A 52694-nucleotide genomic window follows, 5' to 3' on the forward strand; every position below is an offset into this window, starting at 1 on the left:
CCTTCGAGCCAGTCCGCCAATGATGATGTGTCAGCTATGTCCCCGAACACCCGTCAGGCATGTCCCCGGACTGAACAACAAGGCCCGGGATGACGGTGCAAAAAGGGGCGAGGCCTATTCTCCCGCCGCCCGCATCGCCTCCAGCCGCCCGTACACCGCCTCCAGCCGCCGCGCGCAGATCGCCCGCAGCGCCGCGGTGGCCGCCTGCTGCTTGTCGTGGACATCCGGCGTGAAGGCCTGCTCGGGGGCCTTGGCGTCGCGCGCGGCGGCGGCGCGCATGGCCTGGAGCTCGGCCTCCGACGCCGCCGCCCCGAAGTGCGGCAGGATCTCGGTGAACAGGGCTTCGGGAAGCTGGCGGTAGTTGATCAGCCGTCCGCCGCCGAGGCGAGCGTGATGCGCCGCGCCGTCGCAGACCGCCGCCAGCACCCGCGCGCAGTAGTCGTCGTCGGGCACGCCGTTGGCCAGGTCCAGGCCGAAGGTCGACGGCGGAACCAGGCTAGGGACCATCTGCGCGCCGCGCCGCCGGGTCTGGGAGACCATCACCTCGATCGGCTCGCGGTAGAGAAAGATCCAGGGCGTGTCGGGAAAGGCGCGACGGAACAGCGGCAGGTCGCGGCTGTGCCAGCAGTCCAGCTTGAGGAACAGGCGGCTTTCGCCGTTCCGCGCCTGGCCGAGGGCGGCGACCATGGCCCGCAGCAGGGCGGCCTTGGCGTCGTCGTCGAGGTCGTCCCGCCGGGTGAGCGCATTGATCGGCGCCGCCTCCGACACCACCACATGGGCCGGCGCGGCGGCCAGCATCTGGGCCGTCAGGGTCGAGCCGCAGCGCGACATGTGGAAGACTAGGCCGGAAGGCTGCAGGGCGGGCAGGGCGGCCGCCCAGGTCTCCAGGTCGTCCAGGGCGGTGCGGACCGCGAACAGGCGATTGAAGGGCAAGATGCGCCGGCGGACCAGGGAGTCGTCGTAGAACGGCTCGCTCAGGCGCCGCCGGCCGAACCGCAGCCAGGCGATCGTGGCGCGGTCCTCGACCTGGGCGACCTCGGCGGGCAGCCAGCCGGGCGTCGGTTCGAAGCCGTCGATCGAAGGCGTCTCGGGCAGGGCGTGGAGCAGCTCCCGCACCGTCTCGGCGTCGATATCGAGGCCCCGGGCTTTCGCCGCCTCGGCCGTCCGCGCGGCGAAGACCGCGAAGTCCTCGATCTCGCCCAGGGCGTCCTGCAGGGCAAGGTCCGGCAGGACCAGGGCGCGCAGGGCCGCCAGCGTGTCCGCGCCCCGAGTCCTGGTCTCCAGTTTGGCCGGCATCGCGTCTCCCGTCGGGACTTGTGAGGCCGCTCGCGGCTCGATAGCGTCACTGGATGGCGTTCCCGGACAGATTGCAACTGCCGCTGAGCTTCGACCCGGCCCGGCTGGCGCGCGACCTGGAGGCCCTGTCGGCCACGCCCTGGACCGCCCACTACGTCCAGCAGAACTACGAGGGCGACTGGAGCGTGATCCCGCTGCGCTGCGCGGCGGGCGAGACCCATCCGATCCGGATGATCTATTCGGACCCCACGGCCACGGCCTTCGTCGACACGCCGTTCCTGGAGCCCTGCCCGTACTTCCGTGACGTGATCGCCGCCTTCGCCTGCGAGGTTCGAGCCGTGCGGCTGATGCGGCTGGGCGCGGGCTCGGTGATCAAGACGCACACGGACCTCGACCTGGACGTCGAGTCCGGCGCCGCGCGGGTCCACGTGCCGGTGGTCACCCATCCCGAGGTCGACTTTCAGCTCAACGGTTCGCGGGTCGAGATGAGGGCGGGAGAAGCCTGGTATCTGCGCCTGAGCGACCCCCACGCGGTGGCCAATCGCGGGCCGAGCGACCGCGTGCACCTGGTGCTGGATCTGGTGGCCGACGCTTGGTTGCTGGGGTTGTTCGCGACGGAGCGGGTTGGATGCGAAGCTCCAAGATCAAGCTTTCCATTCCAATCGGTTGTCATCCCGGAAGCCTCGTAGAGGCTGTCCGGTTCGATAGCCTAGTGGGATCGCGTTGAAATTGTTTGGACTCTGATGCAGTGACGGCCGGCGCCCCGGAGGCGTCCTCGTCCTTCGACAAGCTCAGGATGAGGACGAATTCAATGACGGTTCAGTAGAAATCCTCATCCTGAGCCTGTCGAAGGACGAGGATTTCTTCCGCTGCCGACGCAGGCCGACAAGCTTGAGTCTTCTCAACCTGACAGCCGTGGGACTGGCCGAGGAACCCGTTCTTAAAGCCCCTCGTCCTCCAGCGCCTTGGTCGCGGTGTCGATCCGGGTCTGCAGCTCGCGCATGAATTCGCCGCGCTTCAGGCCGGCGGGGATCGGCGGCAGGTATTCGAAGACGATCGTGCCGGGCGGACGCAGCCAGCCGCGCGGCCAGTGGACGCCGCAGTTCAGGGCCAGGGGCGTGACCGGCAGGTTCATCTCGCGATAGAGAGCGGCGATGCCCGGCTTGTAGTCGCCGGGAACCCCGACATCGCCGCGCGTGCCTTCCGGGAAGATCACGACCTGGCGGGTTTCCTTCATGCGGTCGACGGCGTCGCGCACCAGCTTCTTCAGCGCCGCCGAGTGGCCCGCGCGGTCGACGACGATCATGCCGGCCTTCAGCCCGTGCCAGCCGAACAGCGGCACCATCAGCAGCTCCTTCTTCATCACGAAGCAGGCGTCGGGCAGCAGGGCGAACTGGCTGAAGACGTCGAACATCGACTGGTGCTTGGCCGCGACCAGCGCCGGGCCGGTGGGCCGGAACGGCTCGCCCCGCACCTCGACCCGGACGCCGGCCAGCCAGCGCAGGGCCCAGATCAGGCCCTTGGACCAGGTCGACAGCGACCAGGTATTGGCGCGGCGGGGCAGGGGATAGGTGACGATCATGCCGATGGCCCAGACCACCGACCACAGCCAGAAGAACAGCTGGAACAGGAACGAGCGCAGATAGATCAAGAGGCTTCCTTCGCCGGTTTCGGATCGGCCTTGTCCTGGGGACCCAGCTTGAGGAACGCCTCGCGGCCCAGGATCGCCAGGTACTTGCAGTATTCCACGATCATCCGCCGGGCGCTCGTGCCGCCTTTCCACCAGCGGTGGGCGTTCAGGCTCTCGGTGACCACCGGATAGGGGTGCAGGGCCACGTCGGGCATGGCCGCGTGCAGCTCCAGCATCGAGCGCGGCATGTGGTAGTCGGCGGTGACCACGATCAGGCTGTGATAGTCCTTGGCCTTGGCCCACTCGGCGCTCTCGCTGGCGTTGCCGACGGTGTCGGCGGCGGCGTAGCCCAGGTCGACGCAGCAGTCGTAGATCGGCCGCACCGCCTTGGTCACGCCCAGCACGTCGTCGCGCGAGGCCTCGCGGTTGACGCCCGAGATCAGCAGACGCTTGCCCTTGCCGGCCTCCAGCAGCTTGGTCGCCGCCTCCAGCCGCACGTTCGAGGCTCCGGTCAGCACCACCACCCCGTCGGCCACGGGCGGCTCCTGGGCCGGGGTGGACTGGTCGACCCGGCTGGTGAAGGCCAGCAGGCCCACGAACCAGATCATCACCAGGATCAGCAGCGCGGCGAAGCTCTTCACGGCATGCCCCTCAACAGGCGCAGGGAGGCGGCGCGCGCGGCGATCCCGGCCACCAGCGCCGCCACCAGCGGGCAGGGCAGGGGCGCCAGGAGGTCGATCCAGGCCAGCGGCAGGACCGGCGTCAGCCCCTGGCCGCCCCCCGCGAGCCGCGCCCCCGCCCCGATCATGGCCGCGCCCGCCCCGCCCAGCAAGCCGGCGAAGAAGGCCATGCCGGCGAAGCGGTTCTGGAACAGGTTGGCGATGAAGCCGTCCTCGGCTCCCGACAGGTGCAGCACCTCGACGATGTCGTGACGGGCGGTCAGGGCGGCGCGGGTCGCGAAGACGATCACCGCGGCCGCCGCCGTGGCGATCAGGCCGAAGACGCCGATGGCCGCCCAGGCGGCCAGTCGGGCGGCGCGTTCGATGTCGGCGATCCAGCGGCTGTGGTCGTCGACCACGGCGTCGACATTGGCCTCCTTCAGCGCCTTGGCCAGGGTGGCGGCGGTGGCGGGGGCTCTGGGATCGAGGTCCAGGGTCACCAGGCGCGGCACCGGCAGGTCGGCGACCAGGGCCTCGCGGCCGATCCAGGGTTCCAGCAGGGCCTCGGCCTTGTCCTTGGGCAGGGCGCGGGCCTCGGTCACGCCCTTGACGCCCGACAGGGTCTCGGCGGCGCGGGCCGCGGCGCTGTCGGGGCTTTCGCTGGCCCGCGGGCGGACCACCACCGTGGCCGAGCCGGTCAGCTGGGCGGTCCAGCCGGTGGCGGCGCGGGTCGAGGCCAAGGCCGCCAAGGCCGTCAGGCAGGCCAGGAAGCACAGCACCGCGACCACGAACACCAGCGAGCCGTCCCGCGCGTCGCGCGGCGGCAGCAGCTGGCCCGGTTTCCAGCGGGCGACGGAGAAGCGGTCGCTCACGCCCCGCCCCCCGTGTAGCCGTCGTCATAGCCGTCGTCGTCGTCCGGCGCCTCGCCGGCGACCTCGACCAGACGGCCGTTCTCCAGGTGCAGGGTCGGACGGTTCGCGCGGGCGACCAGGTCCTCGTCGTGGGTGGCGATCAGCACCGTGGTGCCCAGGCGGTTCAGCTCGACGAACAGCCGCAGCAGGCGCAGCGACATGGCCGGGTCGACATTGCCGGTCGGCTCGTCGGCCAGCAGCACGTCGGGGCGGTCGACCACGGCGCGGGCGATGGCCAGGCGCTGCTTCTCGCCGCCCGACAGGGTGGCGGGCAGGGCGTGCATCCGATCGCCCAGCCCCACCCACTGCAGCAGCTCGGCCACGTCGTCGCGATAGGTGGCCGGCTTGCGGCCGGCGATGCGCAGCGGCAGGGCGGCGTTGTCGAACACCGGCAGGTGGTCCAGCAGGCGGAAGTCCTGGAACACCACCCCGATCCGGCGGCGCACGAACGGCAGGTCCTCGGGCCGGGTCAGGCTGATGTCGCGGCCGAACAGCTCGACGCGACCCCGTGACGCACGGTGGGCCAGGTAGATCAGTTTCAGCAGCGAACTCTTGCCCGCGCCCGACGGGCCGGTGAGGAAATGGAAAGACCCTGGGTGTAGGGTGAACCTGAGATCGCTGAGCGTTTCCGGCCCTCGTCCGTACCGCATCGAGACCCCCTCGAAGCGCACGACGGGGACGGAGCCGCCATCCTGGACGTCTGCGGTGCGCAAGGGTGTGTCGCTGGGTCGTGTGGACATGGCTGGCAAAATCGGCGACCTCGTGTGTAGGAGCGGGGAGCGTCCGATTCGCGGCCATGATACTGACCTGTCCCGAGTGCGCCAGCCGCTATTTCGTCGATGACTCCAAGGTCGGCGCGGCTGGTCGTGTCGTGCGTTGCGCGGCCTGCGGGACGCGCTGGACGGCCCGCAACGAAGACGCCCTGGATCTGTTCGACGAGCCCTCGGCCGCCGACCTGGCGGGCGAGCCGAACCTGACCGCCCTGGACGGGGCGGCCAACCCCGCCGACGATTCCCAGACCCCCGTCGACCAGCTGCCGGGCGAGGAACTGCCCAAGGTGTTCCGGGCCCGAGCCGACGCCGAGCGCCGCCTGAAGGAAGCCAAGACCACGGGGATCATCTGGGGCGGCATGGTCGCCGTGATGCTGGTGATCCTGGGCTGCGCCTACGTCTTCAGGCTGAACGTAGCCCAGCTATGGCCGACGACGGCCGGCGCCTACGCGCTCGTCAATCGACCGGTCAACACCGTCGGCCTGGTGGTCGAGGACCTGAAGGCCGAGCCCTCGATGCAGGACGGCCATGCCGCCATCACCATCACGGGCGTCATTCGCAACATCACCGACCACGCTGTGACCACCCCGCCGCTGCGCGTGGCCCTGCTGAACAAGCACGAGAAGCGGGTGGCCGGGAAGCTGGCCGCCGCCGCCGATCCGCTGATTCCGCCCAGCCAGACCCGGCACTTCTCGGTGACCCTGCTGGATCCGCCGCGCACGGCCAACACCCTGGAGATCGGCTTCGCCCTCGAGCGGGGCGCGGCCAGCCACGCCGGCCCCGCGGGCCACGTCGAGAAGGTCTCCAACCCCGAGGCGCCGTCGCTGCGGGGCGTCCAGGACCAGCCGGCCGAGCTGGCGGCGGGCGCGGCGGCGGCGGTCGACGAGACGCAAGGGGCTGGACACGAGCCCCCGGGTCATGAGACCGGAGCGGTCGAACCGGCCCCGGCCGACCATCATTGACCCAGAAAACCTGACATGACCGATCGCCCCGCCCCCGAAGTCCTGATTTCCCAGGAAGAAATCGCCGAGCGGGTGGAAGCCCTGGCCAAGGTCATCGCCCCGCGCATCGACAACGACACCGTCGCCGTCTGCCTGCTGACCGGCGGCCTGTGGTTCGCCGCCGACCTGACCCGGGCCCTGTGGCGGGCCGGCCGCGACGTGCGCTTCGACGCCCTGTGGCTGGCCTCCTATCATGACGAGCGCAAGAGCTCGGGCCGCTGCGAGGTCCGCGCCGACCTGCAGCGCCCGCTGATCGGCCGCCGCGCCCTGGTGGTGGACGACGTGCTCGACACCGGCCTGTCGCTGGGCGAGGCCGCCCGCCTGGTCAAGGACGCCGGCGCCAGCGAGGTCCTGACCGCCGTCTTCGCCCGCAAGCCCTGGGACAAGCCGCGCATCGAGCCGGACTTCGTGGCCTGGGAAGCCCCGGCCCGCTACCTGGTCGGCTACGGCCTGGACGACGAGGGCAAGGCCCGCGGCCTGCCGTATATCGGGGCGCTGGACTGACACGCGGCCAGCTTGGATCGGGCCAGCCATGCCCAGCCCGCCCAGAACCATCGAGGTCGCGCCCCGAGCGGGCGTTCAAGTCGCGGACCTTGTCAGAGCGTAGCAATCGCTGGGTCCAGCGGCTTCGTCGAGTTGAGGGCGCGCTTCCCAATTCGCCAACGTCGCTTCGTAGCGGAGCCCCGCCCTGTGGAGGACCGCAGCCGACGCGGCGTTGGCGGGATGGCATGTCGCCCACACGCGCAGGATCGATGGCTGCGCGATAGCCCAGGCGACCACGGTCGACACGGCTTCGGTTGCGAAGCCCTTCCCCCAGAAGGGTTCCGCGAAGATGTAGCCGAAATCGGCCTTGGGCGGCGACAGCCGCAATTCCAGCACCCCGAGGAAAAGCCCGGACATCTTCTCGGTGACGGCCCAGGGAAAGGCGGAGCCTGACATCCAGCAGTCTTCACACCGCTGCGCGAACGCTAGGCTGGCGGCAATGTCCTGGTGACGCTGGAACGGCATGAAGTGGGTGGGAGCGACCTCGCCCGCATACTGAAAAATGCCCGCGGCATCCGATCGCCGCACCGGACGCAGACGCAATCGCTCAGTTTCAAAAGCCTCGGGAGCCCGCATTCGCCAACGATATGCGCAGCTACTGAAGGTCCGCAACGGGTCGAAATTCGCCATTGGCGCCCCGCCGACAAGGGGACCTTTGGATCGCCATCGCCATCGCCATCGCCATCGCCATCGCCATCGCCAGCCATGTCTGGCCCGGGCGTACGCCTCCGCTATGAAGCGGGAGAGGCGGCTTGGCGCGCGGCGGCGAGACGGAGGGGGCGTCCGGCGGCGGCCACGCCCCCTCCGTCACGATGCGTATTCGCATCGCGCCACCTCCCCCGCGTCGCGGGGGAGGAGCGTCCATGCTCGGCCTGTTCGGAATGAACTCCAGCGAAATCAATAGCTTGAACTTTCTCGACCCGTTTCTGTCCTCACCCTTCCAGACCGCCGTATCCTTGACTCACCTCGTCGCATGGAAAGGGCGCATGGCCAGCGACCGATGCGGCGGCGGGGGGCGATCGAGCGGGAAGCTCCGTCGGCGGTTCTTCGGGACCAACCTTGCGTCTCTGGTGCCGGTCGGGCCTGTTATACAGATACGACGTGACGTGAGGGCCGGTTGAGCAGCAGGCGAGCGGTGACGCGCTCGCGGTCCGGGACCGGGTGTCGTTGACCCGGCCCGCCCGTCGGAGGCCTCAAGGCGGCGAGGCCCGAACAGGGCTCAGCGCCGCAGGCTTCCGGATAACGCGTCGCGCGGAGCGATCTGGGCTTCGTCGAAACGGTTACTCTTCAAACACTCCGGACGATGTCCGGCGCTCCGCGACCCTTTCCATAACCTCAGCGGAAGTCCGCGTGAGAGCGAGAGATCGTGTCTGCGAAAGGCCCCCTCAGTCGGCTTCGCCGACAGCTCCCCCAGAGGGGGAGCATCTGGCGCGGCGTAGCTCCTCCCCCTCTGGGCAGGGCTATCGCATATGGATTTGCTCTGAAAGAATCTGTCATCCCGGACAAGCTCGGCGGAGCCGAGCGCCGATCCGGGACCGCTGCAAGCTCTGAGTCCACGCCACGGTCCCGGATCTTCGCGCTGCGCGCTCGTCCGGGATGACAACCGTTTTGAGGCATATGCGATACCCCTGCCCCTCTGGGGGAGGTGGCCCGAAGGGCCGGAGGGGGACCGCGGCGGAACTCCAGATAAGCCCGCGGCAGGGAGGAAGGGTCAATCCAGGTCGAAGACGAACCTGTCATGTTCCGGATGCAGGCAGCTCTGGTCGATCGGCGCGGTCGGGTCGGCCAGGAAGCCGCGGATCATTTTGCGGGCGCAGGCGCTGCCGCGCGAGACGCCGTGGGTGGTGTTGGGGATGATGGTCAGCTGGCCCTTGGGGAACCGGCCGACCGCTGCCTTGGCCACGGCCGGCGGGCAGCCGGGATCGATCTCGGCGGCCAGGAACAGGGTGGGGATCGGGCTGGAGACCGGCTGGGCCTCGACCGGATCGGGCTTGCCGACGTCATAGGCCTGGCAGACCTGGAACAGGCGATCGAAAGACCTCTCGGCCAGGCGGCTGACCGGGTCGCGCTGGGCGCCCTTGCGGGTCGCCTCCCGGCTCTCGAACGGCAGTTCCTCCTTGCACAGGTGCGTGAAGAACTGGGCCTCGCGATAGCCGGCCCCGGCGCGGGTGTCGTCCAGGGCCGACAGGTCGCCGGCCGCGAACCTGGCCACCGTGGCGGGCAGGGCGCGGGCGGCCGGGCCGCTGTAGGCGGCGTCCATCAGGAAACCGCCCAGGAGGTCGGCGGTGTAGGTCTGGCCGTTCTGGACCACCGGCGCGGCCAGCAGCCTGGCCGCCACGCCGTCCAGGTCGGCGCCGGGATGCGGATACTTGGCGTTGCAGGCGGCGTCCTCGGCGCAACGCCGGAAGATCACCTTCACCGCGTCAGAAATCATCTCCGGTCCGCCCTGCGCCCACTTCGCCTCCGGCGTCCAGGGCGAGTCCAGCACCACGGCCCGCACGCCGGACGGGTCGTGCTTGACCACGGCCAGGGCGATGCGGGTGCCGTACGACACGCCGAACAGGTCGACCTGCTTGAGGCCCAGGGTCTTGCGCAGGTCCTGGATGTCCTTGACCACTTCCTCGGCGTTGTAGCGCGAGAGGTCGACGCCGGAGGTCTTCAGGCGCTGGCCGCAGGCGATCAGCTGCTGGGCGGCCGCGTCGCTCAGCGGGCCGGCGTCGTTGAGGGCCACGCCGCCGCAGTCGAGGGTCGGCGAGGCCACCCCGCCGCCGCGCTGGTCGAAATAGATCCAGTCCTGGTCGACGGCGATCAGCTCGCGGCCCGACACGCCGCGCAGGGACCGGCCGATATTTTCGACCACCCCGCCGCCGGGGCCGCCGTGCAGGAAGATCACCGGGACCGCGCCCGGCTTGGGGGCGCTGGCCTTGACGATCGTCACGGGCAGGGCGATGCGCCGCGCGCTGGGCCCGCCCCGGGCCTCGTCGACCGTGAGGGTTCCGCACTGGATTGTGTTGGCCATGCCCGAATAGTCACCGGCGCACGGCCCGGGCGCGAACTTCGGCTCGGCGGCGTGGGCGGCGCCGGCGGCCAGGGCGAGGGCGGCGAACGCGCCGGAAAGGGCGGCGCCCCAGATCATCTTGCGCATGTGAGTCCCACGGTGCTGAAGCCCCGCAGTGAGCATGGCGGCGGGGAGGGGGCAAGGGCGGGCGCGGGTCATGGCGCCGGCGCCTCAGTGGAAGGGATCACCGGTCACCCGGTCGTAGGCCCAGCGCCGTACGAGGGTCCAGAGGGCGCAGGCGATTCCCGCCAGCAGACAGGCCACGCCGATGATCGCGCCGCAGATCAGGAGCCGGATCCAGAATCCGTCGCTTCCCTCACGGGGGATGAACAGGATGTGGACCAGGAGGGGCAGGCCCACCGCGGCGGCGGCGGCGCCCGCGCTCTTGAAGAAGGCGATCCAGGGGGCGTCCGGTTCCTTGAGTATCTCCCCCAACGCTTTTTCCCGCAGCGACTTGCCAAGCCTGACCTTAGGAGGCGGAGGGCGGCCGGGCAACGCCATGCCGCTTCCGTGCGGGGTCCAAAAGAAGCGTTACGATCAACAAGTTTACAAAACAAACAAGTTGATAGATGCTTGGGTCATCGCAACGGAGCCCGGCCATGCACGCGCCTCTGAAACCCCTCGAAAACGCCGCCCAGACCGGCGCCTTGGCGGACGCCTCGGTCCGCGACGCGCCCATCGGCGCCCTGCGCGCCTTCCTGACCCTGCTGGTCATCGCCCATCACGCGGTGCTGACCTACCACCCGTACGCGCCGCCCCCGAAGGGCTTCACCGAGCCGCCGATCCTGTGGACGGCGTTCCCGGTCGTGGATCCGCAGAGGTTCGCGGGCTTCGGCCTGCTGACCCTGGTCAACGATCTGTTCTTCATGTCGCTGATGTTCCTGGTCTCGGGCCTGTTCGTCGCCGAAAGCCTGAAGGCCAAGGGGGCGGCCGGGTTCCTGAAGGGGCGGGCGCTGCGGCTGGGCGTTCCGTTCGTGATCGGGGCGGGGCTGCTGGCCCCGCTGGCCTACTATCCGGCCTGGTTGCAGTCGGGCGGGGCGCCGTCCCCGGCCGCCTACGCGAAAGCCTGGACCGGCCTGCCATTCTGGCCCAGTGGTCCGGCCTGGTTCCTGTGGGTGCTGCTGGCGTTCGGCGCGGTCGCGACGGCGCTGAACGGCCTGTTTCCGCGCCTGATCCCGGCGCTGGGGCGACGGGCGCGGGGCGCCGCCCGACGGCCCGGCCGCGCCTTCCTGCTGCTGGTCGCGGCCAGCGCCCTGGCCTATGTGCCCCTGAACATGATCCTGCCGTTCGGCCACTGGACGACGGAGGGGCCGTTCCTGGTTCAAACCGGCCGCGTCGGCCACTACCTGGTCTATTTCCTGGCCGGCCTGGCGTTCGGGGCGGCGGGCGTGGGCCAGGGCCTGACCGATCCGCAAGGCGCGCTGGCCCGGCGCTGGTGGGTCTGGCAGATCCCGCCGGTCCCGGCGGTGATCGCGGCGGTGGCGACCTTCATCATCGCCTTCTCGCCCAATCCGCCGCCCAAGCCGGTGCTGGACGTGGTTGGCGGACTGGCCTTCGTCCTGGCCTGCGCGGCCCTGTCGTTCGCGGTCCTGGCGGTGTTCCTGCGTTTCGTGCGCAAGACCGGTCCGGTGGGGCGCAGCCTGCAGGCCAACGCCTACGGCATGTACCTGACCCACTACGTCTTCACTGCCTGGCTGGGCTGGCTGCTGCTGCCCCAGGCCTGGGGCGGGCTGGCCAAGGGCCTGGTGGTGATTGGCGGGGCGGTGGCGCTCAGCTGGCTGACGACGATGGCGCTGCGCCGCATGCCGCTGTTGGGACGAATCCTGTGAACGGCCATGATGCGGCGCTGAAGGGGGCCTTGCCCATGAACGACAAGATCAAGTCTGTGCAGGACGACCTGGCCTTCTTGCGGACCGTCGCCGAGGGCGGCGGGGGCGGAATGGGCGTGGCCGGCAGCGCGCTCTACGGCTCGGCCGGGGTGCTCTACGGGATCCAGTGCCTGAGCTACTACCTCCAGGAGCTCGGGGTCATCCGTCTGTCGCCGGTCGCCAACATCATCATGGCCTGGGCGCCGACCCTGATCTTCCTGGTGCTGATGACGATCGTGATCATCGTCGACCGCAAGCGGCCGGCGGTTGGGGTCACCAGCCGGGCGGTCAACTCCGCCTTCGCCGGGGCGGGCATAGCCAACCTGGCCCTGGTCCTGGTCTTCGCCAGCGCCGCCCAACGCCACCAGGACTTCCATTACTGGCTGTTCCACCCGGCCGTGGTCTTCGTGCTGCAGGGCGCGGTCTGGTACGTGATCTTCATGCTGCGCCGGCGGTGGTGGATGGCGCTGGTGGCCGCCGGCTGGCTGGTCTCGGGCGTGGCGCTGGGCATGCTGATCGAGCGCGCGGACCTGTATCTGCTGATCGCGACCGCCAGCCTCTTCCTGCTGATGGGGGTCCCGGGCTTCGGGATGATGCGCCAGGCCCAGCGGTCGGCGGCCTGAGGCGAGCGTGACCGGCAAGTTCGACATCAGCGGATTGGACGACGTCATCCACGGCCGCGTGCGGCTGGGGATCGTCGCCTATCTGGCCAGCGCCGAGGTGGCGGACTTCACCGAGCTGAAGGACCTGCTGGAGGTGACCCAGGGCAACCTGTCGGTCCACCTGCGCAAGCTCGAGGACGCCGGCTATGTGGCGATCGACAAGAGCTTCGTCGGCCGCAAGCCCCTGACCCGCGTGCGCCTGACCGATGCCGGCCGGGAAGCGTTCGGAGCCTATCTGCGGGCGATGGGGCAGTTGGTGGAGCAGGCGGGGAGGAGCTAGGTTCTGTGGACCGTCAGGCGTTAGGCGTCGAGGCCGCGCCCTCGTCCTTCGACAGGCTCAGGATGAGGGCTACTGGTAAGGCGGTTGAGTAGAATTCCTCATCCTGAGCTTGTCGAAGGACGAGGAATTCGGCCCAAGACCGTCAACTGTCCACCGACCCTGGGGCCTCCAAGGCCGCCCGCAATTGTTCCGGCGTGACGCCCGCCGCGCGCAGCTCCCGCAGCGTCTGGGCCTTGTCGCGCTTGGCGTAGCGCTTGCCGTCGGGGCCGACCAGCAGGCGGTGGTGGCGATAGGTCGGGGTCGGCAGGTCCAGCAGGGCCTGCAACAGGCGCTGGATGTGGGCGGCCTCGAACAGGTCCTGGCCGCGGACCACGTGGGTGATCCCCTGCAGGGCGTCGTCCAGCACGACCGCCAGATGATAGGCCACCCCGACGTCCTTGCGGGCCAGGACGATGTCGCCGGCGGTTTCGGGCCGGGCGCGGATCAGGCCCGTCTCGCCCTCCGGTCCGGCGCCCTCCTCGACGAAGCCGAGACCGTCGAAGCCGCCCAGCGCGTCGCGGGCAGCGTCCAGCGACAGCCGCCAGGCGAAGGCTTCGCCGCGCTCCAGCCTCCCGGCCTCCTCGTCGGCGCGCAGCGGGCCGCCGACGAACGGCTGGGCGGGCTCGTGCGGCGCGCGGCCGATGTCCAGCTCCTTGCGGGTGCGAAAGCAGCGATAGACCAGGCCCTTGCCGCGCAAGGTCTCGATGGCCCGGTGATAGTCGGCCAGGTGTTCGGACTGTCGGCGGACGGGCTGTTCCCAGGACAGGCCCAGCCAGGCCAGGTCCTCCAGGATCGCGGCCTCGTATTCGGGGCGGCTGCGGGTGGCGTCGATGTCCTCGATCCGCAGCACGAACCGGCCGCCGGCGGCCTGGGCGGCGTCGAAGGCCGTCAGGGCCGAGAAGGCGTGGCCGCGATGCAGGTGGCCGGTCGGGGAGGGGGCGAAGCGGGTGGCGAAGCGCAAGCGGACCTAGGCCTGGTCGAACTTGGCGAACATGCCCAGGTGTTCGAACACCGCGCGCAGGAACGCCTCCTCGCCGCCCAGGGCCTCTTTCAGGGCGTCGAACTGCTTGAAGCTGGCCATCTCGGCCAGGCCATGGGCGGCGCACCAGGCGGCGATGGTCGCCAGTTCCAGGTCGATCGGCGAGACCGTCCCGCCGCTGCGCTCGCCGATGGTGTTGCGCACCTGGCAATAGGCGCCTTCTTCCTTCATCTGCTCGGGCAGGGCGTCCTTGTCGCGCGAGCAGTCGTACATCACCCGATAAAGGGCGGGGTTCTCGCGGGCGAAGCCGACATAGGCCACGCCCAGGCCGGTCATCCGCTCCTTGCCGTCGGCCGCCCTCAGGCGCGCCTCGGTCAGGGCCGTGTCCAGCGCCGCCCAGCCCTCGTGGGCGACGGCGTCCAGCAGTTCGCCCTTGTCCTTGAAGTGGTGGTAGGGCGCGGCCGGGCTGACGCCCGCTTCCCGGGCCACGGCCCGCAGCGACAGCGCTGCGGGGCCCTCGGTCTCAAGGATGCGGCGCGCGGCCTCGACCAGGGCGCGGCTGAGGTCGCCGTGGTGGTAGGGACGGGCTTCGGAGGCGGCGGTCTGTGTCATCTGAGACACTGTAACCGTTCCTGTTCAAAAATCCATCCTAACGGCGTCAAGATTATCTTGACGTCGTTAGGATCGGTGTTATCTAAGCATCGTCCAGATCGAAACCGATCGGGACCGGGGCGACGGCCTTCACAATCACCGCGCCCCGCAAGCCAAACTCAAGGATGTGTGTGATGACCAATACGCTCTTCGCCTTCGAAACCGTTCTCGACCGCATGGCCGTGGGCTTCTTCCTGGCCGCCGCCGTCGGCGTCGCCGCCGCCCTGGTGGGCGTGGCGATCTAGGCCTCGATCGCGCTCGTGGCCGACGGGGCCGGTGGATCCCCACGCAGTCCCGTCGACACGAACGCCGTCGAATATCTTCGCCGAAGTGTCCGAAGCCGCCCGCGCTTTTTCGCCGGCGGCTTTTGCGTGTCTTGATCCTGGAGGCCCGCGCGCCTAGGTCGGATGCTCCCCGGGCGGAACATCCCGCGTCGGGCCGGATTTTCCAGAGATGACCTTTTCGTCCTCCATCGCCGAAATGCGCCGATGAGCGTGGCCTTCACCAAGGAAGGCGACAGCGAGGCGTTCGCCGCCGACCTGCTGGACCGCCCGATCTCGCCGCATCCGAACCTGGTGACGCCCGAAGGGCTGGCCCAGATTGAGGACGCCCTGGCCCAGGCTCGCGCCGCCTACAGCGCCGCCCAGGCCGGCGGCGACGTCGCCCAGGACCGCACCGCCATGGCCCGCGCCACCCGCGACCTGCGCTACTGGTCCGCCCGCCGGGCCAGCGCCCAGCTGCGCGAGCGCGATCCGACCGTCGAGGGCCTGCAGTTCGGGGGGATCGTCACCTTCGACCGCGAGGATGGTCGGCGGCAGACCTTCCGCATCGTCGGCGAGGACGAGGCCGATCCGGCCAAGGGTTCGGTGTCGTACGTCTCGCCCGTGGCTCGGGCCCTGCTGGGCAAGGGCGTGGGCGACACGGCCATGGTGGCCGGCGGCGAGGTCGAGATCGTCGCGATCGGTTAAGGCGTGGGCGCCGGGACCTCGAAGTCGTCCAGCGGGCCGTTGACGCCGGGGCCTCGCCCGCCAGGTCGCTCTCGAACAGGGCCGGCAGGGCGAGAGGCCGCGAACGTCCGTCGCCGGCCATAGTCGCCGTCGGTCATGCGCCAAGTACAAGGATGTCTTGGTTCTGTCGTCGAGTTGGCTCATCCTTTCCCTGCGTTCGGGAATGAATGGCGATTCCTGAGAATGCGTAGGAAGGAGGCCCGTCTTCAGTCCGACCGCGTATCCGCTTCATTGGGGCCCTGTCGGCCCCCAAATTCGTTGGAGCCTTCCAGGCTCCGAGGGGAGGCCCTGATGCAGGTGCTGTCCCGTCCACCGTCCGGCATGCCGGCGCTCGTCCTCAACGCCGACTACCGGCCCCTGAGCTACTATCCGCTGTCCCTCTGGCCCTGGCAGGAGGTGATCAAGGCGGTGTTCCTGGAACGGGTCGACGTGGTCTCGACCTACGACCACGTGGTGCATTCGCCCTCGTTCGAGATGAAGCTGCCCAGCGTGGTGTCGCTGAAGCAGTACGTGCCGCAGGATCGACCGCCGGCCTTCACGCGCTTCAACCTGTTCCTGCGCGACGGGTTCAGTTGCCAGTATTGCGGTTCGCCCGACGAGCTGACCTTCGACCATGTGATCCCCCGCTCGCGCGGCGGCCGGACCACCTGGGAGAACATCGTCACCGCCTGCGCGCCCTGCAACCTGCACAAGGGCGGCCGCACGCCGCGCGAAGCCGGCATGAATCCCTTCCACGCCGCGCGTCGCCCCAGCATGCATGAACTGCAGGATCGCGGCCGCCGGTTCCCGCCGGGACACCTGCACGCCAGCTGGCTGGACTACCTGTACTGGGACATCGAGCTGGAGGCCTAAGGCATCGTGCGGAAAAGTGGATACCGGTTTTCCGCGAAAACGATGCGAAGATGAAAACCTAGAGCCAGTCGCGTGATCCTCATATCGCTCGACTGGCTCTAGAACCGGCGACGCCGAGTCGCGGAAAATGTCCAGAAAACAAAGCCTTCCAGCTCCGCTTGCATCGACTCGCCGCCGGGCGGACCCACAGGGACAGGGGGCTCTCGACGGGAGGGTTCGATGCTTGCCAGTCCTTCAGCGCCGCCCAGTCCGACGCTGCACGAGCGCGGGCGGGCGCTGTGCGTCAAGCGCCGGCTGCGGTGGGTGATGGCCGCCATGGCGGTGGCCAATCTGGTGCTCTGGTCGGTGGTGTTCGGGCTCTCGGGCGCAACCTAGGCGCCGCTTCACGGGTTCTCTCTATCGACGCCTCCAGGCGAATGATCGGGAGAGAACCCCATGATGTTTGGCCATAAGAAGGAAGAAACCGGCCGTCACTTCACGCACGGCACCAGCGCCTCGACGGCCGACATGGCCAGCGACGGCAAGGTCCGGCACGAGGACAAGCATTTCGACGCGCCGCATTCCCGCGAGGCCGAGATCCCGCTGGCCGAGGGCGAAAAGCACGACCAGCTGGCCGAGAAGGTCGAATGTTCGGAAAGCCGCCAGGAGGCCCTGCTGGACGAAGGCCTGGAAGAGAGCTTCCCGGGCAGCGACCCGGTCAGTGTCAAGCGCATCACCTGACGGAGAGGTTTTCAGGCCCGTCGCGGAAAGCGCCGGGCCGCCCGGTTGGCGAAGCTGGTCGGGCGATCGGCCTCCGCGCCGCCGGCCGAGGGCGGGAAGGCGGCCTGGATCACCGGCGCCAGACGGCGCCCGACCCGCCGGCGGTCCTGGGCGGCGATCTCGGCGAAGGTCGCCGAACCACGCTTCCGGGCCAGGGACCTGAGAGTTTCGATATGGCTGGCCAGGTAGACGACGCCCACGCCGACGGTGTCGGCCAGCAGGTCGCTGATCGAGCCGCTGCGGTCGGCGGTGAACATCTGGGCCAGCTCGACGCTGGCGCCCAGCAGGACGGCCGCGATGGCCAGGTCGTTGCGGCGCATGCGCGGGAAGGCCAGGAACGAGACGGCGACCAGGCCGCCGAAGGCGATCGCGTGGGCCGCCTTGTCGTTCAACCCGAACACCTGCTCCAGGCCCGGCCAAGGGCCCAGCATCAGCGCCGCGGCGGTCAGGGCGCCAGCCACCAGGACGGCGCGGGCGGTGGTCACGACATGGTTGGGCGTCAGCATCGGCTTCCTGCTCGCAATGAGCCCAAAGCCTTAGCGCGCCTTGGCCTACAAGCCGTGAAGGAACAGGGTCAACGGAAGATGACCAAGGGGGCTCGCGCGCCCGGAACGGCCGTCGCCCTTGAAACAGATCGAGGAACGACGACCGCGAGCGGCGTCTATTTCTTCTTCGCCGACTTGGCGTCCTCGGCCTTCTTGGTGGCGTCGTCCGCGGCCTTCTTCCAGGCCGCGTAGTCCTCCAGATAGGGCTGGCGGCGCAGAATCTTCGAGGCCGGGTCGACGATCACCGGGACAGTGTCGCCCACCTTGATGCGGCCGGTGTTGTCGGTCATCGGCGCGGTGACGATCTTGTCGCCGACCTTGACCTCGACCGGCATGGGGAAGGCCTTGCCGGACGGCGTCTTCCAGCTCAGCACCAGTTCCTCGCCGTCGCGGGCGGTCCGCAGTTCCGGCAGCTTGGCCTGGTAGAAGTAGGCGTCGAAGAACCACTGGTAGTCCTTGCCGGTCACGTCGTTGACGATCGCGATGAAGTCCTTGGTGGTGGCGTAGCGGGGCGCGAAGTTGCCGGGCTTGGGGTCCGGACGGCCATAGACCAGGATGCGCACCGCCTTGAAGAACGCCGCGTCGCCGATCGTGGCGCGCAGGGTGTGCATGACGTTGGAGCCCTTGGCGTAGATGTCGTTGGCCGGGCCGCTTTCGGCCTTGTAGACTTGATCCTCGGTCATCACCTTGCCGGAGACGATCGGGAACTGGTTCTTGCTGCCCACCCGCTGGGCGTTCAGGCGGGTCATGTATTCCATGTCGCCGTGCAGCCACTGCGAGAACAGCGGCTGCATGTAGCTGCCCAGGCCCTCGTGGATCCACATGTCGTCCCAGTCGACATTGGTCACCTGGTTGCCGAACCACTCGTGCGACAGCTCGTGCTGGAACAACCAGTCGTAGCCGTAGACGTCCTTCTTATATTCGTTGCCGTAGGCGTTCATGGTCTGGTGTTCCATGCCCAGGTGCGGCGTCTCGACGACGCCCAGCTTTTCCGAGCGGAACGGGTAGGGGCCGATCATCTGCTCGAAGAAGTCCAGGGTGGTCGGGAACTCGGCGAACAGGGCCTTGGCCTTGGCCGGATCGTCGCTCTTCAGGTACCAGTACTCGATCGGGAAACTGTCGCCGAAGCGGCTCTTGTAGGTGTCCTCCAGCTTCACATAGGGACCGACATTGACCGCGATGGCGTAGGTGTCCGGCTGCTTCTGGCGCCAGTGGAAGGTGCGCCAGCCGTCCTTTTCCGTGACGCCCACCAGCACGCCGCCGGCCGGGGCCGACAGCGGGGCGGGAACGGTGACGTGGAAGTCGACCAGCAGCGGCTCGCCGGTCGGGAAATCGATGCACGGCCAGAACAGGTCGCAGCCGTCGCCCTGCACGGCGCTGGCGATCCAGGGCTCGCCGGTCGGGGCGGTCTTCCAGACGAAGCCGCCGTCCCACGGGGCCTTCTCGGCCTCGTGCGGCTGGCCGGCGTAGCGGATCTGGACCACGGTCCTGGCCCCGGCGGCGATCGGCGCGGGCGGGGTGATGGTCAGGCGGCCTTGCGGATTGGTCCAGGCCGAGGCGGGCAGGGCCTTGCCGTCGACGATCAGGGCGCTGATCGCGAAGTTGCGGTCAAGGTCCAGGACGATGCGGGGCAGGGCGCTCTTGGCCGCCAGGGTCAGGGTGGCGTCGCCTTCGATCGCCTTGCGCTGCGGGATGATCTTCAGCTTCAGGTCGACATGCTCGATCGTCACCGCGGCTTCCTCGGCGGGCATCTGGCCGCCGGTGCTCAGGGTCAGGGCCGTGGTCGGCGCCGGCTTGGCGGGCTTGGCGGGCGTCGCGGCCTGGGCCGCGCCGGCCAGGGCCAGCAGCGAAACGGCGCACAGGGCCGCGGCCCGGCGGTGAAACTGGGTAGGCAAAGCGAAACTCCCCTCGCGACGCGATCTTTCGGCGACATGGGTAAGCGCGGCCGCGCGGGTCGCCAAGCCGGAAGTTTCAGGGATGGATTTTTCAGCTTTACAGAGAACGCCGGTCAGATCTTTTCGCTGATCTTGATCGCCGCGCGGCAGCCGGCGCGGATCACCGCCGACAGCAGCGGATAGGCCGGGGCCTCCAGGGCGCCCTCGCCGATGGCGATCTCCTTGTGGTGCAGTTCGTCGTCTCGAAACTGGCTGAGTTCGGCGGCCAGCGAGGGATCGCGCGCCTCCAGCTCGGCGATCTGGCCGGCATAGTGCTGCTCGATCACCGTCTCCACCGCCTCGGTGCAGGCGTGGGCGGCCTTTTCGCCCAGCAGGGCCGTGCCCGCGCCCAGGGCGAAGGCGGCGGCGCGCCAGACCGGCGACATCAGGGTGGGGCGGACCTGGCGCTCGCCCAGCAGGTCGTTGAAGCGGTTCAGGTGAACCTGCTCGTGGCCCTCCATTTCCCGCAGCTGGTCGGCGATCCGCTGGCGGCCGGGCGCCTGGCGCATCACCGCCTGCTGGCCGCGATAGATATGGACGGCCGCCAGCTCGCCGGCCTGGTCGACCCGCAGGATCTCGGCCAGGCGCGCCTTCTGGGCGCCGGCGCCCGGACGGGGAGGGACAGGCAGGCTCATCTCAGGCGGCCTTGGGCGAGGCCGGGGCGCGCAGGCCGGCGAAGAACGAGGCGATCGCCAGGCCCAGCGAGATCACCGCGTTCCAGCCGGCCATCGACAGGCCCAGGAAGATCCACACGGCCTTGTCGCAGGACGGGGCGGCGATCTTGACGCCCTTCAGCATGGCCACCAGGTCGTCGGCCGAGGCCGCGCCGCCGGCCGCGCAGGCGGCGGGACCGGGCCACCATTTCCATTCGGCCCCGGCGTGATAGGCCGCCAGCCCCGCGCCGTACAGGAACCCCAGGCCGATCAGCAGGACCAGCGGCCGGCGCACCTTGGCCGCCCAGGCGGTGCGCGTCAGAACGATCGTGACCAGGGCCACCGCGCCGGTGACCCAGTAGACTTCCCGCTGCTTGAGGCACAGCAGGCAGGGGGCCAGCTTGCCGAAGGTCTCGAAGGCGTGGGCCGCGCTCAGCATGGCCGCGCAGGCGATGAAGGCCAGCAGCGGCCAGTGATCGGCGGCCAAGGCGATCACCGAGCGATCGGGGGTCAAGGCGCCGGTGGCGCCGACCTCGCTGGTGTCTTCGATCGTCATCCCGCGCACGCTCCGCCGCCGCTTCCCCCCAAGAAGTGGCTCGCCACGAGGCCGATGACAAGCAGGGCGATCAGGATGCCCGCGAACAGGGCCAGGCGCTTCTCGATCACCGGCATCATGGCCGGGCCGAACTTCTTGACCACCAGGGCCACCAGGAAGAAGCGCGCGGCGCGGGTGATCGTCGAGGCGATGATGAACATCGGGAAGCTGAAAGCCGCCAGGCCCGAGGCGATGGTCACCAGCTTGTAGGGGATCGGGGTCAGGCCCTTGGCCAGGATCACCCAGACCCCGTACTGGTCGTACCAGCACTTGAACTCGGCCATGCCGCCGGCGTGGCCGGTGACGCTCATCAGCCAGACGCCCAGCGGCTTGAGGAAGAAGCCGATCGCATAGCCCAGGATCCCGCCCAGCACCGAGGCCAGGGTGCAGATCGCCGCGTAGCGCCAGGCGCGGTCCGGCCGGGCCAGCACCATGGGGGCCAGCATCACGTCGGGCGGCACGGGGAAGAACGAGCTCTCGGCGAACGAGACGGCGAACAGGCTGGCCGGGGCGTGGCGGGAGGCGGCCAGGCCCATGACCCAGTCGTAGAGGCGACGCAGCATGCGAACTCCGAAATGAGGACGGCCGTAGCTAGCAGGCGGCCATGACCTTGTCGCGGCGCTTGATGCGATCGCGTGCAATCCTATTGGAATTGCCGGCCCGGGTGGCTATCACGCCCGTTCGACGGCTTCAGTCGTCCCAAATTCTTCGAAAGACGATCCCATGAGCGACACGCCTCCCGACCGCCTGGCCTCCAATCCTTCGAGCCCGCACTATGACGCCGAAATTCTCGAGCGCGGCGTGGGCATCGTGTTCAACGGCGTCGAGAAGACCAATGTCGACGAATACTGCGTCAGCGAGGGCTGGATCCGCGTCACCGCCGGCAAGGCCGTCGACCGCAAGGGCAATCCGATGACCATCAAGCTGCAGGGCGAGGTCAAGCCCTACTTCCGCAACGACAACGCCGAAGGCTGAGCCCGATGGCCCCGCGCCGCCTGATCGACCTGCCCGGCTTCGCCGACCTGGAGACCCGGGCGCTGATGAAGCCGTCGTTCGCCGATCCGGAGGCGCGGGCCCAGTTTCCGGAGATCGACCAGCTGGCGCGCGACACCTTCGGCCTGACCGCCGACGAGGCCGCCCTGGTCCCCGATCCGCCCGGCTGGGACGGGATCGACGTCAAGTCGATGCGCGAGCAGGCCGAGGCGTTCGAGCGGGAGGGCTGGGACGTCACCGACGACAAGCGTCGGCCGCTGCGGATCCTGGGCCATTTCAGTCATCCGCTCTGGCTGGCCCTGCGCGGCGTGGCCGGCCACCTGCCGTTCGAGCCCGAGCCCGAAGACTTCGATCCTTCGACCTCGTCCCTGGCGGCCGAGGCGGCGAAGTTTCGGCGGGACAAGCGGTAGGGTCTGTGGACAGTTGACGGTCTTGGGCCGAATTCCTCGTCCTTCGACAGGCTCAGGATGAGGAATTCTACTCAACCGTCCTACCAGTAGCCCTCATCCTGAGCCTGTCGAAGGACGAGGGCGCGGCCTCGACGCCAAACGCCTAACGGTCCACAGACCCTAGCGCTTCTTCCCCAGCTCGGCGCCGATGTCCTTGATCGAATTGCCGACCTTGCGGTGGGCGGCGACCAGCTGGTCCTTGGTCACGCCCCAGCGCTTCATCCAGTATTCGACCTGATGGCGTTCGCGCGGATCCAGGCGATCCTCGTCGCGAAAGTCGCGCTTGCCCTTGGGAGCACCCATCGTCGCCTCCTTCGTCCTCTTTGCGGGCCTATCGCGCGCGGCGGACGTTGTCGAGGCGACGACCGATCTTGGAAAGACCCTGATGAGCGATCCCGATCTCGAAACCATGGTCCAGGACGAGCTGTCGCGCGCCATGACCCTCACCTGGCGCGACCTGAACAAGGTGATTCCCTGGGGCGACACCTTCGACGGCATTTCCCCGGCCGGGCGCAATGTCGAGGTCGAACGCAACTATCTGTGGGTTGACCAGCCTGGCGGCGACATCCTTTGCGAGGTGGCCGTCTATGGCGGCCCCAGCCGCTACGACCAGGGCGCCCGGGCGCGCGGCGTGATTTCCCGCGGACCTGCATGACCTTGATCGCGGGAACGACCGAAGGTTCTTGACCAAGGCGACAATTCTCGCCAAGTCCGCATGGGTGTTGTGGAATTTTCCAATGTCCGGGGGCGGGGCGATTGTCTCAACGAACTTCGACGCCGCCACGCGGCGCTGATCCAGACCGAACCGTCCTGGCGGCGCCCCTTCGCTGGGCGTCCGGAGGCATGGATGCACAACCGCCAGGCGAAATGTCCGCTTTCCTGCCCTCAGGCTTGGCCGTGATTGAGCGGGGCCGACGCGCCGCGCCAGATCGGGCCTTGTCGACGCGAGCGACCGCCAGAGTCGCGGGCGTAAGGAGGACGAAAGGAAGGCCATGGCCGCGACGGTCTCACTCATGACGCAGATTCCCCCCGAAGGCGCCCCCGAGCACGTCTCGCTGGCCGACTATCTGCCCTATCAGCTGGTCATCGCCGCCAACGCGGTGACGCGACTGATTTCGCGCGCCTACGAGGACCGGTTCGGCCTCAGCATCCCGCAGTGGCGGCTGATGTCGGTGCTGGCCGAGGGGCCGCTGACCCAGCAGGCCGCCGTGGTGCGCACGGCCATGGACAAGGTGCGGGTCAGCCGCGCCGCCCAGGACCTGGTCGAGCGCCGCCTGGCCGTGCGCCTGAGCAACCGGGTCGACCGGCGATCGCACAGCCTGGAACTGACCGCCGCCGGCCGCCGCCTGTTCGCCGAGATCGTGCCCCTGGCCCGCGCCTACGAGGCCGCCCTGCTGGCCGGCCTGGCGCCCACGGAAGTGGCGACGCTCAAGCGCCTGCTGGGCCAGCTCGAGACCGCCGCCGGCACGCTCTACGGGGCCGACACGGCGCCGGGGTCCTAGGCGCGTTTTGCCGAAAGCGACGCTGGAACTTCCCGCGGGCCTTTGCTAGACAACCCCTCCTTCGCCGACCTCGTGTCGCCGCGAAGCGCGGGCGTGGTGAAACTGGTAGACGCGCCGGACTCAAAATCCGGTTCCGAAAGGAGTGTCGGTTCGACCCCGACCGCCCGCACCAATTTAAAATCAATAACTTAGTATCGCTTAGCCGCCCCAAAGGGGCGGATTTATGCGTTCGCCCGCCTTGCGTTGATTTTGTTCGGTTTTCTCAGCTTTTGCCAGAATGACCAAGAGCGCCGAGCGCACGGAGAGCGCACAAAAGTTCCGACTCTGTTCTGGGTCGAGCGCAACATCGCCTGAGGCGTCGCCGCCGCGAGGTTGATGCCTCGGGAGATCAGCAACTCGCGGGCCGGCGCGCCGGGATCGGCGTTGCCGATCGAGTAGACCGTCTCGATCGCCCGAAGGTCGGCCCATGCGAACTAGGTTCGCATCTCTGGCGCCGGCAACGATCGTCCAAATGGATCAAAGAAACTTATCGCCTGACGCGGGCCTTTGCCTGAGGATTGATCTTCGGCGACCGAAGCTGGAGGCGGCGATGGCCGTCGAGCTTCGACCTCGACATGATCTGGTCGTCATGAACGTGCGAGATGATGTGTCGAGTTGCGTCCCAGGAACGGGCGCGGTTAAAATTCTCAATCTCATGTGCGAGCACCCAGCCCGAGGGAGCAGACGCCCCAGTGATGAACAGCATCCTTGTGGGCGACAGCGGGTAGCTAATCTGGACGAATGGGTCGGAAAAATTCAACGGGCGAGCGTCACCGGGCGGTCGAGGTGGCGTCGCAGCATGGACGGGCGAGTCCGAGGTAATAAAGTGGCCGCCAATTGCCTGCCTTACCTCCCAGTGCTTCTGCGCGATTAGTGGTGCGATTTGTTCGCTGAATTTGAGGATTTCCAATCCAACTTTCGCACTGATTGAAAGATCATAGTTCCTTGATTGTACAGAATATCGTTTTAGTTTTGCTATATCGATGTTCGGCAACGGATTTTTCTCAAGATCCGCGATGATTTCGGCGTATTTTTCATCGCCAGTCAGGATTCCGTCGACAGCGGATTTAATTTGTCTCCCAATCAGCTCTGCCGCTGCGTTTATGCGTCGCGGCGTCCTAAAGAATTGAGTAGCTAGAAAAAGCGAAAATGTTACGCGTTCTTGCCCCAATGGCATTCTTCCTTGGAGAAGACGTTCGTAGATGGGAGCAGCCGCCGATTCAATGTCAGTTAGCCAGTGATCGATACCATCATAATATGTTCCGTCCGCCTTCTTGAGAGAGTAGTAGTTTGTTTGCGATCCAACGGCTTCCACCGTAGAAGTGCGGAACTCTTCTTTTTCAATATCGTAAACCCATACCTTGCCACCGATTTCGTCGGACGTGAATTTTCTCAGGTGGAGGCGGGGGACGTAGTGTTGATTTTTTGTTCTTTGGTTGGACATGTTCTTCCTAGTGCGTATGCTATTTAGTGCGACCCAAGACGACGCTGCATCGCCATTGAAAGTGTTTCGTCGTTTTCAACGGTAAGGTGGCATGTGTCCCGGCTAGTTTCCAGGCGTCGCCACCCGCCTCGGCCCCAGCGAGGCCACTCAGCTTCGTGCCAACTGAAGCCAAGCCATGACGATGTCGCCCGACACGTCGTTGATGACTTCCAGCGGCGGCCGAACGGCGCGACGCAGGAAGATGCCGCCGAGGCCCGTGAAGGGCTCGCAGTAGACGTCGTGAGGCGTCGACGCCAGGACGTGACAGATTCGCTTAGCCAAATGGCGTTTGCCGCCGATCCAAGGGGCCGGCGGTTCGGCTGGTGAAACCGGAATGAGAACATAACAAGAACTTTTCACTTGAGAAGGGCTCCAATAGGCGCTTATGAGTCCAACGCCCCGGGCTGGGGCGGACGGGCCGTCGGCGATCGACGGCGGTGCGTGGCGGGGGAGCGACCCGCCGATCGACGCGGTGAGACGCGCCGGTCCCGCCCTATTCGGGCGAACTAGATAGGCCGGCGACGCCGGCGCATTGCAGAGGACTGGAAAGCCATGACAGCCCGTAGCGTTCGCAACGGCTTGCACGACCCGGTGGCGTTCTTCGAGGGGCTAAGGCCCGCGCGAGAGGCCTGCATCGGCCAGTTGCGCAATCTTCGGCCAGGTAGCCCGCACTATCACATGATGTTCGTGATCATCGCGGCGATCGACGTCGCAGCGGAGTTCTTCTCTTCCCGCCGCGCGGTCGCCAAGTCGCGACCATCAGGGCCAGCGTGGCGGCGCCGAGGGCGGCCAGGGTGGCCCAGTCGACGACCAGGGCGGCCGTCGAGGCGGAGGCGCGCACCGGGCGCCTGGCCGCCGTCGCTATCGCTCGTGCTCGCTTACCCACGGTCGTCTCGTCCGTTCGCGCTTTTCGGAGGAGCGCGCGTCGGCCGCCGGCGGTTCCGCTGAAGCTCAGTGCGCCGGGTCGAAGTCGGCCTTTTCCGCGCGGACATAGGCTTCCCAGCCGGCCCGGTCGTGGAAGTCCAGCCCTTTGTCCCAGGCCGCGCCCATGTAGTAGACGAACGGCTTGCCGGGCTCGACCCGGATCAGGACCAGGTAGTTGTCGGCGTCCTGGCGCACCTCGACCAGGGCCTTGGGGTCGACCATCAGGGCGATGGCCATCGTGCCCTTCACCGGATCGGTCGGCTCCCAGTAGGACACCCGGCCCGCGCCGAGGTCGGGGGTGAACACCCCGCTGGCGCCATGGGCGGCCTTGCGCTTGCTGATGCCGATGCCGACGATCAGCGGGCCGGGCTTGTCGGAGCTGATCGTCGAGACCATCCGCGTGAAGTTGGTGCCCAGCGGCAGGGTGAAGGTGCGGGTCTCCCAGACCTTGCGGTCCACGTCGACCGGCCAGGGCGCGTAGTCGACCTTGAACTGGGCGACGTCGCCGCCGGTCTGGAGGATCTGGTAGGACTTCCAGTTGCGCGAGGTCCACAGCTTGTTGTCCTGCCACACGCCCAGGCCGCCCGCGCCGCGGAAGGTGTTGACGTCGTAGAAGTCCAGGCCCTCGCCGTGGAACGAATGCTGGTCGCCGGTGCGCAGCTGGCGGTCCATGAACGGCCAGCGGACGTTCTTGCCCCAGGCGTCGATGCCCGAGGTCGAGGGCGGTTCGGCCGCCTGCAGCGCCGGGCCGTAGATGCGGTGGGCGGTGCGGTCGTTCTCCCACAGGATGTCGCCGTAGCGGTAATCGGCATAGACCACCACGGCGCGCGGCTTGCGGCCCTCGGCGTCGGGCTTGGGCAGGGGATTGACCACCGGCAGCATGGCCGGCGGGGCCTGGGCCGACGCCAGGGCGGGCGCGGCGAGCGCGGCGGCCAGGGCGAGGCGAAGCAGGGGCTTGGTCATCGGGCGGCCTCGTGACGGCGGGACGGCGGAAGAGGATCAGATCTCGGTGCGACGGGCCAGTTCGCGGCGCTGCTCGGCCATCCTCTGGCGGGTCTGCTGGAGGGCGTCGAGTTCGGTCACGGCCAGAAGGTCCTCGATCACCTGGGCCAGGTGGGCGTGGATCGCCTGGCGGGCGGCCCTGGGATCGCGTTGGCGCAGGGCGGCGATGATCCGGCGATGCGCCTCGACAACGTCGCCGCCGCCGTGGGCGCGCGCCCGCCGCAGCATGGCCGCGCAGGCCGGCGACTGCTGGCGCAGGACCCACAGGTCCTCGACCCCGGCCTCGATGGCGGCGTTGCCCGTGGCGCGGGCGATGGCCAGGTGGAAGTCCTGCTCCAGGCGCTCGACCTCGTCGGGAGCGAAGCTACGGGCCATCTGGCCGACGATCCGCTCCAGCAGGGCCAGGTGCTCGTCGGTGACGATGGCGGCCGACAGCGCGCAGGCCTCGCCCTCGAACAGCCGCCGCGCCTCGATCAGCTCCAGGGCGCCGACCTCGACCTCGGCCGGATCGTCTCCCCCGGGGGGCGCCGAGGCGGTGACATAGACCCCCGAGCCCTGGCGCGCTTCCACCAGGCCCTGGAACTCCAGGGCGATCATGGCGTCGCGGATGGTCGGGCGGCTCACGCCGAAGTCGTCGGCCAGCTCGCGTTCGGACGGCAGCTTGTCGCCGGGGCCGTAACGGCCGTCGTTAATGGCCGTGGCGATCGCCCGGGCGACCTGCTGGTAGAGCTTCCGGGTGTCCGAGGCGCCAGTGATCATGGCGGTCATCCTAGCGGGGGCTGACGGCAGGGCAACAGCGCCGCCGTCCGGTGTTCGCGGGCGGGGCGGCGTGGTCGTGGCGGCCCGGCGCCGGCCACTTTTTTGCGTGTCGCGGCGACAGGGGCGTGCCGCTGGAGGGATCGCCTGTGCTATTGCCGCGCTCTTCCTGGCGAACTTTCGCCTGAACGAGTGCGACCCGAATGTCCGACGCCGCCGACGACCTCGAACCCGCCGACCCGACCAGGCCCGAGGCCGCGCCGACCGTCCAAGCCGAGCCCGCCGCCGGGGCGCCGCCGGCCAAGCCGCCGGTCTGGAAGCGGCGGCCCTGGCTGATCGGCGGGGTCGCGGTCGTCGTCCTGGCCGTGGTCGCCTTCGTCGCTTCGCTGCTGTGGTCCCTGCCGCTGGGCCGGGCGCTGGAACCGCTGGCCAACCCCACCCTGGTGATCGTGGCCGCCGACGGCTCGCCCATCGCCCGCCGCGGCTCCTACAAGGAAGCGCCGGTCGACGTGAGCAAGCTGCCCGCCTACGTGCCGGGCGCCTTCATCGCCATCGAGGACCGGCGGTTCTACAAGCACATCGGCGTGGACCCGAAGGCGATCCTGCGGGCCGTGGGCGCCAACGCCAAGGCGGGCGGGGTGTCGGAGGGCGGTTCGACGATCACCCAGCAGCTGGCCAAGAACGCCTTCCTGTCCAACAAGCGCACCTTCCGGCGCAAGATCCAGGAGGTGCTGATCGCCCTCTATCTGGACGCGCGCCTGTCCAAGGACGAGATCCTGTCGCGCTACCTGTCGTCGGTCTATTTCGGCGACGGCACCTTCGGCCTGGGCGCGGCGTCGCGGCACTATTTCGACAAGACGCCCCAGCAGCTGTCGGTCGGCGAGGCGGCGATGCTGGCGGGCCTGGTCAAGGCCCCGTCCCGCTGGGCCCCCACCGAGAACTTCGACGGCGCCAAGACACGGATGAAGACCGTGCTGGGGGCGATGGTCGACACCGGGGTGATCACCCAGGCCCAGGCGACCCGCGCCGTCCAGCAGGTCCACGTCCAGGCGGGCCGGCCCAAGCTGCCGGTCGGCTCCTATTTCGCCGACTGGGTGTTCCCCCAGGCCAAGGCGGTGTTCGAGAACACCTATGGCGAGACGGTGGTGCGCACCACGCTGGACCCCAGGCTGCAGGCCCAGGCCGAGAAGATCCTCGACCAGGCGATCGCCCGCGACGGCAAGGCGCTGAACGTCACCCAGGGCGCGATCGTGGCCATGCGCACCGACGGCCGGATCGTCGCCATGGTCGGCGGCCGTGACTACAAGGTCAGCCAGTTCAATCGCGCCGACGCCCAGCGTCCGCCCGGCTCGGCCTTCAAGCTGTTCGTCTATCTGGCGGCCATCCGCCAGGGCATGACCCCGACCAGCCCGATCCTCGACGCGCCGGTCCAGGTCAGCGGCTGGACGCCGAAGAACCACGAGGGCAAGTACGCCGGCCGCGAGGTGCCGCTGATCACCGCCTTCGCCGCCTCGTCCAACGTGGCGGCCGTGCGCCTGGCCCACGACATCGGCCGCGACGCGATCGTCAGCACCGCCCGCGACCTGGGCGTCACCGATCCGATCCCCAACGACCTGACCCTGGCCCTGGGCACCGGGCCGATGAGCCTGGTGCGGCTGACGGCGGCCTATGCGGCGATCGACGCCGGCGAGGCGCCGGTGATCCCGCACGGCCTGGCCGACTGGAAGAAGCCCGCCGGCGTCCATCCGCTGACCAAGGCCGAGCTGGCGAGCATGCGTGACCTGCTGCGCTCGGCCACCCAGCGCGGCACGGGCATCGAGGCGGCGATCCCCGGCGCGTTCGGCAAGACCGGCACCAGCCAGGACTACCGCGACGCGCTGTTCGTCGGCTATGTCGGCGACCTGGTGATCGGGGTCTGGGTGGGCAACGACGACAACAGCGCCATGAACGGCGTGGTCGGCGGCGGCCTGCCGGCCAAGATCTGGAAGAGCCTGGCCACCTATGCGGTGAACCGCGACGCGCCCAGGGCGGCCGAGCCCGAGGGCGACGACGCCGTCTCGGCGGCCGAGGATCCGACCCTGGTCGGACCGGACGGCCTGCCGATCGACGGGGTCATTCCGCTGGAAGGCCAGCCGGCCCAGCCCGTCGACCCGGCCGCGCCCGAGGCTTCCGCCGCGTCGCCGCCCGCCGCGCCCGCCGCCGCGGCGCCGCCCGTGGTCAGCGTCCCGGCGGCTCCGGCTCCGGCCGCGCCCACGCCGGAGCGGCCGGCGAACTAGTCGGAGCGCTGGCCCGCAACCCTCATCGCAGGTCGTCCATTTCGTACAGCGGCCGGATTTCGATCTCGCTGGGTCCGGGCATGGGATTGGGGCAGCGCCTCACCCAGGCGACGGCCTCGTCCATGTCCTTGACCTCCCAGAGCCAGAAGCCGGCGACCAGCTCGCGGGGCGTGGCGAAGGGACCGTCGATGACCGTGCGGCCGGCGCCGTCGAAGGCGACGCGCTTGCCCTGGGACGAGGGCGTGAGGCCGTCGCCGGCCCGCAGGATCCCGGCCCTGGTCAGTTCGTCGTTGTAGCGGCCCATCGCCTCGAGCATCGCCTGCGTCTCGGGCGTCAGGACAAAGCCCTTCTCGCTGTCCTCGGTGGCTTTCACGAGCACCATCACACGCATCGTCCGTCTCCCTGTCCGAGCCGGGCCTCCTGGCCTGGTGTCTGAACGACGAACGAGGCCCGCGCGAACCGACATCGCTCCGCGAAGATCGGGATCGGCGGGCCTACTTCGCCGCGCTGGCCGCGCGCAGGGCGATCTCCTCGCGCTTGCTGGCCAGGCGTTCGCGGGTCTGCTCCATGGCCTCCAGCTCGGCGGTCAGCAGCAGGTTCTCGATCAGCCCGCCCAGGTGGGTCTGCATGGCGGCGCGGGCGGCCTTGGGGTCGCGGGTGCGCAGGCTCTCGATGATGTCCTGGTGCTCGTCGTTCAGCGGACGCTTGCGCACGTGCCGGGCCTTTTCCAGCATCTGCATGCACAGGCGCGACTTGTAGCGCAGGTCCCAGGTGTTCTCGACCACGCGGACGATGGCGCTGTTGCGGGTGGCCTGGGCGATGGTGATGTGGAACTGGCGATCGGCCAGTTCGGACTGTTCCTTGGTCGACTTCTCGCTGTTCATCTCGGCCACCAGGGTCTCGAGATAGGCCAGTTCCTCGTCGGTGATCAGGGTGGCGGCCAGGGCGGCGGCCTCGCCTTCGAACAGGCGGCGGGCCTCGGCCTGGTCGAACGCCCCGATATCCAGGTCGCGCGGCGGCGGCGACTGGCCCCCGGCGCGGACATAGACGCCCGAGCCCTGCCGGGCCTCCAGCAAGCCGCGCATCTCCAGGGCGATCACGGCCCGGCGGATGGTGGGACGGCTGACGCCGAACGCCTCGGCCAGGTCGCGCTCGGAAGCCAGGCGCTGGCCGGGCTGGTGGCGGCCGTCCGCGATGGCCTGGCCGATGTCGGCGGCCACCCGCTGGTAGAGGCGCAGGGGATTGGCGGCCGCCGTCGTCGTGGTCATCGTCGTGTTCAACCCTCTCGGCGACGCATCTTAAGCGGCGCCGGGCCGGAAGGGTAGGGCCGCGAAACCTAGTCGGCCGGAGGCGGCGCGCCGCCGCCGCTCATCGCCTTGTTGGTCAGCCAGATGCAGGGGATCAGCAACACGGTCAGCCAGGCCGAGGCCCGGAAGAAGTCCAGCGTCGCCAGCAGATAGGCCTGGTTGACGACCTGGGCGGTCGCCGCGCCCACCGCCTGGGCGTGGCTCAGGCCCACCGCCTGCATGTGCTCGACCGCCGCCAGCCAGGCCGGGTCGTTGGAGGCCATGGTCTCCGACAGCCGCGTCTGGTGCAGGGATTCGCTGCGGTCCCAGATCGTGGTCGCCAGCGAGGCCGCGAAGCTGCCCGCGGTGATCCGCGAGAAGTTCGATAGGCCCGAGGCCGAGGGCAGCTGGTGCGGCGCGATGCCGTTCAGCGAGATGGTCACCATCGACAGGAAGAAGGTGCTCATCGCCACGCCCTGCACCAGCATCGGCCAGACCAGGGCCTTGAAGTCCACGTCGGGCGAGAATTCCGAGCGCATGAAGAACGACAGGGCGAAGGCGGCCATCGACAGGCTGGCGGTCCAACGGGCGTCGACCTTCTGCATGATGCGCGCGGCGAACGGCGTCAGGATCACGGCCACCACGCCGCTGGGCGCGGCGACCAGGCCCGCCCAGGTGGCGATGTAGCCCATGCGGGTCTGCAGCCACAGCGGCTGCAGCAGGTTCGAGCCGAAGAACACCGCATAGCCCAGGCAGAAGGCCAGGGTGCCCAGGGCGAAGTTCTTGGACTTGAACAGCGACAGGTCGACGATCGGGTGCTTCTCGCCCAGCTCCCAGATCACCCAGGCGATGAAGCCGACGATCGCCACCAGCAGCTCGACCACGATGGCCGGCGAGTTGAACCAGTCGGCCTCCTTGCCGGTGTCCAGCATCACCTGCAGCGCGCCGACCCAGATCAGCAGCAGCATGAAGCCGGTGGTGTCGATCGGCACCTTGCGGGTCGGGGTCTCGCGGCTGGCCAGCGGCCGCCAGCAGAAGAAGGCGCAGATCAGGCCGACGGGCACGTTGATCAGGAAGATCCACGGCCAGGCGATGTTGTCGGAGATGTAGCCGCCCAGGATCGGCCCGCAGATCGGCGCCACCAGGGTGGTCATGGACCAGATGGCCAGGGCCGTGCCCCGCTTGTTGGGCGGGAAGATCATGATCAGCAGGGCCTGCGAGCCGGGGATCATCGGGCCGGAGACCAGGCCCTGCAGCAGGCGGAAGCCGATGAGCGAGGTCAGGCTCCACGAGATCCCGCACAGGAACGAGGCGATGGTGAACAGCAGCACCGAAACCACGAAGGTCTTCACGACGCCGTAGCGACCCATCAGCCAGCCGGTCAGGGGCACCGACACGCCGTTGGCCACGGCGAACGAGGTGATCACCCAGGTGCCCTGGCTGGTGCTGACGCCCAGATTGCCGGAGATGGTGTTGATCGAGACATTGGCGATGGTGCTGTCCAGCACCTGCATGAAGGTGCCCAGCGCCAGGGCGATGGCGGTCACGCCCAGCGTGACGCCCGTCAGCGGCGCCGGTCCGGCGGCCGGGGGCGGGGCCGACGCGGCAGCGGGGGAGGAGTCCTGGTCGGCCATGCGGCGCTTCCTTGGAGGGGCTTGGGGGCGCGGACTACTTGGAGGTGTCGATCGTGGCCTTCATCGACAGGCCGACCCGCAGCGGATGTTCCTTCAGTTCGGCGGGATCCAGGGTGATGCGGACGGGCAGGCGCTGCACCACCTTGATCCAGTTGCCCGAGGCGTTCTGGGCCGGGATCAGCGAGAAGGCCGAACCGGTGCCGCCCGACAGGCCCTTCACCCGGCCGTGGAACTTGACGCCGCCGCCGTAGAGGTCGGAGGTCAGGGTCACCGGCTGGCCGACGCGCACCTTGTCCAGCTGCACTTCCTTGAAGTTGGCGTCGACATAGGCGCTGGCCGTCGGGACGATGGCCATCAGCGGCGCGCCGACCTGCACCTGCTGGCCGACCTGGACGTTCTTCTTGGACACCACCCCGGCCAGGGGGGCGCGCAGCACAGTGCGGTCCAGGGCCAGCTGGGCGCTGGCCAGGCGAGCCTCGGCGGCGGCGATTTCCGGGTTCTTGCTGGCCGGCAGGCCGGAGATCAGGGCGGTATTGACCTCGCGGCTGCCCTCGGCGGCGGCGCGGGTGGCCTTGGCCTGGGCCAGGGCGGCGCGGGCCTCGACCAGCGCCGACTGGGCGTTGGTGAACTGGCTCTGGGCGGTGGTCAGCTCTTCGCCGGACACCGCGCCGGAGTCGGCCAGGGCCTTGCGGCGCGAGAGTTCGACGCGGGCCTGTTCAAGGCTGGCCTGGGCGCCGGTCACCGCGGCGGCGGCGCGGGCGATGTCGGCGTCGCGGGCGGCCACCTGGCCGGCCAGGGCGTCGTCGCTGGCGAAATAGCCCTGCACCTTGCGCTGGGCCTGGCCCAGGGCGGCCTGGGCGGCGAGGACGGCGATCCGGGCGTCGGCGTCGTCGATCACCACCAGCGGCTGGCCGGCGGTCACGATCTGGGTCTCGGAGACCAGCACCTGGGCGACCGGTCCGCTGACCAGCGGCGTCACCTGGGCGACCTCGGCCCCAACATAGGCGTTGTCGGTCTCGACATGGCGCGAGCCGATGAAGAAGGCGTAGAGCGCCCAGAGCACGATCCCGACCACGACCACGACGGCGAGGCCGGTCAGCAGTCGCCGGCGGTTGCCGTTGGGTTTGATGGCGGGTTGGGCGGAAGCGGCGGTGTCGGCCATGGCGGAAGATCCTGGAGGCGCGAAGGCGAAGGGATGGAGGTGGGTTCGGGCTGCGATCAGGCGGGGGCGAAGCCGCCGCCCAGGGCGCGCACCAGGGCGACGTCCAGGGTCAGGGCGCGGCTTTCCAGGTCGGCGACGATCCGGCGCTGGGACAGCACCGCCTGTTCGGCGATCAGCACGTTCTGATAGGTCGACAGGCCGCCCTGATAACGCAGCTTGGCGATGCGGAAGCCGTCCTCGCTGGCGGCCAGGGCGGCGCGGCTTTCGCTGAGCCGGGTGCTCAGGGCCCGCTCGCTGGCGGCGACATCGGCGACGTCGCGCAGGGCCTGGGTGACGGCGGAATCGTAGGCGGCCACGGCGCCGTCGCGATCGGCCTCGGCGGCGCGCAGGTTGGCCCTCAGCCGTCCGCCCTCGAAGATCGGCAGGCTGACGGCGGGGCCGACGCTGCCGACGTCCGAGCCGCTGTCGAACAGCTTGTCCAGGTGCAGCGACTGCACCCCGATGGCGGCGGCCAGGTTGACGTTCGGGTAGAAGGCGGCCTTGGCCTGGCCGATCCGCTTGCTGGCGGCCTCGGCCCGCCAGCGGGCGGCGACGACGTCGGGGCGGCGGCCGATCAGGTCGGCGGCGAGGTTGGCCAGAAGGCCGAACGGCTTGAGGGTGGCGATCGACGGACGGGCGATGGCCAGGCCGCGATCCGGTCCCGCGCCCAGCAGGGCGGCCAGGCCGTTGCGGGTCTGGGCGATCTGCTCGTCGATGGCGGCCAGCTCGGCGCGGGCGGTCGGCGGACCGGCCTCGGCCTGGCGCAGCTCGCCGCGCGTATCGAGCCCGTTGGTCACCCGGTCGCTGACCAGGGTCAGGGTCTCCTGCCGCAGGGCCACCGACCGTTCGGCCACGTCGCGCTCGGCGTAGAGGCGGGCCAGGTCGGCATAGGTGGCGGCGACCGAAGTGGCCAGCATCAGCCGGGCCTGAGCGGCGTCGGCCTGGGCGGCCCGGGCCTCCGAGGTGGCCGCGGCGACGGCCGCGCGGTTCTTGCCCCAGAAGTCCAGCTCCCAGCTGAAGTCCAGGCTCAGCCGGCCGTACGCGTTGTAGCCCTGGGGCACGAAGGGGGCGGGAATGCCGCTGTTGTAGCTCTGCTTGGACCGCTCGACCGCGCCGTTGGCCTCGACGCTGGGCAGCTGGGCGGCCTTGGCCTGGCTGGCCAGGGCCTGGGCGCGGCGCAGGCGGGCCTCGGCCTGGGCCAGGGTGGGCGAGCCGGCCAGGGCCTCGTCGGCCAGGGCGTCCAGCTGGGCGTCGCCATAGGCCTTCCACCAGGCGTCGGCCGGCCAGGCGGTGGTCTCCGGAGCAGCCAGCGTCTGGGCCGTGGCGTAGGCCTCGGGCGCCTTGGCGACCCGGGCGGGCGTCGCGGCGGGCATCGTCGCGCAGGCGCTGGTCAGCAGGGCGGCCAGCAGGATCGAAACCGTGGCGCCGATGGTATGGGTTCCTGGCGACTTGGAGGCGGCAGGCTTGTCCAGGGCGTTGGAAGTCATCGGCGCTGACCTTGAATTGACCGTACTGTACGGTCATATAGTGGCGCTGATATAACCGCGAGCTTGACGGGATCAAGGGGGGGCCCGAAGGAAAAGAAATGATGCAGGACGTGAAGCCGCGCCTCGACCGAGACGCCCGCCGCGAGGCCATCCTCGACGTCGCCAGCGACGTGTTCCTGGAGGAGGGCTACGCCAACGCCTCGATGTCGACGATCGCCGCGCGGGTCGGCGGGTCCAAGGGCACGCTCTACAACTACTTCAAGAACAAGGAGCAGCTGTTCGCCGCCTATGTGGTGCGCCACTGCGCCTGGCAGCGCGACGCCATGTTCGAGATCGGGTCCGAGCTGGGCGACATCCGCCAGGCCCTGACCAAGGTCGGGCGCACCTACCTGTCCATCGTGCTGAGCGACTTCAGCATGGCCAACTTCCGGGTGATCGTCGCCGAGGCCCAGCGCACGCCCGAGATCGGCCACGCCTTCTACGAGGCGGGCCCCAGGAGCGGGGCCAAGCTGCTGGGCGCGATCTTGCAGAAGGCTGTCGACGGCGGGCAGCTGCGGACCGACGATCCGGTCCATGCGGCGCACCAGTTCATCGGCCTTTGCCAGAACCGGATGCTGAAGGCGCGGCTGTGCCAGGCCATGGCCGAACCGACGCCGGAAGAGATCGACCGCGAGGTGCTGCCGGCCGTCAAGGTGTTCCTCGCCGCCTACGGTGTGAACGGCTAGGCGATTTTCGCTTGGCGCGGACGCCGCGAGGCGGCACTGGTCCGACGAGAGAGGCGCGGCTTTCCGGCGGCTCGCAGAGGAAGGCTTGGCCATGCAAGGCGTCACCATCGTCGACCACCCCCTGGTCCGCCACAAGCTGACCCGGATGCGTGACCGGGAGACCTCGACCAAGACCTTCCGCGCCCTGATGCGCGAGACGGCGACCCTGCTCTGCTACGAGGTCACCCGCGCCCTGCCGACCCACACGGTCGAGATCCAGACGCCGGTGGCCCCGACGAAGGCCGAGGAGATCTCCGGCAAGAAGCTGGTCTTCGCCCCGATCCTGCGAGCGGGCCTGGGCATGGCCGAGGGCATGCTGGACCTGGTGCCCTCGGCGCGGGTGGCTCATATCGGCCTGTTCCGCGACCCGGAGTCGCTGGAAGCGGTGGAGTACTACTACAAGACTCCCGAGGACATCGCCGACCGCCTGGTCATCGTCGTCGATCCGATGCTGGCCACTGGCCACACGGCGGTGGCGGCCCTGAACCTGCTCAAGCGCTCGGGCGTGACCGACCTGCGCTTCGTCTGCCTGGTGGCCTCGGTCCAGGGCGTGGAGACCCTGCGCGCGGCCCATCCCGACGTGCCGATCTGGACGGCGGCGGTGGACGCCGAGCTGAACGATCATGGCTACATCGTGCCGGGCCTGGGCGACGCCGGCGACCGGACCTTCGGCACGCGCTGACGAAAGCCGGGCGGCGGTCTTCCGTTGGTCGAGTCCGGGCGTTAAGACTATCGCATGCCGTTCGCGCCGCCCCTGATCTTTGTCGCCGACGACGATTCGGCCACGCTGGAGCTGATCCAGGTCGCGCTGGAGCGCGAGGGCTTCGCCGTGCGCGCCTTCGGGTCGGTGGAGCAGGTGCTGGCGGCCCTGGCGCGCGAGACGCCCGTCCTGGCGCTGCTGGACGTACGCATGCCCGGGCAGAGCGGCCTGGACGCCCTGAAGGCGATCAAGGAAACGCCCGGCGGCGCGACGCTGCCCGTCCTGATGCTGACCGGCGACGGCCGCCTGGACCGGATCGTCCAGGCCATGCAGCTGGGCGCGGCCGGCTATGTGATGAAGCCGTTCGGGCCACGACAGCTGGCCGCCAAGGTGCGCGAGACGCTGGCCTTGCTGTAGGGCATGAAGCCGAACGCCCTAGTCCCGCAGGATCTTGCTCATCGCCTTGCCCTTGGCGAGTTCGTCGATCAGCTTGTCCAGGTAGCGGATCTCCCGCATCAGCGGCTCGGCGACCTCCTCGACACGCACGCCGCAGACCACGCCCTTGATCTGGGTCCGCGCGGAGTTCAGCGCGGGCGCCTGGGCGAAGAAGGTCTCGAAGTCGGTTTTCTCCGCCAGCTGGGCCTCGAACCCCTCCGGGCTGAAACCGGTCAGCCAGAGGATGATTTGGTCGACCTCGGCCTTGGTGCGCCCCTTCCGTTCCGCCTTGGCGACGTAGAGCGGATAGACGCTGGCGAAGCTGGTGGCGTAGATCCGATGCCCGCTCATCGCGCCGCCGCCTCCGCCGCCCAGGCCTTGGTGGCCAGGCAGGTGTCCATGGCGCGCCGGTAGGCGTCGCGGGCGGTGGTGCGGGCGACATAGGCCCGTTCGACCTCGCCGAGGGCGTAGCAGCCGGTTCGCTGGGCGAACTCCAGGGCGTAGGTCACCGAGATGTCGGCCGCCGTGAAGGCGTCCCCCGCCAGGTGGGGCGAACGGGCCAGTTGCCGGGTCACCAGCCCCAGCCGGCTCTCGAACACCTCCAGCGCCTTGCGGGCGCCCCAGTTGCGCCGCTCGGCCTCGGGCGCGAGGTTGCGGCTGACGACGACGAAGTACATCGAGGCGGCGAGGCCGGCTTCGCCGAGATGAAGGAACTGCTGGTACGCCGGGAAGGCCGGATCGCGGGGCTCCGGCGCCAGCGGCGTCGGTCCGTGGCGGGCCATCAGATATTCCATGATCGCGATCGACTCGACCAGGGTAACGTCGCCGTCCTGGATCGCCGGGATGAAACCGGCGGGGTTGATCGCCAGGAACTCAGGGTCATTTTCGACCCCGACCAGCAGGTCCACCGGCCGCAGCCGGTACGGCAGCCCCATCTCCTCCAGCAGCCAGACGACCCGGAACCCCCGCCCTTCGCCGAAAACGGTGATCATGATCGCGATCCCTCTGTGCGCGGCTCGATTCAGTCGCGCGAAGGCCCCGCAAAGGCAAGCCGGCCCGTATCAGAACGGCCACCAGCCGCGCCACCATGTCACCACGCCGTCCCAGAAGGCGGCGAGCCGGTCGAGCGGGCTCGGCGGGGCCGGGGCGGCGACGGGCTTGGGCGGCGGGGCGGGGACGAACCAGCTGGGCGCGGCCGGCGGGGCGCAGTTCATGCGCATGCCCACGCCCTTCAGATAGCCGCGACGGACGCCGCCGGCCTTGATCGCCGCCTGCACCGCCCGGTCGTGCCGCGCCGCCCCGGTCAGCTTGCGGATCCAGCCGCGAAAGGGCAGGGCGTGCTGGGTCGTGTCGCGCACCTGGCCCACCCCGGCGCCATAGGCGGCATCGGCGACCTTCCGGCCGCGCGAGCGGGTGTCGGGCGGCGGCGCCTCGTCCAGATCGGGACCCAGCGCCGCGTCCAGGCGGCCGACCTCGCCGGCGATCCCTTCGCAGCGCGCCAGGCCGGTCAGGTCGTAGGGGGTCTCGACCGCGCGCTGCAGCACGGGCGGGATGGCGGTCTGCTTGAGGTTCAGGTCCTCCAGCGGCGCGGCCACCGCGTCGCGCAAGGTGTCCTTCTGCTGCAGCGTGCCCGGATCCGAGGCCAGGGCCGGCCCGGCCAGCAGCAGGGCGCAGGTCAGCAGAGGCGAAAATGAGCGGCGCATGGATCGAGATCGCCTGGGTTAGCTGAACCGTGCAAGCGGAATCCGCCCGGCTAGATGGCCGGGTCGATCGCGCCGGAGCCCTCGGCCCGCTGCAGCGCCACCGCCTCGACGATGTGGGCCCGGTAGAGCACGCCCAGCAGGTCGGTCTGGGTGATGATCCCCAGCAGCACGCGGTTTTCGTCGACCACCATGGCCTCGTGCGCCGCCCCGCTGGACAGGATCGGCAGCAGGGCCTCGATCGCCGTGCCCGGCCGCACCTTGTGCACGAAGGGGTCCAGCACCGCCTCGACCGGACCCTCCCGGCCGGTCTGGAGTTCGGCGCGGCGCACCATGCCGACCACCTTGCGGTCGGCGTCGATCACCGGGGCGCTGCGCAGGTCGTGGGCGCGCATGTAGGCCAGGGCGCTTTCGGCGCTCTGGTGCAGGTCCACGCTCAGCACGTCGCGGGACATGATGTCGCTGCACAGGATGTGGGCGTGGATCCGGCGGTGGGCCTGCAGCTCGACCTCGCGGAACAAGGCGTCCAGGTCCTCGCGGTCGACGTCCAGCAGGTCGCCGTAGTGGGCCAGGGCGTTGTCGATGTCGGCCTGGGTGAAGCCGACGCGCCGCAGGGGCGGGGCGTCCCGGGTGTCGTGCACGTTGGCCGGCGGCGGGACGCGGTGGGGATAGGATCGCCCGACGCTCCGCGCATAGGCCATGGCCGACAGCACCAGCAACACCGAGCACAGCCCCACCGGTACGAAGACATAGCCGTATGAGGCCGGGCCGACGGGACCCGCGACCAGGGCCGCGCCCAGGGCGACGGCCCCGCCGGGCGGATGCAGGCAGCCCAGCAGGCCCATGGCGACGATCGCGCAGGCCACGGCCGCCGCCGCCGCCAGGGCGGGATGCGGATGAAAGGCCAGGGCGCAGGTCACGCCGGCCAGGGCCGAGACCATGTTGCCGCCGATGACGGCGCGCGGCTGGGCCAGCGGGCTGGCTGGCACCGCGAAGGCCAGCACCGCCGAGGCGCCGATCGGGGGGACCAGCAACGGCAAGGCCGACGGCTGCCCGCTGGTGATCAGGTGAGCCAGAAGGCCGGTGGCCGGAATGCCGATCAGGGCGCCCAGGCCGGAGCGCAGGATGTCCTGGGGACGGACCGGATGGCGGCCGCGCAGGGCCCGGACGAGCGTGTGTCGCATGATCTTCGAGGTCCGATCAGGCCTGGTCGCCGCCCAGGCGGGCGAGCGCCGCGGCGAGGGCGGGCTCCAGGGATTTCAGCTCTTCGAGGTGCGCCGCGCTCAAGGCCGCCAGCAGCGACTGGGCCTTGACCGTCAGGGCCAGCCGCACCTTGCGGCGATCCTCGGGCGAGGGGGTCTTGTCGATCAGGCCGGCCTCGACCATGCGCGCGACCAGTTCGGTGGCGGTGTGCGGGGCGATCAGCAGACGGTCGGCCAGCGTGCCCACGGTCGGAGCGCCGGCGCCGTCGAAGCCGGCGATCACCAGCAGCGCCTGGTGCTGCTGGGCGGGCAGGCCGGCGCCATGGGCGGCCGTCTCGCTGAACGCCAGGAAGCGGCGCAGCTCGTAACGGAAGGCCGCCAGCGCCACGTATTGCCCCCGCGTCAGGCCGTCCTCGCCGGAATTTTCACCGCTCAATCGTCTGCCCCCTCCGTGGAGAGTGTCGCAATACGACATATTGGCCTTTCCGCAAGACCGCTGGGACAAGACGGGCATGACCGCGAACGCCGCTGAAGCCGGCGCGCCGGGCGATCGGCGTATCCGGGGCCAAGGGAAGAACGACAGCCCCTATCCCCGCCAGCCGACGGGGATAGGGGCGAGCGCCGGCCAATGAAATCGGGACGTTGCGTCCGGCTCCCGAGAGCGTTCACGAAATCGACGCATCGCACCCGAAACCGCCCGCATACTTGTCCTCGCCCCGTCGCGGGGGAGGACGTCCGGCCGGCGACCTCGACGTGCGGCGGGGGCGGTCGAGCGGGAGGCGCCCGTCGGCTGGCGTCGAGGGCTCCATCGAGCCGGTCGGCAGGACGTGGGGGTCCTTGGATTGGGACTTCGGGCGGCCCGGACCGGACGACGGGACCAAGTCTTCGGCGCCGAAAGACAGGCGCGGCAGGCGCGGGCTGAAATCGCCCGCGCGGTCCGGACGGGGTTTCGTCGCCCCTCCGCCCGTCGGGGGCCTCCATCGGAGCGGGTTAAAAATCCGCGACCCGAAGGCTTCCGGAAGAAGGCCGCGCGGAGCGTTCGGATCCTGTCGAAACGGTACACTCCAAAAACCAATCATCCGGGCATGGCCCGGACGCTCCGCCGCCTCCCCAAGCCTGTCGGGCCTTCACCGACCGGGACGCAAGCTCGCGCGCCTGTCCGGTCAGATCACCCCGGCCCGCAGCAGGTCGTGGACGTGCAGGATGCCGACCGGGCGGCCCTGGTCGACGACGAACAGCACGGTGATCCGCCGCTCGTTCATCAGCTTCAGGGCCTCGGCCGCCAGGGCGCCGGGCGCGATCGTCAGCGGCGCGCGGGTCATGACCTCGCTCGCGACATGGCCCATCAGCCCGTCCATGTGGCGGCGCAGGTCGCCGTCGGTGATCAGCCCGCCCAGCGTCCCATCCGCGGCCACGACGCCAACCGCGCCGAACCGCTTTTCGCTCATCACCAGCAGCGCCTCGGACATGGAGGCGTCCTCGCGGGTCAGGGGAAGCTCGCCCTCGCCATGCATCAGGTCGCCGACCGTGCGCAGCATGGCGCCCAGCTTGCCGCCCGGATGGAAGACGCGGAAGTCGCTGGCGGTGAATCCGCGCCGCTCCAGCAGCGCCACGGCCAGGGCGTCGCCCAGGGCCATCTGCAGGGTGGTCGAGGTGGTCGGGGCGCTGACCTCGGCGGTGGCTTCCGGCGCGTCGGGCAGCAGCAGCAGGATGTCGCCCGCCCGGCCCAGCTGGCTGTCGGCCACGGCGGTGACGGCGATGGTGGGGATCGAGAACCGCTTGGCGTAGGCCAGGGTGTCGGACAACTCCCGCGCCTCGCCCGATTTCGACAGGGCCAGCACCACGTCGCCCGGGCCGATCATGCCCAGGTCGCCGTGGCTGGCCTCCGCCGCGTGCACGAACATGGCCGGCGACCCGGTCGAGGCCAGGGTAGCGGCGATCTTGCGGGCCACATGGCCGGACTTGCCGACGCCGGTGCAGACCACCCGGCCCTTGGCGTCGAACAGGGTTTCGACGGCGCGAACGAACGATTCGTCCAGCGACGCCGACAGCAGCGCCAGGGCCTGGGCCTCGGCGTTCAGGACCCGCTGGCCGACCAGGATGGCGTCGAAGCCGCTCACGGGGCGCCCGCCGCCTCGGCGCGGGCGTCGCTCACCTGCTGGCGGGCCTGCTGGCCGCGCTGGGCCGCGGCGTCCTTCTCGCGCTGGATCTTGGCGCGCATTTCCGGCGTCTGCTGGATCGGCACCGAGCCGAACGGGTCCGGCGACCGAGCGCCGTAGCCCTGCGGCCAGACGAGCGAGAACGCGACAAGGGCCAGGCCAATGAGCGCCAGGAAGGGCATGAGGATGCGATCGGGCATGGCCTGCCTATAGCATGCCCCCCAAACGAGAGAAGGGCGAGAGAGGGGCGAGGAAAGGGCGGGACGCTTGACGCGGGGCCGGCCGGGGCTTAGCCCGCCCTGCGTCACATCCTGGAGGTCCGATGCCCGTTCTCGTCCTGCTGCGCCACGGCCAGAGCCAATGGAATCTCGAAAACCGCTTCACCGGCTGGGTGGACGTCGATCTGACCGCCGAGGGCGAGGCGCAGGCCCGCAAGGGCGGCGAGCTGATCAAGGCCGCCGGCATCGAGATCGACGAGGCCTTCACCTCGGTCCAGACCCGGGCCATCCGCACCTGCAACCTGGCGCTGGACGCCGCCAGCCAGAGCTTCGTGCCGGTGACCAAGGACTGGCGCCTGAACGAGCGCCACTACGGCGGCCTGACCGGACTGAACAAGGCCGAGACGGCCGAGAAGCACGGCGAGGAGCAGGTCACGATCTGGCGCCGCTCCTACGACATCCCGCCGCCGGAACTGGCCCCGGGCGGCGAGTACGACTTCAGCAAGGACCGCCGCTACGCCGGCAAGGACCTGCCCAGCACCGAAAGCCTGAAGACCACCCTGGTCCGCGTGCTGCCCTACTGGGAAACGGCCATCGCCCCCAAGCTGGCCGGCGGCGAGACGATTCTGGTGGCCGCGCACGGCAATTCGCTGCGGGCCATCGTCAAGCACCTGTTCGATGTGCCCGACGCCGACATCGTCCATGTGGAGATCCCGACCGGCAATCCGCTGGTCATCGACCTGGACGGCGCGCTCAAGCCGACGGGGGCGCGCTACCTCGACGAGAGCCGGGCCCAGCCCCTGCCGGCGGCGCGCTGACCGGGCCTGCGGGACACCTGGGCAAGCCACGTCCCGGTGTCCCGAAATGCTTGGAAACGCAGCGTTAATGCGGCGCGCGCATTGTATGGGCCTTGCCCCTCGGGGAGCCTATAAGAGCAGCCATGAGCGCCCCTCCCGCGGCAGGCCAAGAGCACAAGCGCCTGACGCAGCATGACGTCGACGTGATCTGCGCCAGGCATGACCGTCTATGGTCGGCTCGGATGGGCGGCGCGCGCGCCGTCTTCGCCTTCTGCGATCTGTCGGGCCTTTCGGTCACCGGGCGCAATCTGTGCGACGCCGACTTCACTGGCGCGCTGATGGTCGGCTGCGACCTGCGCAAGGCCAAGCTCGACAACGCCAACATGTACGGCGCGGACATGCAGGGCTCGGACCTGACCGACGCCTCGATGCGTCGCGCCGACCTGCGCGGCTCCAGCCTGCGCGGCGCCAACCTGACCGGCGCCGATCTGTTCGAGGCCGACCTGCGCGAAGGCCAGATCGCCGCCGCCGACCGCAAGGAGGGCTATCGCATCATCGAGCCCGTCCAGCGCGAGGCGCAGGCGACCGGCGCGATCCTGGCCGGCGCCAACCTGGAACGCTCGCGCCTCTCGGGCATCATCGCCACCAAGGCCGATTTCAGCGACGCGATTCTCAAGGACGCCAAGCTGGTGCGGGCCAACCTCAAGCAGGCCAATTTCAACGGCGCGAACCTGGCCGGGGCCGATCTCTCGGGCGCCAACCTCGTCGGCGCCGACCTGCGCAACGCCGTCCTGGTCGGCGCCAAGACCATGTCCTGGAACATCAACGACACCAACATGGACGGCGCCCTGACCGACAAGGCGGCGGGCAAGGACGTGTCCGACATGCCCTACGAGCAGATGATCGCCGACCACGCCCGCTGGTGCGAGACCGGCGGGGCGGAGGGCGCGCCCTCGGTGTTCGACAAGGCCGACCTGCGTAATCTGAAGTCCGTGCGCGGCTTCAACCTGACGGCCCTGTCGGCCAAGGGCGCGGTGTTCTACGGCCTCGACATGGAAAGCGTCCAGATGCAGGGCGCGCAGCTCGAAGGGGCGGACCTGCGCTCATGCAACCTGCGTCGGGCCGACCTGCGGGGAGCGCGTCTCAAGGGCGCCAAGCTGGCCGGGTCGGACCTGCGCGAGGCCCAGCTGGGCCCCTTGCTGATCGGCCGCGATCGCCTGCTGCCTAGCGACCTGACCGGCGCCTTGCTGACCAACGCCGACTTCGCCCGGGCCGACCTGCGCCAGGCCTGTCTGAGCGGCGCCGACCTGTCGCGCGCCAACTTCACCAACGCCCTGCTCAAGGACATCGACGTCACCGGCGCGATCCGCATGGGCGCTCGTGGCCTGGACGACGTCATCTAGTCGGCTGTTGGCGCCGCCGGTGAATTTTCCACAGCTTGTTTCGCGTTGTTTCGCGAAAGTTGCGGCAAAACCGCGCGGCCTTAACGCTTCGCTCGTCGATCACCGGTATTTTCCCAAGCGGATCAAGGGGTTTCTCGGGGGAGAAGCGTAAGACATGGGCGCGGCGCAGAGCATCGCGGGCCGGCGACGTCTGAGCCAGGCCGAGCTCGACATGATCGTGTTGGCGCACGAGAAGTTCGTCACGGGCAAGCAGGGCGGCAAGCGCGCCTCGCTGCGCTTCATGAACCTGTCGGGCCTGGACCTGTCGTTCCGCAACCTGGCCGACGCCGATTTCTCCGCCTCGATCCTCGACGGCTGCCGCATGGTCCGCACCCGGCTTGAGCGGGCGAACCTGTTCGGGGCCGACCTGCGCCAAGCCGACCTGCGCCAGGCCGTGCTGGTTCGCGCGGACCTGCGGGGCGCCTGCCTGCGCGGCGCCAACCTGTCCCTGGCCGACCTGACCCAGGCCGACTTCAGGGAGGGCCAGGTGGCTATCCCACACCCTCGAAAGGGGTTCGAGACGGTCCGCCACGAAACCCGCAACGGCGAGGTCGACGAGGTCAACTTCTCGGGCGCGACCCTGGACGGTTCGCAGTTCGCGGGCGTCTCGGCGTTCAAGGCCGACTTCAGCGACTGCTCGCTGCGCGGGGCCAAGCTGTCGGGAGCGAACCTCAAGGAAGCCAATCTGAGCGGCGCCATCCTGGACGGCGCGGACGTCAAGGGCGCCAATCTCGAAGGCGCCAACCTCACGGGCGCCGTCATGAGCGGGGTCGACACCTCCACCGCCCGCATCCATGGCGCGGCGATGCAGGGCTGCCTGACGGCGTCGACCGAGCGGGCCTTGTCGCGCGTCGAGGAGATCCATCGGCGCTGCCTGGCCAACCAGGCCTGGTGCAGGACCGGCGGCAAGGAAGGGGAGCCCGCCCGGCTGGACGGCGAGGACCTGCGTCCGCTCGGCGACCGGCTCAAGGGTCTGAGGCTGACGGCGATGAGCGCCGCGGGAGCCTGCATGGTCGGGATCGACCTGTCGGGAACCCAGCTGCAAGGCGCCGATCTGCGCAACGCCGACCTGAGGACGGCCAATCTGCGGGGCGCGGACCTGCGCGGCGCCAAGCTGGCGGGCGCCAACCTGACCAAGACCGACCTGCGCCAGGCGATCCTCTCGCCCTTGCCCCTGGGGCCGGAGCGCAAGACTCTGGTCGACCTGAAGGCCGCCCGGCTGCGCTACGCCCTGATGCAGGCCGCCGACCTCAGCGAGGCCGTCCTCGACGGCGCCGACCTGCGCGGCGCGGACTTCACCGGCGCCCGCCTGACCCGGATCAGCCTGCGTGACTGCGACCTCAGCCAGGTCCAGGGCCTGGACCTGGCGCCGGCCTAGCCCGGTCGCGTCCCCGCCAGAAAAAAGGGCGGCGCCGAGGCGCCGCCCTGGAAGTTCTAGAGGGGGACTACAGTAACGCGCGAAGGTGGTGTTAGGCTGCCTTCTCGCCTTCGATCTTGTCGCCCTCGACCTTGCCGCCCTCGATCAGGGGGGCCGCCGACTTGATTTCGATCGTGCGGGGCTTCAGCGCCTCGGGCAGTTCGCGCTTCAGCGAGATCGACAGCAGGCCGTCCGAGAGGGCCGCGTCGGTCACGATCACATAGTCGGCCAGCTGGAACCGGCGCTCGAAATTGCGCTCGGCCAGGCCGCGGTGCAGGTAGCGCTTGGCCTCGTCATTGGCCGCCTTGCGGCCGGTGACGGTGAGAAGGTTTTCCTTCACCTCGATGCCGAGCTCTTCCGACTTGAAGCCGGCGACGGCGATCTCGATGCGGTACGCGTTCTCGGCGGTGCGCTCGATGTTGTAGGGGGGATAGCCCGAGGCGGCTTCGTTCGAGGCGGCGGCGTCTAGCAGGGCGGCCAGCCGGTCGAAACCGACGACGGAGCGATACAGGGGGGACAGGTCGATCGTACGCATGGTCACATCCTTCTCATCAAGCAAGGTTGTTCAGTTTGTTCAGACCTTTGGCGACCCGGATTGGCGTCGCTGATGGTCCGGAAGGCCCGGGATTCCAGCGCCTTCGAGACCAAGGTGGTGAGCCGTTTTTCGACTTCAAGGGGTTGAATGAACGGCCTGGTGGTGAATCGCTTGATCGATGGTCGGCCACCGTTAAGGTCGGCGCGCCCGCCTCCCGGGCCGTCCTGGAGAACCCTCACGATGACCTGCCGCCGCCATCTTCTCCTGTTCGCCGCCGCGACCCTTTGCCTCTCCGCCTCGCCCGTGCTGGCCGCCGACGCGGCGCTGCGGGCCGCCGTCGCCTCGCCCGACCGGACGCCGGCCAACGTGGCCCGCGACGGCGCCCGCCATCCCTATGACAGCCTGATCTTCTGGGGCCTGAAGCCCCGCCAGGCCGTGATCGAGGTGTCGCCGGGCGGCGGCTACTGGACCGAGATCCTGGCGCCCTACGCCAAGGCCACCGGCGGGAGCTATGCCGCGGGCCTCGCCGACCTGGCCAATCCGAAGATCTCGGACGGCGCGCGCAAGGGCCGGGCGAACTTCGAGACCCGTTTCATGAACCCCGATAAATACGGAACCGTGCAGTTCGTGAACTTCGGCCCGGTGGCCGGCCCCTTGGGCGCGCCGGGGTCGGCCGACCTGGTCCTGACCGCCCGTAACGTCCACAATTGGACCGTCCAGCCGGGCGTGGCCGACAAGATCTTCGCCGACTTCTTCGCCGTCCTGAAGCCCGGCGGGATCCTGGCGATCGAGGACCATCGCGCCGATCCCAAGTCGGAAACCGACAAGGGGGCGGACGGTTACCTGGCGACCGCCACCGTGGTGGCCCTGGCGGAAAAGGCCGGCTTCAAGCTGGACGGGACGTCCGAGATCAACGCCAACCCCAAGGACACCAAGGACCACCCGTTCGGCGTCTGGACCTTGCCGCCGACCCGGCAGAGCGCGCCGAGCGGCCAGCCGGCCGATCCGGCCTTCGATCGCGCCAAGTACGACGCCATCGGCGAGAGCGATCGCATGACGCTGCGCTTCCGCAAGCCGGGCTGAGACGGCCCTGCCGAAAACTCCACCGACCTTGGCGCCGTTTCGCCAAGGTCGGATGCATGATCGGGTTCCGCATTGATGGTGGGGGGAGGCATGGCTTCTGGACTTCGATGGTCGCGGCGCGGGCTGCTGGCGGGCGCGGCGGCGCTGGGTCTGGCGGGATGCGATCGCAAGACGGCCAAGCCGGACGCCCTCAGGCCGTCGGCCAAGGCGGGGCCCATGACCCTGGCGACGGCGGCGAGCGGCGACTGGCGCTCGCCCGCCGACAAGGCCCGCGACGCCTGGCGCCATCCGGTCGAGAGCCTGGAATTCTGGGGCCTGAAACCGGGACAGACCGTGGTCGAGTTCTGGCCCGGCGCCGGATGGTACACCGACATCCTGGCTCCCTACCTGGCGGCGACCGGGGGCAGGCTCTACGCCGCCTCGCTGCAGACCGACCTGCCGGACGATCCCGCCGCCAAGGCGGCGGTCGAGGAATATCAGCGCAAGCTGGTCGACAAGAAGAAGCTCTACGGCGAGGTTGTCGTCACGGCCTTCGGGCCAACCAGCGGCCCGGTGGCGCCGGCGGGCTCGGCCGACCTGGTGCTGTTCCTGCGCAACCTGCACAACTGGATGGCGGCGGGCCTGGCGGAGAAGGCCTTCCGCGAGGCCCTGACGGCGCTCAAGCCCGGCGGCGTGCTGGGGATCGAGGAGCATCGTGGCGAGCCCGGCCGCGTGCAGGACGTCCTGGCGGCCGATGGCTATGTGCAGCAGGCCTATGTGATCGAGATGGCCCGGGAGGCCGGTTTCGTCCTGGCCGGCGAGAGCGAGATCAACGCCAACCCCAAGGACACCAAGGACCATCCCTTCGGCGTCTGGACCCTTCCGCCGACCCGTCTGTCGGCCCCGCGCGGCGAGCCCGCCGAGCCCGGATTCGACCACGCCAAGTACGACGCGATCGGCGAGAGCGACCGCATGACCCTGAAGTTCCTCAAGCCGAAATGAGAACGCCTTTGAGGCGCGCCGCCCTAGCGGGCCTGATGATCCTGGGCCTCGCGCCGCTGGCCCACGCCGACGCGGGAAAGACCGTGCCGGCGACCAAGGTCTTTCCGTTCCTGGAGGCGCTATTGAAGCTGCCGCCGGCGGATCGGGCCCGGATCAAGGTCACCTACGCCTTGCGGCGTGACGGCAAGCCGGCCGCCGGCGTCAAGGCCGTCCTGATCGAGGCGAGTGGCGCGCGCACGCCGCTGCCGATCAACGATCAGGGGCGCTTCGAGCGTTTGCCGACCCTGGCCCAATTGCAGGCCAAGGCCCAACTGCACCTCGACGTTCCGGCGACGGCGAAGTTCGGCACGGCGATGTTGCTCGACCCTGTGCTCAAGCCCGCCGCGGACTATGACGCCCGCGAGCTGTTCACGACGGTCGAGGAGTCCAACGGCGCGATCCGCAAGGCCGCCGGCGCCATGGCCCTGATGGCGCCGCAGATGGAGGGCCTTTCCTTCCAGAAGGCCGAATCCGGCGTCGCCATCTTCCCCAACGGAAGCTCCCGGCCGCTGCCGTTGGACGCCGGCAGGGTCGTTTTCGAACCCGACCAGTTCAGGGGCGCTACCCGGGTCCGCTTGGCCAAAACCCCGACGGCGGTGGATTATTACGACAGGAAGAAATAAGCCGTCGGCGCGTCTGAACAGTGTTTACTCGCGGCGATCCAGCAGCCAGTCTGCCGCCCAGAATCCACGCGCCACAGAGGGAGACGCGCTTATGGCCACGTTGCAGGAAATCACCGATCGCATGAAGGCCGCCGTTGGAGAGGACAGCGGCCTGGGCAAGAGCCTGAAGTTCGACCTGAAGGACGCCGGCGTCATCCACATCGACGGCGGCTCGGTCACCAACGAGGACAAGTCGGCCGACCTGACCATGACGCTGTCGATGGACGACCTGCTGGCGATCGGCGCCGGTGCGCTGGACCCGACCATGGCGGTCATGACCGGCAAGCTGAAGCTGTCGGACATGGGCACGGCCATGGCCCTGCAGTCGAAGATGGCGGCCCTCTTCGCGAAGATGCGCTGATCCATGGGGGACGCGGCGCCGCTGGTCTCGATTCCCGAGGCGCCCGTTCCCGAGGATGGAAAGGCCGAGTGGTTCAGCGGCGCGGATGGGGCGACCCTCCGCGCCGCTCTGTTTGCGCCGAAAGGCGAGGCGCGAGGCTCGGTCGTGGTCAGCCCCGGCCGCAGCGAGCCGATCGAGAAGTATTTCGAGGTCGTCCAGGACTTGCTGGACCGCGGTTTCGTGGTGCTGGTCCACGACTGGCGCGGGCAGGGGCTGTCGCATCGCGCCTTGCCGGACCGGCTTAAGGGCCACGCCGCGGGCTTCAAGGATTTCCTGGGCGACTATCAGGCGCTGCTGGCCGCGTTCGAGACGCGCCTGCCCAAGCCCTGGATCGCCCTGGGACACTCGATGGGCGGCTGCCTGACGATGCTGGCCCTGGCCACGGGCGAGCGCCGCTTCGCCGCCGCCGTGCTGTCGGCGCCGATGCTGGGGCTCAATACCGGGGGCAAGCCCGCCGCTGGCGCCCGCGCCCTGGCCTGGCTGATGAGCCGTTCGCGATACAAGGGGGAGTACGTGCTGGGCGACGCCGGTGACCCGTTCGTCCAGAGCTTTCCCGACGACGCCCTGACCCACGACGCGGCCCGCTACGCCCGCCACCGGGCCCAGATCCACGCCAATCCCGACATCGCCCTGGGCGGCATCACCTGGGGCTGGACCGACTTCGCCTTCTCGGCCTGCGCCTTTCTGCGCCGGACGAAGGGCGTCGAGGCGGTGTCGATCCCGGTGACCATCGTCGCGGCGGGGCAGGACAGCCGCGTGCTGATCGCCGACGAGAAGTCGATCGCCGGCCGGATCCCGAACGGCCGCTACGTCGAGATCCCCGACGCCTTCCACGAGATCCTGATCGAGACGGACGATCGCCGGGCCCAGTTCTGGGCGGCGTTCGACGAGACGCTGGACGCGATTTCGAGCTAGCTACTTCGCCGACCGCCGCAGCGCCACCAGCGCCTCGTCCAGGCAGCGACGGTCGCCGGAGATCGCCATCTGGCCGCCGTCCTGTCCGATCGGCTCGCCGCGCCAGTCGGTGACGACGCCGCCGGCGCCCTCGATCAGGGGAATGGCCGCCTCGACGTCCCAGGACTTCAGGCCGGCCTCGATGACCATGTCCATCTTGCCCATGGCCACCATCGCGTAGGCGTAGGCGTCGCAGCCCAGCCGAGCCAGCTTGGCGGCGGCGCGCACCTGCAGCCAGGCCCCGCGCTCGGCCCCGTCGAAGCAGGCGTCGGGATCGGTGGTGGCGATGATCGCGTCGGTCAGCCTGGGGCATTCGCGCACCCGGATCGCACGCTCCGAACCTTGCGACAGCAGGCGCGAGCCGGCCGCCGAGCCGATGAAGATCTCGCCCGTATAGGGCTGGCCGATCGAGCCCAGCACCGGACGCCCCTGATGGCGCAGGCCGATCAGGGTGGTCCACAGCGGCAGGCCCGCGATGAAGGCGCGGGTGCCGTCGATCGGGTCCAGCACCCAGACGAACTCGGCGTCCGGACGGTCTTCGCCGTATTCCTCGCCGATCACCCCGTGCTCGGGATAGCGCGCGGCGATCAGTTCGCGGATCGCCGCCTCGGCGCCGCGGTCGGCCTCCGTCACCGGATCGAAGGCCGCGTGGCTGTCGCGGGGCAGGTTCTTGCCCGCGCCCTTGTCTTCCAGGCCGTGATCGGCCCGGAACAGCGGCAGGATGGCCGCCGCCGAGGCGCGGTTGAGGTCGATGACGAAGGCGTCGAGCTGGGCGAGATGATCGGCGGCGAGGGTCATGGGCGAGGCTTTAGCCCGCCCTTCGGTTCGACGCCACCGTTCGTGGCCTTGTCCTAGGCTCCGAGGCCCTAGGCTTCGAGCATCTCGCCTCCGTTCAGCGACTTGGCCAGGTCCAGCAGCCGTCGACGCGGGCGCTCGCCCAGCAGGTAGTAGGCGCGGACCAGGTCCAGCGTCTCCTTGCGGGCGAACATCTCGCCCCCCTCGGCCTCGAGGTTGGCTTCCTTGGCCACCCGTTCCGACAGGCCGTCGTAGAAGTAGCCCACCGGAACTTCGAGGGCCTCGGAAAGCTGCCACAGCCGCGCGGCCGAGATGCGGTTGGCGCCGCACTCGTATTTCTGGATCTGCTGGAAACGCACCCCGACGGCGCCGGCCAGCTGTTGTTGAGTCAGGCCCAGCAGGCGGCGGCGGCGCCGTAGTCGCTTGCCCAGATACACATCGATGTCGTTGCCCATGGTGACGCCCCGATTTCATACTGCGTCCCGAAACGGAACGGTCTGGGTCGAAAGTCGCAAGTCGCGTGCCGGGCGAACCGCGCGGATCGACGCATGCGGCGAGTCCCACTCGTCCACGAAGCAGGCTAGTAAGGGGCCATGTCGGATAAGCGTCGGCCTTGGGCCCAGGACCTGTTGTGGCGCGCGGAAGCGCTGGGTTTTGACCTGTTCATCGGCGTCGTGCGCCTGCTGG

Annotated in this window: 62 protein-coding genes and 1 tRNA gene (1 of these 63 running past the window's edge); 28 read left to right on the plus strand and 35 right to left on the minus strand. The window is 69.3% G+C overall.

Features of this window, described 5'->3' with window-relative positions:
- Positions 1–114 precede the first annotated feature (114 nt).
- Positions 115–1296, minus strand: a complete 1182-nt coding sequence (locus AC07NX_RS21490; RefSeq protein ID WP_494644600.1) for a sulfotransferase family protein — start codon at positions 1294–1296, stop codon at positions 115–117.
- Between the two features lie 53 nt (positions 1297–1349).
- Here AC07NX_RS21490 and AC07NX_RS21495 point away from each other — a divergent pair, with 53 nt between their 5' ends.
- Positions 1350–1985, plus strand: a complete 636-nt coding sequence (locus AC07NX_RS21495) for an aspartyl/asparaginyl beta-hydroxylase domain-containing protein (protein ID WP_494644602.1) — start codon at positions 1350–1352, stop codon at positions 1983–1985.
- 251 nt (positions 1986–2236) lie between these two features.
- Here AC07NX_RS21495 and AC07NX_RS21500 read toward each other — a convergent pair whose 3' ends face one another.
- The 4 genes from AC07NX_RS21500 to ftsE are packed head-to-tail and all read right to left on the minus strand — an operon-like array spanning position 2237 to position 5236.
- Complete coding sequence (locus tag AC07NX_RS21500; protein WP_494644604.1) at positions 2237–2947, minus strand: lysophospholipid acyltransferase family protein; 711 nt, start codon at positions 2945–2947, stop codon at positions 2237–2239.
- On the minus strand, positions 2944–3567 hold the full coding sequence (locus AC07NX_RS21505) for a YdcF family protein (protein WP_494644606.1): 624 nt from the start codon (positions 3565–3567) through the stop codon (positions 2944–2946). Before AC07NX_RS21505 ends, AC07NX_RS21500 begins: the two co-directional genes overlap by 4 nt.
- Positions 3564–4457, minus strand: coding sequence for a cell division protein FtsX (locus AC07NX_RS21510; RefSeq protein ID WP_494644608.1), 894 nt, complete (start codon positions 4455–4457; stop codon positions 3564–3566). The genes AC07NX_RS21505 and AC07NX_RS21510 overlap by 4 nt, the downstream gene beginning before the upstream one ends.
- A complete protein-coding gene (gene ftsE, locus AC07NX_RS21515; RefSeq protein ID WP_494644609.1) occupies positions 4454–5236 on the minus strand; it encodes a cell division ATP-binding protein FtsE in 783 nt (260 codons plus the stop codon). Before ftsE ends, AC07NX_RS21510 begins: the two co-directional genes overlap by 4 nt.
- 56 nt (positions 5237–5292) lie before the next feature.
- Here ftsE and AC07NX_RS21520 point away from each other — a divergent pair, with 56 nt between their 5' ends.
- Together AC07NX_RS21520 and AC07NX_RS21525 are read left to right on the plus strand one after the other, a co-directional pair.
- On the plus strand, positions 5293–6228 hold the full coding sequence (locus AC07NX_RS21520) for an MJ0042-type zinc finger domain-containing protein (protein WP_494644610.1): 936 nt from the start codon (positions 5293–5295) through the stop codon (positions 6226–6228).
- A gap of 15 nt (positions 6229–6243) precedes the next feature.
- On the plus strand, positions 6244–6771 hold the full coding sequence (locus AC07NX_RS21525) for a phosphoribosyltransferase (RefSeq protein WP_494644612.1): 528 nt from the start codon (positions 6244–6246) through the stop codon (positions 6769–6771).
- Positions 6772–6846: 75 nt separating this feature from the next.
- On the opposite strand, the gene AC07NX_RS21530 is transcribed toward AC07NX_RS21525, so the two are convergent.
- The 3 genes from AC07NX_RS21530 to AC07NX_RS21540 form a co-directional block, all read right to left on the minus strand.
- Positions 6847–7440 (minus strand): GNAT family N-acetyltransferase, encoded by a 594-nt coding sequence (locus AC07NX_RS21530; protein WP_494644614.1) that lies wholly within the window; start codon positions 7438–7440, stop codon positions 6847–6849.
- Between the two features lie 1081 nt (positions 7441–8521).
- Positions 8522–9955, minus strand: coding sequence for an alpha/beta hydrolase (locus AC07NX_RS21535; RefSeq protein WP_494644616.1), 1434 nt, complete (start codon positions 9953–9955; stop codon positions 8522–8524).
- 84 nt (positions 9956–10039) lie between these two features.
- A complete protein-coding gene (locus AC07NX_RS21540; protein ID WP_494644617.1) occupies positions 10040–10369 on the minus strand; it encodes a hypothetical protein in 330 nt (109 codons plus the stop codon).
- A 98-nt stretch (positions 10370–10467) separates the two neighbouring features.
- On the opposite strand from AC07NX_RS21540, the gene AC07NX_RS21545 reads away from it, so the two are divergent.
- From AC07NX_RS21545 to AC07NX_RS21555, 3 genes are read left to right on the plus strand one after another with little or no spacing between them, the layout of a single operon-like run.
- On the plus strand, positions 10468–11697 hold the full coding sequence (locus tag AC07NX_RS21545) for an acyltransferase family protein (protein ID WP_494644618.1): 1230 nt from the start codon (positions 10468–10470) through the stop codon (positions 11695–11697).
- A gap of 35 nt (positions 11698–11732) precedes the next feature.
- Positions 11733–12359, plus strand: coding sequence for a hypothetical protein (locus AC07NX_RS21550; RefSeq protein WP_494644619.1), 627 nt, complete (start codon positions 11733–11735; stop codon positions 12357–12359).
- A 7-nt stretch (positions 12360–12366) separates the two neighbouring features.
- On the plus strand, positions 12367–12678 hold the full coding sequence (locus tag AC07NX_RS21555) for a winged helix-turn-helix domain-containing protein (RefSeq protein WP_494644621.1): 312 nt from the start codon (positions 12367–12369) through the stop codon (positions 12676–12678).
- A 142-nt stretch (positions 12679–12820) separates the two neighbouring features.
- Here the strand turns inward: AC07NX_RS21555 and gluQRS are convergent, their stop codons facing one another.
- Positions 12821–13678: a tRNA glutamyl-Q(34) synthetase GluQRS gene (gene gluQRS / locus AC07NX_RS21560; protein WP_494644622.1), complete on the minus strand. Its 858-nt coding sequence runs from the start codon at positions 13676–13678 to the stop codon at positions 12821–12823.
- A gap of 6 nt (positions 13679–13684) precedes the next feature.
- A complete protein-coding gene (locus AC07NX_RS21565) occupies positions 13685–14308 on the minus strand; it encodes a TetR/AcrR family transcriptional regulator (protein WP_494644681.1) in 624 nt (207 codons plus the stop codon).
- 527 nt (positions 14309–14835) lie between these two features.
- Between AC07NX_RS21565 and greA the strand changes: the two genes are divergently transcribed.
- The 4 genes from greA to AC07NX_RS21585 all read left to right on the plus strand — a co-directional run bounded on the left by greA (position 14836) and on the right by AC07NX_RS21585 (position 16926).
- Entirely contained in the window at positions 14836–15315 is a 480-nt protein-coding gene (gene greA / locus AC07NX_RS21570) for a transcription elongation factor GreA (RefSeq protein WP_494644623.1), read from the plus strand.
- A gap of 327 nt (positions 15316–15642) precedes the next feature.
- Positions 15643–16206 (plus strand): HNH endonuclease, encoded by a 564-nt coding sequence (locus AC07NX_RS21575; protein ID WP_099052244.1) that lies wholly within the window; start codon positions 15643–15645, stop codon positions 16204–16206.
- 219 nt (positions 16207–16425) lie between these two features.
- The gene (locus AC07NX_RS21580) at positions 16426–16581 is read left to right on the plus strand and encodes a hypothetical protein (RefSeq protein ID WP_494644624.1); all 156 of its coding nucleotides are present in this window, start codon (positions 16426–16428) and stop codon (positions 16579–16581) included.
- A gap of 60 nt (positions 16582–16641) precedes the next feature.
- Complete coding sequence (locus tag AC07NX_RS21585) at positions 16642–16926, plus strand: hypothetical protein (protein ID WP_494644626.1); 285 nt, start codon at positions 16642–16644, stop codon at positions 16924–16926.
- Between the two features lie 11 nt (positions 16927–16937).
- Here AC07NX_RS21585 and AC07NX_RS21590 read toward each other — a convergent pair whose 3' ends face one another.
- The 5 genes from AC07NX_RS21590 to AC07NX_RS21610 all read right to left on the minus strand — a co-directional run bounded on the left by AC07NX_RS21590 (position 16938) and on the right by AC07NX_RS21610 (position 21255).
- Positions 16938–17471 (minus strand): VanZ family protein, encoded by a 534-nt coding sequence (locus AC07NX_RS21590; RefSeq protein ID WP_494644627.1) that lies wholly within the window; start codon positions 17469–17471, stop codon positions 16938–16940.
- A gap of 155 nt (positions 17472–17626) precedes the next feature.
- Positions 17627–19405, minus strand: a complete 1779-nt coding sequence (locus AC07NX_RS21595) for a M1 family metallopeptidase (RefSeq protein WP_494644628.1) — start codon at positions 19403–19405, stop codon at positions 17627–17629.
- Positions 19406–19518: 113 nt separating this feature from the next.
- Positions 19519–20079 carry a demethoxyubiquinone hydroxylase family protein gene (locus AC07NX_RS21600; protein WP_494644630.1) on the minus strand — a complete coding sequence of 187 codons (561 nt, stop codon included), beginning with the start codon at positions 20077–20079 and terminating at the stop codon, positions 19519–19521.
- A 1-nt stretch (position 20080) separates the two neighbouring features.
- Complete coding sequence (locus tag AC07NX_RS21605) at positions 20081–20653, minus strand: disulfide bond formation protein B (RefSeq protein ID WP_494644632.1); 573 nt, start codon at positions 20651–20653, stop codon at positions 20081–20083.
- Complete coding sequence (locus AC07NX_RS21610) at positions 20650–21255, minus strand: YqaA family protein (RefSeq protein WP_494644633.1); 606 nt, start codon at positions 21253–21255, stop codon at positions 20650–20652. Before AC07NX_RS21610 ends, AC07NX_RS21605 begins: the two co-directional genes overlap by 4 nt.
- Before the next feature lie 160 nt (positions 21256–21415).
- Between AC07NX_RS21610 and AC07NX_RS21615 the strand changes: the two genes are divergently transcribed.
- Positions 21416–21667 carry a DUF3297 family protein gene (locus tag AC07NX_RS21615; protein WP_018112969.1) on the plus strand — a complete coding sequence of 84 codons (252 nt, stop codon included), beginning with the start codon at positions 21416–21418 and terminating at the stop codon, positions 21665–21667.
- A 5-nt stretch (positions 21668–21672) separates the two neighbouring features.
- Entirely contained in the window at positions 21673–22095 is a 423-nt protein-coding gene (locus AC07NX_RS21620; RefSeq protein WP_494644635.1) for a hypothetical protein, read from the plus strand.
- 159 nt (positions 22096–22254) lie between these two features.
- On the opposite strand, the gene AC07NX_RS21625 is transcribed toward AC07NX_RS21620, so the two are convergent.
- Positions 22255–22437, minus strand: coding sequence for a DUF3606 domain-containing protein (locus AC07NX_RS21625; protein ID WP_018112967.1), 183 nt, complete (start codon positions 22435–22437; stop codon positions 22255–22257).
- 106 nt (positions 22438–22543) lie between these two features.
- Here AC07NX_RS21625 and AC07NX_RS21630 point away from each other — a divergent pair, with 106 nt between their 5' ends.
- The 3 genes from AC07NX_RS21630 to AC07NX_RS21640 all read left to right on the plus strand — a co-directional run bounded on the left by AC07NX_RS21630 (position 22544) and on the right by AC07NX_RS21640 (position 23808).
- Complete coding sequence (locus tag AC07NX_RS21630; protein ID WP_494644682.1) at positions 22544–22789, plus strand: hypothetical protein; 246 nt, start codon at positions 22544–22546, stop codon at positions 22787–22789.
- 337 nt (positions 22790–23126) lie between these two features.
- Positions 23127–23636 carry a MarR family winged helix-turn-helix transcriptional regulator gene (locus tag AC07NX_RS21635; RefSeq protein ID WP_494644637.1) on the plus strand — a complete coding sequence of 170 codons (510 nt, stop codon included), beginning with the start codon at positions 23127–23129 and terminating at the stop codon, positions 23634–23636.
- Positions 23637–23723: 87 nt separating this feature from the next.
- Positions 23724–23808 (plus strand) — tRNA-Leu (locus AC07NX_RS21640).
- A gap of 354 nt (positions 23809–24162) precedes the next feature.
- On the opposite strand, the gene AC07NX_RS21645 is transcribed toward AC07NX_RS21640, so the two are convergent.
- From AC07NX_RS21645 to AC07NX_RS21660, 4 genes are all read right to left on the minus strand, one after another.
- Entirely contained in the window at positions 24163–25119 is a 957-nt protein-coding gene (locus tag AC07NX_RS21645) for a DUF4238 domain-containing protein (protein ID WP_494644639.1), read from the minus strand.
- Between the two features lie 147 nt (positions 25120–25266).
- Positions 25267–25743, minus strand: coding sequence for a DNA adenine methylase (locus tag AC07NX_RS21650; RefSeq protein WP_494644640.1), 477 nt, complete (start codon positions 25741–25743; stop codon positions 25267–25269).
- Between the two features lie 366 nt (positions 25744–26109).
- Positions 26110–27045, minus strand: a complete 936-nt coding sequence (locus AC07NX_RS21655) for a DUF4861 family protein (protein WP_494644642.1) — start codon at positions 27043–27045, stop codon at positions 26110–26112.
- Between the two features lie 36 nt (positions 27046–27081).
- Complete coding sequence (locus AC07NX_RS21660) at positions 27082–27843, minus strand: FadR/GntR family transcriptional regulator (RefSeq protein WP_494644643.1); 762 nt, start codon at positions 27841–27843, stop codon at positions 27082–27084.
- A 200-nt stretch (positions 27844–28043) separates the two neighbouring features.
- Between AC07NX_RS21660 and AC07NX_RS21665 the strand changes: the two genes are divergently transcribed.
- On the plus strand, positions 28044–30116 hold the full coding sequence (locus AC07NX_RS21665; protein ID WP_494644645.1) for a transglycosylase domain-containing protein: 2073 nt from the start codon (positions 28044–28046) through the stop codon (positions 30114–30116).
- A gap of 22 nt (positions 30117–30138) precedes the next feature.
- On the opposite strand, the gene AC07NX_RS21670 is transcribed toward AC07NX_RS21665, so the two are convergent.
- From AC07NX_RS21670 to AC07NX_RS21690, 5 genes are all read right to left on the minus strand, one after another.
- Positions 30139–30498: a YciI family protein gene (locus tag AC07NX_RS21670; protein WP_494644646.1), complete on the minus strand. Its 360-nt coding sequence runs from the start codon at positions 30496–30498 to the stop codon at positions 30139–30141.
- A 112-nt stretch (positions 30499–30610) separates the two neighbouring features.
- Entirely contained in the window at positions 30611–31384 is a 774-nt protein-coding gene (locus tag AC07NX_RS21675; RefSeq protein ID WP_494644647.1) for a FadR/GntR family transcriptional regulator, read from the minus strand.
- A 68-nt stretch (positions 31385–31452) separates the two neighbouring features.
- Complete coding sequence (locus AC07NX_RS21680) at positions 31453–33036, minus strand: DHA2 family efflux MFS transporter permease subunit (protein WP_494644649.1); 1584 nt, start codon at positions 33034–33036, stop codon at positions 31453–31455.
- 34 nt (positions 33037–33070) lie between these two features.
- Positions 33071–34198, minus strand: coding sequence for an HlyD family secretion protein (locus AC07NX_RS21685; RefSeq protein ID WP_494644651.1), 1128 nt, complete (start codon positions 34196–34198; stop codon positions 33071–33073).
- Between the two features lie 56 nt (positions 34199–34254).
- Positions 34255–35724 carry an efflux transporter outer membrane subunit gene (locus AC07NX_RS21690; protein WP_494644653.1) on the minus strand — a complete coding sequence of 490 codons (1470 nt, stop codon included), beginning with the start codon at positions 35722–35724 and terminating at the stop codon, positions 34255–34257.
- Between the two features lie 101 nt (positions 35725–35825).
- Between AC07NX_RS21690 and AC07NX_RS21695 the strand changes: the two genes are divergently transcribed.
- The 3 genes from AC07NX_RS21695 to AC07NX_RS21705 all read left to right on the plus strand — a co-directional run bounded on the left by AC07NX_RS21695 (position 35826) and on the right by AC07NX_RS21705 (position 37605).
- The gene (locus tag AC07NX_RS21695; RefSeq protein WP_494644654.1) at positions 35826–36449 is read left to right on the plus strand and encodes a TetR/AcrR family transcriptional regulator; all 624 of its coding nucleotides are present in this window, start codon (positions 35826–35828) and stop codon (positions 36447–36449) included.
- A 91-nt stretch (positions 36450–36540) separates the two neighbouring features.
- On the plus strand, positions 36541–37170 hold the full coding sequence (gene upp / locus AC07NX_RS21700) for a uracil phosphoribosyltransferase (RefSeq protein WP_494644655.1): 630 nt from the start codon (positions 36541–36543) through the stop codon (positions 37168–37170).
- Positions 37171–37224: 54 nt separating this feature from the next.
- Positions 37225–37605: a response regulator transcription factor gene (locus tag AC07NX_RS21705; protein WP_494644656.1), complete on the plus strand. Its 381-nt coding sequence runs from the start codon at positions 37225–37227 to the stop codon at positions 37603–37605.
- A gap of 18 nt (positions 37606–37623) precedes the next feature.
- On the opposite strand, the gene AC07NX_RS21710 is transcribed toward AC07NX_RS21705, so the two are convergent.
- The 7 genes from AC07NX_RS21710 to AC07NX_RS21740 form a co-directional block, all read right to left on the minus strand.
- Positions 37624–37974 carry a DUF2200 domain-containing protein gene (locus AC07NX_RS21710; protein WP_494644658.1) on the minus strand — a complete coding sequence of 117 codons (351 nt, stop codon included), beginning with the start codon at positions 37972–37974 and terminating at the stop codon, positions 37624–37626.
- The gene (locus tag AC07NX_RS21715; RefSeq protein ID WP_494644659.1) at positions 37971–38615 is read right to left on the minus strand and encodes a glutathione S-transferase family protein; all 645 of its coding nucleotides are present in this window, start codon (positions 38613–38615) and stop codon (positions 37971–37973) included. The genes AC07NX_RS21710 and AC07NX_RS21715 overlap by 4 nt, the downstream gene beginning before the upstream one ends.
- Before the next feature lie 69 nt (positions 38616–38684).
- Positions 38685–39326, minus strand: a complete 642-nt coding sequence (locus AC07NX_RS21720) for a hypothetical protein (RefSeq protein ID WP_494644660.1) — start codon at positions 39324–39326, stop codon at positions 38685–38687.
- A 50-nt stretch (positions 39327–39376) separates the two neighbouring features.
- The gene (locus AC07NX_RS21725) at positions 39377–40507 is read right to left on the minus strand and encodes an HPP family protein (protein WP_494644661.1); all 1131 of its coding nucleotides are present in this window, start codon (positions 40505–40507) and stop codon (positions 39377–39379) included.
- Positions 40508–40523: 16 nt separating this feature from the next.
- Positions 40524–40961: a MarR family winged helix-turn-helix transcriptional regulator gene (locus AC07NX_RS21730; protein ID WP_494644663.1), complete on the minus strand. Its 438-nt coding sequence runs from the start codon at positions 40959–40961 to the stop codon at positions 40524–40526.
- A 727-nt stretch (positions 40962–41688) separates the two neighbouring features.
- Positions 41689–42645, minus strand: a complete 957-nt coding sequence (locus tag AC07NX_RS21735) for a KpsF/GutQ family sugar-phosphate isomerase (RefSeq protein ID WP_494644664.1) — start codon at positions 42643–42645, stop codon at positions 41689–41691.
- Entirely contained in the window at positions 42642–42884 is a 243-nt protein-coding gene (locus tag AC07NX_RS21740) for a hypothetical protein (RefSeq protein ID WP_035070479.1), read from the minus strand. Before AC07NX_RS21740 ends, AC07NX_RS21735 begins: the two co-directional genes overlap by 4 nt.
- Positions 42885–43006: 122 nt before the next feature.
- On the opposite strand from AC07NX_RS21740, the gene gpmA reads away from it, so the two are divergent.
- The 3 genes from gpmA to AC07NX_RS21755 all read left to right on the plus strand — a co-directional run bounded on the left by gpmA (position 43007) and on the right by AC07NX_RS21755 (position 46519).
- Complete coding sequence (gene gpmA, locus AC07NX_RS21745; RefSeq protein ID WP_494644665.1) at positions 43007–43720, plus strand: 2,3-diphosphoglycerate-dependent phosphoglycerate mutase; 714 nt, start codon at positions 43007–43009, stop codon at positions 43718–43720.
- A 122-nt stretch (positions 43721–43842) separates the two neighbouring features.
- Positions 43843–45102 (plus strand): pentapeptide repeat-containing protein, encoded by a 1260-nt coding sequence (locus AC07NX_RS21750; protein WP_035070473.1) that lies wholly within the window; start codon positions 43843–43845, stop codon positions 45100–45102.
- Between the two features lie 154 nt (positions 45103–45256).
- The gene (locus tag AC07NX_RS21755) at positions 45257–46519 is read left to right on the plus strand and encodes a pentapeptide repeat-containing protein (protein ID WP_494644666.1); all 1263 of its coding nucleotides are present in this window, start codon (positions 45257–45259) and stop codon (positions 46517–46519) included.
- 91 nt (positions 46520–46610) lie between these two features.
- Here the strand turns inward: AC07NX_RS21755 and AC07NX_RS21760 are convergent, their stop codons facing one another.
- Complete coding sequence (locus tag AC07NX_RS21760; RefSeq protein ID WP_494644668.1) at positions 46611–47093, minus strand: Hsp20 family protein; 483 nt, start codon at positions 47091–47093, stop codon at positions 46611–46613.
- 240 nt (positions 47094–47333) lie between these two features.
- Here AC07NX_RS21760 and AC07NX_RS21765 point away from each other — a divergent pair, with 240 nt between their 5' ends.
- The 5 genes from AC07NX_RS21765 to AC07NX_RS21785 all read left to right on the plus strand — a co-directional run bounded on the left by AC07NX_RS21765 (position 47334) and on the right by AC07NX_RS21785 (position 51173).
- Entirely contained in the window at positions 47334–48176 is an 843-nt protein-coding gene (locus tag AC07NX_RS21765; RefSeq protein ID WP_494644670.1) for a class I SAM-dependent methyltransferase, read from the plus strand.
- 90 nt (positions 48177–48266) lie between these two features.
- A complete protein-coding gene (locus AC07NX_RS21770) occupies positions 48267–49157 on the plus strand; it encodes a class I SAM-dependent methyltransferase (RefSeq protein WP_494644671.1) in 891 nt (296 codons plus the stop codon).
- 8 nt (positions 49158–49165) lie between these two features.
- On the plus strand, positions 49166–49819 hold the full coding sequence (locus tag AC07NX_RS21775) for a hypothetical protein (RefSeq protein ID WP_494644672.1): 654 nt from the start codon (positions 49166–49168) through the stop codon (positions 49817–49819).
- A 91-nt stretch (positions 49820–49910) separates the two neighbouring features.
- Positions 49911–50219 (plus strand): SCP2 sterol-binding domain-containing protein, encoded by a 309-nt coding sequence (locus tag AC07NX_RS21780; protein ID WP_494644673.1) that lies wholly within the window; start codon positions 49911–49913, stop codon positions 50217–50219.
- Positions 50220–50222: 3 nt separating this feature from the next.
- A complete protein-coding gene (locus AC07NX_RS21785) occupies positions 50223–51173 on the plus strand; it encodes an alpha/beta hydrolase (RefSeq protein ID WP_494644674.1) in 951 nt (316 codons plus the stop codon).
- Here the strand turns inward: AC07NX_RS21785 and hisN are convergent, their stop codons facing one another.
- Both hisN and AC07NX_RS21795 read right to left on the minus strand, forming a co-directional pair.
- On the minus strand, positions 51174–52010 hold the full coding sequence (gene hisN, locus AC07NX_RS21790; protein WP_494644675.1) for a histidinol-phosphatase: 837 nt from the start codon (positions 52008–52010) through the stop codon (positions 51174–51176). It lies immediately after the preceding gene.
- A 68-nt stretch (positions 52011–52078) separates the two neighbouring features.
- Positions 52079–52462, minus strand: a complete 384-nt coding sequence (locus AC07NX_RS21795; RefSeq protein WP_035070449.1) for a helix-turn-helix transcriptional regulator — start codon at positions 52460–52462, stop codon at positions 52079–52081.
- Between the two features lie 138 nt (positions 52463–52600).
- Between AC07NX_RS21795 and AC07NX_RS21800 the strand changes: the two genes are divergently transcribed.
- On the plus strand, positions 52601–52694 hold the beginning of the coding sequence (locus AC07NX_RS21800; RefSeq protein ID WP_494644676.1) for a lysophospholipid acyltransferase family protein. It continues 833 nt past the right edge of the window; 94 of the gene's 927 nt are visible here — the first part of the coding sequence; the start codon lies at positions 52601–52603; its stop codon lies off the right edge, out of view.

The organism is Caulobacter sp. GW821-FHT09A05 (assembly GCF_059418465.1).

Coding starts and splice junctions, on each gene's coding strand:
- AC07NX_RS21600 (WP_494644630.1), bottom strand. CDS start 20,079: ATGAGCCTGCCTGTCCCTCCCCGTCCGGGCGCCGGCGCCCAGAAGGCG.
- AC07NX_RS21755 (WP_494644666.1), top strand. CDS start 45,257: ATGGGCGCGGCGCAGAGCATCGCGGGCCGGCGACGTCTGAGCCAGGCC.
- gpmA (WP_494644665.1), top strand. CDS start 43,007: ATGCCCGTTCTCGTCCTGCTGCGCCACGGCCAGAGCCAATGGAATCTC.
- AC07NX_RS21675 (WP_494644647.1), bottom strand. CDS start 31,384: ATGACCACGACGACGGCGGCCGCCAATCCCCTGCGCCTCTACCAGCGG.
- AC07NX_RS21660 (WP_494644643.1), bottom strand. CDS start 27,843: ATGATCACTGGCGCCTCGGACACCCGGAAGCTCTACCAGCAGGTCGCC.
- AC07NX_RS21585 (WP_494644626.1), top strand. CDS start 16,642: ATGATGTTTGGCCATAAGAAGGAAGAAACCGGCCGTCACTTCACGCAC.
- AC07NX_RS21690 (WP_494644653.1), bottom strand. CDS start 35,724: ATGACTTCCAACGCCCTGGACAAGCCTGCCGCCTCCAAGTCGCCAGGA.
- greA (WP_494644623.1), top strand. CDS start 14,836: ATGAGCGTGGCCTTCACCAAGGAAGGCGACAGCGAGGCGTTCGCCGCC.
- ftsE (WP_494644609.1), bottom strand. CDS start 5,236: ATGTCCACACGACCCAGCGACACACCCTTGCGCACCGCAGACGTCCAG.
- AC07NX_RS21615 (WP_018112969.1), top strand. CDS start 21,416: ATGAGCGACACGCCTCCCGACCGCCTGGCCTCCAATCCTTCGAGCCCG.
- hisN (WP_494644675.1), bottom strand. CDS start 52,010: ATGACCCTCGCCGCCGATCATCTCGCCCAGCTCGACGCCTTCGTCATC.
- AC07NX_RS21740 (WP_035070479.1), bottom strand. CDS start 42,884: ATGCCCGATCGCATCCTCATGCCCTTCCTGGCGCTCATTGGCCTGGCC.
- AC07NX_RS21580 (WP_494644624.1), top strand. CDS start 16,426: ATGCTTGCCAGTCCTTCAGCGCCGCCCAGTCCGACGCTGCACGAGCGC.
- AC07NX_RS21680 (WP_494644649.1), bottom strand. CDS start 33,036: ATGGCCGACCAGGACTCCTCCCCCGCTGCCGCGTCGGCCCCGCCCCCG.
- AC07NX_RS21540 (WP_494644617.1), bottom strand. CDS start 10,369: ATGGCGTTGCCCGGCCGCCCTCCGCCTCCTAAGGTCAGGCTTGGCAAG.
- AC07NX_RS21630 (WP_494644682.1), top strand. CDS start 22,544: ATGGTCCAGGACGAGCTGTCGCGCGCCATGACCCTCACCTGGCGCGAC.
- AC07NX_RS21710 (WP_494644658.1), bottom strand. CDS start 37,974: ATGAGCGGGCATCGGATCTACGCCACCAGCTTCGCCAGCGTCTATCCG.
- AC07NX_RS21720 (WP_494644660.1), bottom strand. CDS start 39,326: ATGCGCCGCTCATTTTCGCCTCTGCTGACCTGCGCCCTGCTGCTGGCC.
- AC07NX_RS21780 (WP_494644673.1), top strand. CDS start 49,911: ATGGCCACGTTGCAGGAAATCACCGATCGCATGAAGGCCGCCGTTGGA.
- AC07NX_RS21520 (WP_494644610.1), top strand. CDS start 5,293: ATGATACTGACCTGTCCCGAGTGCGCCAGCCGCTATTTCGTCGATGAC.
- AC07NX_RS21605 (WP_494644632.1), bottom strand. CDS start 20,653: ATGACGATCGAAGACACCAGCGAGGTCGGCGCCACCGGCGCCTTGACC.
- AC07NX_RS21635 (WP_494644637.1), top strand. CDS start 23,127: ATGGCCGCGACGGTCTCACTCATGACGCAGATTCCCCCCGAAGGCGCC.
- AC07NX_RS21785 (WP_494644674.1), top strand. CDS start 50,223: ATGGGGGACGCGGCGCCGCTGGTCTCGATTCCCGAGGCGCCCGTTCCC.
- AC07NX_RS21770 (WP_494644671.1), top strand. CDS start 48,267: ATGGCTTCTGGACTTCGATGGTCGCGGCGCGGGCTGCTGGCGGGCGCG.
- AC07NX_RS21750 (WP_035070473.1), top strand. CDS start 43,843: ATGAGCGCCCCTCCCGCGGCAGGCCAAGAGCACAAGCGCCTGACGCAG.
- AC07NX_RS21550 (WP_494644619.1), top strand. CDS start 11,733: ATGAACGACAAGATCAAGTCTGTGCAGGACGACCTGGCCTTCTTGCGG.
- AC07NX_RS21645 (WP_494644639.1), bottom strand. CDS start 25,119: ATGTCCAACCAAAGAACAAAAAATCAACACTACGTCCCCCGCCTCCAC.
- AC07NX_RS21625 (WP_018112967.1), bottom strand. CDS start 22,437: ATGGGTGCTCCCAAGGGCAAGCGCGACTTTCGCGACGAGGATCGCCTG.
- AC07NX_RS21545 (WP_494644618.1), top strand. CDS start 10,468: ATGCACGCGCCTCTGAAACCCCTCGAAAACGCCGCCCAGACCGGCGCC.
- AC07NX_RS21670 (WP_494644646.1), bottom strand. CDS start 30,498: ATGGTGCTCGTGAAAGCCACCGAGGACAGCGAGAAGGGCTTTGTCCTG.
- AC07NX_RS21760 (WP_494644668.1), bottom strand. CDS start 47,093: ATGCGTACGATCGACCTGTCCCCCCTGTATCGCTCCGTCGTCGGTTTC.
- AC07NX_RS21685 (WP_494644651.1), bottom strand. CDS start 34,198: ATGGCCGACACCGCCGCTTCCGCCCAACCCGCCATCAAACCCAACGGC.
- AC07NX_RS21705 (WP_494644656.1), top strand. CDS start 37,225: ATGCCGTTCGCGCCGCCCCTGATCTTTGTCGCCGACGACGATTCGGCC.
- AC07NX_RS21665 (WP_494644645.1), top strand. CDS start 28,044: ATGTCCGACGCCGCCGACGACCTCGAACCCGCCGACCCGACCAGGCCC.
- AC07NX_RS21655 (WP_494644642.1), bottom strand. CDS start 27,045: ATGACCAAGCCCCTGCTTCGCCTCGCCCTGGCCGCCGCGCTCGCCGCG.
- AC07NX_RS21610 (WP_494644633.1), bottom strand. CDS start 21,255: ATGCTGCGTCGCCTCTACGACTGGGTCATGGGCCTGGCCGCCTCCCGC.
- AC07NX_RS21490 (WP_494644600.1), bottom strand. CDS start 1,296: ATGCCGGCCAAACTGGAGACCAGGACTCGGGGCGCGGACACGCTGGCG.
- upp (WP_494644655.1), top strand. CDS start 36,541: ATGCAAGGCGTCACCATCGTCGACCACCCCCTGGTCCGCCACAAGCTG.
- AC07NX_RS21715 (WP_494644659.1), bottom strand. CDS start 38,615: ATGATCACCGTTTTCGGCGAAGGGCGGGGGTTCCGGGTCGTCTGGCTG.
- AC07NX_RS21795 (WP_035070449.1), bottom strand. CDS start 52,462: ATGGGCAACGACATCGATGTGTATCTGGGCAAGCGACTACGGCGCCGC.
- AC07NX_RS21565 (WP_494644681.1), bottom strand. CDS start 14,308: ATGACACAGACCGCCGCCTCCGAAGCCCGTCCCTACCACCACGGCGAC.
- AC07NX_RS21725 (WP_494644661.1), bottom strand. CDS start 40,507: ATGCGACACACGCTCGTCCGGGCCCTGCGCGGCCGCCATCCGGTCCGT.
- AC07NX_RS21525 (WP_494644612.1), top strand. CDS start 6,244: ATGACCGATCGCCCCGCCCCCGAAGTCCTGATTTCCCAGGAAGAAATC.
- AC07NX_RS21495 (WP_494644602.1), top strand. CDS start 1,350: ATGGCGTTCCCGGACAGATTGCAACTGCCGCTGAGCTTCGACCCGGCC.
- AC07NX_RS21590 (WP_494644627.1), bottom strand. CDS start 17,471: ATGCTGACGCCCAACCATGTCGTGACCACCGCCCGCGCCGTCCTGGTG.
- AC07NX_RS21695 (WP_494644654.1), top strand. CDS start 35,826: ATGCAGGACGTGAAGCCGCGCCTCGACCGAGACGCCCGCCGCGAGGCC.
- AC07NX_RS21765 (WP_494644670.1), top strand. CDS start 47,334: ATGACCTGCCGCCGCCATCTTCTCCTGTTCGCCGCCGCGACCCTTTGC.
- AC07NX_RS21530 (WP_494644614.1), bottom strand. CDS start 7,440: ATGGCGAATTTCGACCCGTTGCGGACCTTCAGTAGCTGCGCATATCGT.
- AC07NX_RS21535 (WP_494644616.1), bottom strand. CDS start 9,955: ATGCGCAAGATGATCTGGGGCGCCGCCCTTTCCGGCGCGTTCGCCGCC.
- AC07NX_RS21620 (WP_494644635.1), top strand. CDS start 21,673: ATGGCCCCGCGCCGCCTGATCGACCTGCCCGGCTTCGCCGACCTGGAG.